The 55,944-nt window shown below is 71.0% G+C and carries 55 protein-coding genes, 2 tRNA genes and 1 other RNA gene (2 of these 58 only partly in view); 35 read left to right on the top strand and 23 right to left on the bottom strand.

The features are described from left to right. Window positions 1-460, top strand: partial view of an aconitate hydratase gene (locus tag BM204_RS05210; RefSeq protein WP_218031160.1) — the 3' end only. 1,571 nt of this gene lie to the left of the window's left edge; 460 of the gene's 2,031 nt are visible here — the last part of the coding sequence; the start codon falls outside the window, past its left edge; it ends in the stop codon at window positions 458-460. Window positions 461-556: 96 nt separating this feature from the next. Here the strand turns inward: BM204_RS05210 and BM204_RS05205 are convergent, their stop codons facing one another. After that, window positions 557-1,204, bottom strand: coding sequence for a hypothetical protein (locus tag BM204_RS05205; protein ID WP_091110987.1), 648 nt, complete (start codon window positions 1,202-1,204; stop codon window positions 557-559). Then, window positions 1,201-2,688, bottom strand: a complete 1,488-nt coding sequence (locus BM204_RS05200; protein WP_218031161.1) for an MFS transporter — start codon at window positions 2,686-2,688, stop codon at window positions 1,201-1,203. Before BM204_RS05200 ends, BM204_RS05205 begins: the two co-directional genes overlap by 4 nt. A 160-nt stretch (window positions 2,689-2,848) precedes the next feature. Between BM204_RS05200 and BM204_RS05195 the strand changes: the two genes are divergently transcribed. From BM204_RS05195 to BM204_RS05185, 3 genes are all read left to right on the top strand, one after another. Next, a complete protein-coding gene (locus tag BM204_RS05195) occupies window positions 2,849-3,265 on the top strand; it encodes a DUF6153 family protein (RefSeq protein ID WP_091110986.1) in 417 nt (138 codons plus the stop codon). A 78-nt stretch (window positions 3,266-3,343) separates the two neighbouring features. After that, window positions 3,344-3,967: a DUF305 domain-containing protein gene (locus tag BM204_RS05190; protein WP_091110984.1), complete on the top strand. Its 624-nt coding sequence runs from the start codon at window positions 3,344-3,346 to the stop codon at window positions 3,965-3,967. Window positions 3,968-3,992: 25 nt separating this feature from the next. After that, entirely contained in the window at window positions 3,993-4,772 is a 780-nt protein-coding gene (locus BM204_RS05185; protein ID WP_091111237.1) for a crotonase/enoyl-CoA hydratase family protein, read from the top strand. Here the strand turns inward: BM204_RS05185 and BM204_RS05180 are convergent. Continuing rightward, window positions 4,769-5,146: a hypothetical protein gene (locus BM204_RS05180; protein ID WP_091110982.1), complete on the bottom strand. Its 378-nt coding sequence runs from the start codon at window positions 5,144-5,146 to the stop codon at window positions 4,769-4,771. The genes BM204_RS05185 and BM204_RS05180 overlap by 4 nt on opposite strands. Before the next feature lie 144 nt (window positions 5,147-5,290). Here BM204_RS05180 and BM204_RS05175 point away from each other — a divergent pair, with 144 nt between their 5' ends. Beyond that, window positions 5,291-6,154, top strand: a complete 864-nt coding sequence (locus BM204_RS05175; RefSeq protein ID WP_091110981.1) for an AAA family ATPase — start codon at window positions 5,291-5,293, stop codon at window positions 6,152-6,154. After that, window positions 6,151-7,560, top strand: coding sequence for a vWA domain-containing protein (locus BM204_RS05170; RefSeq protein ID WP_246166086.1), 1,410 nt, complete (start codon window positions 6,151-6,153; stop codon window positions 7,558-7,560). Before BM204_RS05175 ends, BM204_RS05170 begins: the two co-directional genes overlap by 4 nt. A 3-nt stretch (window positions 7,561-7,563) precedes the next feature. Here BM204_RS05170 and BM204_RS05165 read toward each other — a convergent pair whose 3' ends face one another. From BM204_RS05165 to BM204_RS05155, 3 genes are read right to left on the bottom strand one after another with little or no spacing between them, the layout of a single operon-like run. Beyond that, window positions 7,564-8,922 carry a hypothetical protein gene (locus BM204_RS05165; RefSeq protein ID WP_091110979.1) on the bottom strand — a complete coding sequence of 453 codons (1,359 nt, stop codon included), beginning with the start codon at window positions 8,920-8,922 and terminating at the stop codon, window positions 7,564-7,566. Beyond that, the gene (locus BM204_RS05160) at window positions 8,919-9,845 is read right to left on the bottom strand and encodes a hypothetical protein (RefSeq protein ID WP_091110978.1); all 927 of its coding nucleotides are present in this window, start codon (window positions 9,843-9,845) and stop codon (window positions 8,919-8,921) included. Before BM204_RS05160 ends, BM204_RS05165 begins: the two co-directional genes overlap by 4 nt. A gap of 11 nt (window positions 9,846-9,856) precedes the next feature. Further along, on the bottom strand, window positions 9,857-10,267 hold the full coding sequence (locus BM204_RS05155; RefSeq protein ID WP_091110976.1) for a hypothetical protein: 411 nt from the start codon (window positions 10,265-10,267) through the stop codon (window positions 9,857-9,859). A gap of 118 nt (window positions 10,268-10,385) precedes the next feature. On the opposite strand from BM204_RS05155, the gene BM204_RS05150 reads away from it, so the two are divergent. Continuing rightward, window positions 10,386-11,729, top strand: a complete 1,344-nt coding sequence (locus tag BM204_RS05150; protein ID WP_218031162.1) for a YncE family protein — start codon at window positions 10,386-10,388, stop codon at window positions 11,727-11,729. Here BM204_RS05150 and BM204_RS05145 read toward each other — a convergent pair. The 3 genes from BM204_RS05145 to BM204_RS05135 are packed head-to-tail and all read right to left on the bottom strand — an operon-like array spanning window position 11,701 to window position 15,180. After that, a complete protein-coding gene (locus BM204_RS05145) occupies window positions 11,701-12,495 on the bottom strand; it encodes an inositol monophosphatase family protein (protein ID WP_218031163.1) in 795 nt (264 codons plus the stop codon). The two genes, BM204_RS05150 and BM204_RS05145, sit on opposite strands and share 29 nt — an antisense overlap. Continuing rightward, the gene (locus BM204_RS05140) at window positions 12,492-13,685 is read right to left on the bottom strand and encodes a pyridoxal phosphate-dependent aminotransferase (protein WP_246166091.1); all 1,194 of its coding nucleotides are present in this window, start codon (window positions 13,683-13,685) and stop codon (window positions 12,492-12,494) included. The genes BM204_RS05145 and BM204_RS05140 overlap by 4 nt, the downstream gene beginning before the upstream one ends. 10 nt (window positions 13,686-13,695) lie before the next feature. Continuing rightward, on the bottom strand, window positions 13,696-15,180 hold the full coding sequence (locus BM204_RS05135) for an FAD-binding protein (protein WP_091110971.1): 1,485 nt from the start codon (window positions 15,178-15,180) through the stop codon (window positions 13,696-13,698). A 101-nt stretch (window positions 15,181-15,281) separates the two neighbouring features. Between BM204_RS05135 and BM204_RS05130 the strand changes: the two genes are divergently transcribed. Then, window positions 15,282-16,790, top strand: a complete 1,509-nt coding sequence (locus tag BM204_RS05130) for a potassium/proton antiporter (RefSeq protein ID WP_091110969.1) — start codon at window positions 15,282-15,284, stop codon at window positions 16,788-16,790. Here BM204_RS05130 and BM204_RS05125 read toward each other — a convergent pair. Next, window positions 16,780-17,322: a LytR C-terminal domain-containing protein gene (locus BM204_RS05125; RefSeq protein WP_091110968.1), complete on the bottom strand. Its 543-nt coding sequence runs from the start codon at window positions 17,320-17,322 to the stop codon at window positions 16,780-16,782. The two genes, BM204_RS05130 and BM204_RS05125, sit on opposite strands and share 11 nt — an antisense overlap. Window position 17,323: 1 nt before the next feature. Then, window positions 17,324-17,620, bottom strand: coding sequence for a type II toxin-antitoxin system VapB family antitoxin (locus BM204_RS05120; protein WP_091110966.1), 297 nt, complete (start codon window positions 17,618-17,620; stop codon window positions 17,324-17,326). A gap of 68 nt (window positions 17,621-17,688) precedes the next feature. Here BM204_RS05120 and BM204_RS05115 point away from each other — a divergent pair, with 68 nt between their 5' ends. Together BM204_RS05115 and BM204_RS05110 are read left to right on the top strand one after the other, a co-directional pair. Further along, on the top strand, window positions 17,689-19,245 hold the full coding sequence (locus BM204_RS05115; protein WP_091110965.1) for a helicase HerA-like domain-containing protein: 1,557 nt from the start codon (window positions 17,689-17,691) through the stop codon (window positions 19,243-19,245). 91 nt (window positions 19,246-19,336) lie between these two features. Next, window positions 19,337-20,029 (top strand): type 1 glutamine amidotransferase domain-containing protein, encoded by a 693-nt coding sequence (locus BM204_RS05110; RefSeq protein ID WP_091110963.1) that lies wholly within the window; start codon window positions 19,337-19,339, stop codon window positions 20,027-20,029. Window positions 20,030-20,226: 197 nt separating this feature from the next. Here the strand turns inward: BM204_RS05110 and BM204_RS22530 are convergent, their stop codons facing one another. Next, on the bottom strand, window positions 20,227-20,400 hold the full coding sequence (locus BM204_RS22530) for a hypothetical protein (RefSeq protein ID WP_170259100.1): 174 nt from the start codon (window positions 20,398-20,400) through the stop codon (window positions 20,227-20,229). 151 nt (window positions 20,401-20,551) lie between these two features. Between BM204_RS22530 and BM204_RS05105 the strand changes: the two genes are divergently transcribed. Then, entirely contained in the window at window positions 20,552-21,001 is a 450-nt protein-coding gene (locus BM204_RS05105) for a nuclear transport factor 2 family protein (RefSeq protein ID WP_091110962.1), read from the top strand. Between the two features lie 21 nt (window positions 21,002-21,022). Here the strand turns inward: BM204_RS05105 and eccCa are convergent, their stop codons facing one another. Beyond that, a complete protein-coding gene (gene eccCa, locus BM204_RS05100; protein ID WP_091110960.1) occupies window positions 21,023-24,988 on the bottom strand; it encodes a type VII secretion protein EccCa in 3,966 nt (1,321 codons plus the stop codon). Window positions 24,989-25,209: 221 nt separating this feature from the next. On the opposite strand from eccCa, the gene BM204_RS05095 reads away from it, so the two are divergent. The 6 genes from BM204_RS05095 to BM204_RS05070 all read left to right on the top strand — a co-directional run bounded on the left by BM204_RS05095 (window position 25,210) and on the right by BM204_RS05070 (window position 31,649). Beyond that, a complete protein-coding gene (locus tag BM204_RS05095; protein WP_143099657.1) occupies window positions 25,210-26,565 on the top strand; it encodes a ubiquitin family protein in 1,356 nt (451 codons plus the stop codon). 138 nt (window positions 26,566-26,703) lie between these two features. Further along, window positions 26,704-27,027, top strand: a complete 324-nt coding sequence (locus BM204_RS05090) for a WXG100 family type VII secretion target (protein WP_170259101.1) — start codon at window positions 26,704-26,706, stop codon at window positions 27,025-27,027. Window positions 27,028-27,038: 11 nt separating this feature from the next. Then, entirely contained in the window at window positions 27,039-27,335 is a 297-nt protein-coding gene (locus BM204_RS05085; protein WP_091110956.1) for a WXG100 family type VII secretion target, read from the top strand. Between the two features lie 151 nt (window positions 27,336-27,486). Further along, the gene (locus BM204_RS05080; RefSeq protein ID WP_091110954.1) at window positions 27,487-28,851 is read left to right on the top strand and encodes an EsaB/YukD family protein; all 1,365 of its coding nucleotides are present in this window, start codon (window positions 27,487-27,489) and stop codon (window positions 28,849-28,851) included. A gap of 6 nt (window positions 28,852-28,857) precedes the next feature. Further along, window positions 28,858-30,354: a type VII secretion protein EccB gene (locus tag BM204_RS05075; protein ID WP_091110953.1), complete on the top strand. Its 1,497-nt coding sequence runs from the start codon at window positions 28,858-28,860 to the stop codon at window positions 30,352-30,354. Continuing rightward, the gene (locus BM204_RS05070; RefSeq protein ID WP_143099656.1) at window positions 30,345-31,649 is read left to right on the top strand and encodes a S8 family serine peptidase; all 1,305 of its coding nucleotides are present in this window, start codon (window positions 30,345-30,347) and stop codon (window positions 31,647-31,649) included. The genes BM204_RS05075 and BM204_RS05070 overlap by 10 nt, the downstream gene beginning before the upstream one ends. Before the next feature lie 7 nt (window positions 31,650-31,656). Here BM204_RS05070 and BM204_RS05065 read toward each other — a convergent pair whose 3' ends face one another. Further along, the gene (locus tag BM204_RS05065) at window positions 31,657-32,601 is read right to left on the bottom strand and encodes an ECF transporter S component (protein WP_091110950.1); all 945 of its coding nucleotides are present in this window, start codon (window positions 32,599-32,601) and stop codon (window positions 31,657-31,659) included. 148 nt (window positions 32,602-32,749) lie between these two features. Between BM204_RS05065 and BM204_RS05060 the strand changes: the two genes are divergently transcribed. The 6 genes from BM204_RS05060 to BM204_RS05035 all read left to right on the top strand — a co-directional run bounded on the left by BM204_RS05060 (window position 32,750) and on the right by BM204_RS05035 (window position 38,411). Further along, the gene (locus tag BM204_RS05060) at window positions 32,750-33,094 is read left to right on the top strand and encodes a hypothetical protein (protein WP_091110948.1); all 345 of its coding nucleotides are present in this window, start codon (window positions 32,750-32,752) and stop codon (window positions 33,092-33,094) included. A 35-nt stretch (window positions 33,095-33,129) separates the two neighbouring features. Then, window positions 33,130-35,196, top strand: coding sequence for an acyltransferase family protein (locus BM204_RS05055; protein ID WP_091110947.1), 2,067 nt, complete (start codon window positions 33,130-33,132; stop codon window positions 35,194-35,196). A gap of 353 nt (window positions 35,197-35,549) precedes the next feature. After that, window positions 35,550-36,827: an ATP-binding protein gene (locus tag BM204_RS05050; protein WP_091110946.1), complete on the top strand. Its 1,278-nt coding sequence runs from the start codon at window positions 35,550-35,552 to the stop codon at window positions 36,825-36,827. 578 nt (window positions 36,828-37,405) lie between these two features. Next, window positions 37,406-37,645: a DUF433 domain-containing protein gene (locus BM204_RS05045; RefSeq protein WP_091110944.1), complete on the top strand. Its 240-nt coding sequence runs from the start codon at window positions 37,406-37,408 to the stop codon at window positions 37,643-37,645. After that, on the top strand, window positions 37,642-38,004 hold the full coding sequence (locus BM204_RS05040; RefSeq protein WP_091110942.1) for a DUF5615 family PIN-like protein: 363 nt from the start codon (window positions 37,642-37,644) through the stop codon (window positions 38,002-38,004). Before BM204_RS05045 ends, BM204_RS05040 begins: the two co-directional genes overlap by 4 nt. Before the next feature lie 110 nt (window positions 38,005-38,114). After that, window positions 38,115-38,411, top strand: a complete 297-nt coding sequence (locus BM204_RS05035) for a hypothetical protein (RefSeq protein WP_091110940.1) — start codon at window positions 38,115-38,117, stop codon at window positions 38,409-38,411. A 76-nt stretch (window positions 38,412-38,487) separates the two neighbouring features. Here the strand turns inward: BM204_RS05035 and BM204_RS05030 are convergent. Continuing rightward, window positions 38,488-38,574: transfer RNA gene (locus tag BM204_RS05030), tRNA-Ser, on the bottom strand. 85 nt (window positions 38,575-38,659) lie between these two features. Here BM204_RS05030 and ffs point away from each other — a divergent pair. From ffs to BM204_RS04995, 7 genes are all read left to right on the top strand, one after another. Further along, window positions 38,660-38,750, top strand: an RNA gene (ffs, locus tag BM204_RS05025) — signal recognition particle sRNA small type. A gap of 109 nt (window positions 38,751-38,859) precedes the next feature. Then, on the top strand, window positions 38,860-40,896 hold the full coding sequence (locus BM204_RS05020) for a DNA polymerase III subunit gamma and tau (protein WP_091110939.1): 2,037 nt from the start codon (window positions 38,860-38,862) through the stop codon (window positions 40,894-40,896). Window positions 40,897-40,959: 63 nt separating this feature from the next. Further along, window positions 40,960-41,337: a YbaB/EbfC family nucleoid-associated protein gene (locus tag BM204_RS05015; RefSeq protein WP_091110937.1), complete on the top strand. Its 378-nt coding sequence runs from the start codon at window positions 40,960-40,962 to the stop codon at window positions 41,335-41,337. A 7-nt stretch (window positions 41,338-41,344) separates the two neighbouring features. Then, window positions 41,345-41,941, top strand: a complete 597-nt coding sequence (recR, locus tag BM204_RS05010; RefSeq protein WP_091110936.1) for a recombination mediator RecR — start codon at window positions 41,345-41,347, stop codon at window positions 41,939-41,941. Continuing rightward, window positions 41,938-42,522 (top strand): DUF5063 domain-containing protein, encoded by a 585-nt coding sequence (locus BM204_RS05005; protein WP_091110934.1) that lies wholly within the window; start codon window positions 41,938-41,940, stop codon window positions 42,520-42,522. The genes recR and BM204_RS05005 overlap by 4 nt, the downstream gene beginning before the upstream one ends. 55 nt (window positions 42,523-42,577) lie before the next feature. After that, entirely contained in the window at window positions 42,578-43,849 is a 1,272-nt protein-coding gene (locus tag BM204_RS05000; RefSeq protein WP_091110932.1) for an aspartate kinase, read from the top strand. Beyond that, window positions 43,846-44,889 (top strand): aspartate-semialdehyde dehydrogenase, encoded by a 1,044-nt coding sequence (locus tag BM204_RS04995; protein WP_091110931.1) that lies wholly within the window; start codon window positions 43,846-43,848, stop codon window positions 44,887-44,889. The genes BM204_RS05000 and BM204_RS04995 overlap by 4 nt, the downstream gene beginning before the upstream one ends. Before the next feature lie 159 nt (window positions 44,890-45,048). On the opposite strand, the gene BM204_RS04990 is transcribed toward BM204_RS04995, so the two are convergent. After that, complete coding sequence (locus BM204_RS04990; RefSeq protein WP_091110929.1) at window positions 45,049-45,834, bottom strand: hypothetical protein; 786 nt, start codon at window positions 45,832-45,834, stop codon at window positions 45,049-45,051. A gap of 54 nt (window positions 45,835-45,888) precedes the next feature. Next, window positions 45,889-46,965 carry a GTP-binding protein gene (locus BM204_RS04985; RefSeq protein WP_246166392.1) on the bottom strand — a complete coding sequence of 359 codons (1,077 nt, stop codon included), beginning with the start codon at window positions 46,963-46,965 and terminating at the stop codon, window positions 45,889-45,891. Window positions 46,966-47,051: 86 nt separating this feature from the next. Here BM204_RS04985 and BM204_RS04980 point away from each other — a divergent pair, with 86 nt between their 5' ends. After that, window positions 47,052-47,456, top strand: a complete 405-nt coding sequence (locus BM204_RS04980; RefSeq protein WP_091110926.1) for a Fur family transcriptional regulator — start codon at window positions 47,052-47,054, stop codon at window positions 47,454-47,456. Between the two features lie 40 nt (window positions 47,457-47,496). Next, window positions 47,497-47,775 carry an HU family DNA-binding protein gene (locus BM204_RS04975; RefSeq protein ID WP_091110925.1) on the top strand — a complete coding sequence of 93 codons (279 nt, stop codon included), beginning with the start codon at window positions 47,497-47,499 and terminating at the stop codon, window positions 47,773-47,775. An 88-nt stretch (window positions 47,776-47,863) separates the two neighbouring features. On the opposite strand, the gene BM204_RS04970 is transcribed toward BM204_RS04975, so the two are convergent. Then, window positions 47,864-47,937: transfer RNA gene (locus BM204_RS04970), tRNA-Pro, on the bottom strand. Between the two features lie 84 nt (window positions 47,938-48,021). Further along, window positions 48,022-48,945, bottom strand: a complete 924-nt coding sequence (locus BM204_RS04965; RefSeq protein WP_246166390.1) for a metallophosphoesterase — start codon at window positions 48,943-48,945, stop codon at window positions 48,022-48,024. Between the two features lie 26 nt (window positions 48,946-48,971). Between BM204_RS04965 and BM204_RS04960 the strand changes: the two genes are divergently transcribed. Then, window positions 48,972-49,430 (top strand): GatB/YqeY domain-containing protein, encoded by a 459-nt coding sequence (locus tag BM204_RS04960; RefSeq protein ID WP_091111233.1) that lies wholly within the window; start codon window positions 48,972-48,974, stop codon window positions 49,428-49,430. A gap of 1 nt (window position 49,431) precedes the next feature. Here the strand turns inward: BM204_RS04960 and BM204_RS04955 are convergent, their stop codons facing one another. Continuing rightward, window positions 49,432-51,810, bottom strand: coding sequence for a penicillin-binding protein (locus BM204_RS04955; protein WP_091110921.1), 2,379 nt, complete (start codon window positions 51,808-51,810; stop codon window positions 49,432-49,434). Window positions 51,811-52,028: 218 nt separating this feature from the next. Between BM204_RS04955 and BM204_RS04950 the strand changes: the two genes are divergently transcribed. After that, entirely contained in the window at window positions 52,029-52,322 is a 294-nt protein-coding gene (locus BM204_RS04950) for a WhiB family transcriptional regulator (protein ID WP_091110919.1), read from the top strand. Window positions 52,323-52,364: 42 nt separating this feature from the next. Here the strand turns inward: BM204_RS04950 and bagB are convergent, their stop codons facing one another. Genes bagB through BM204_RS04935 form a run of 3 tightly spaced genes read right to left on the bottom strand, consistent with a single transcriptional unit; the run spans window position 52,365 to window position 55,373 of the window. After that, window positions 52,365-53,567, bottom strand: coding sequence for an ArsA family ATPase (gene bagB, locus BM204_RS04945; RefSeq protein WP_091110918.1), 1,203 nt, complete (start codon window positions 53,565-53,567; stop codon window positions 52,365-52,367). Next, a complete protein-coding gene (bagA, locus tag BM204_RS04940) occupies window positions 53,564-54,577 on the bottom strand; it encodes an ATPase BagA (protein WP_091110916.1) in 1,014 nt (337 codons plus the stop codon). The genes bagB and bagA overlap by 4 nt, the downstream gene beginning before the upstream one ends. 10 nt (window positions 54,578-54,587) lie before the next feature. After that, the gene (locus BM204_RS04935) at window positions 54,588-55,373 is read right to left on the bottom strand and encodes an IclR family transcriptional regulator (RefSeq protein ID WP_218031290.1); all 786 of its coding nucleotides are present in this window, start codon (window positions 55,371-55,373) and stop codon (window positions 54,588-54,590) included. Window positions 55,374-55,475: 102 nt separating this feature from the next. On the opposite strand from BM204_RS04935, the gene BM204_RS04930 reads away from it, so the two are divergent. Further along, window positions 55,476-55,944, top strand: partial view of a CoA transferase subunit A gene (locus BM204_RS04930; RefSeq protein ID WP_091110913.1) — the 5' portion only. 317 nt of this gene lie beyond the right edge of the window; only the first 469 of its 786 coding nucleotides appear in the window; its start codon is at window positions 55,476-55,478; the stop codon falls past the right edge of the window.

The raw sequence follows: 55,944 nt of genomic DNA, 5'->3' as shown, positions 1-55,944 counted from the left end.
CGAATTCACCTTCGCCCAGATCGATGAAACCTATCCCGCACGCGCCGCCGAAACGCGCGAGGCGAACGGCCACATTATTGTCGCCGGCGCCAACTACGGGCAGGGTTCCTCACGGGAGCACGCTGCGATCACCCCCCGCTTCCTCGGGTTGCGTGCGGTGCTGGCCGTTTCCTACGCGCGTATTCACTGGCAGAACCTCGCCAATTTCGGTGTGCTCGCCATCGAGTTCGCCGATGCGGCCGATCATGATCGGATCCAGCAGGGCGATGTACTGATGCTTACCGGCATTCGTGAAGCCCTCGTCGCCGGAACCGCGATCACCGTTCACAACAAGACCCGCGACGAGGACTACGTGGCGCGACACGGCCTCTCGACGCGACAGGTCGACATGGTCCTCGCCGGCGGACTCATCCCCTGGCTCCGCGACCGACAAACACGCGAAACCGGTGCACAGGACTGAACCACGCCGCAGGACGCGGGTGCATCGGGCCATGTTCGCGTCAGAGTCACTTGAACTGGACCCGACCGGACGTCGTCCGGGCGGGTCTCCTGCGTCTCAGAGGATGTTGGCCGCGCGGGCGGCGACGATGACGAACGTCGTGATGGCCACGCTCGCGCCGAGCATGTAGACGACCTTGGCCCGGTGGGTCAGCGGCAGGGTGTCGGTCGGGCTGAACGCGGTCGACATGGTGAAACCGACGAAGAGGTAGTCGAGGTAGGTGGGGATCCAGGGTCGGTCGGTGGCCTCGGGCAGGCCCGCCTGCGGGAACAGCAGGTCCGGAGCGCCGGGCACCCGGTGGTGGGACGGGTCGCGCGCGAAGGGGCCGCCACGGTCGAGCTCCCACAGGACGACGCTCGTCGCGATGACGTTGGTCGTCACGAGGACCAGGCCGGTGACGAGCAGGCGCTGCGAGCTGATCGTCGAGCCGGCGAGGAGCAGGACCACGAGGTGTATCAGCGTGGCGGCGTTGGCCAGGAGCACGGCGCCGGCCGAGACCACGGCGAGGACCCGCAGCACCGGGTGGTCTCGCGCGAGCCGGACGGGGTTGGTCGCGACGAGGGGGAGCAGCAGCGTCAGCTGGAGGGCCGGCAGGACCCAGGTCGGGCCGATGCTGACCTGGTCGGGCACGAGGAACTGGCACGCGAGCGCGATCAGCACTGCCACCGTTGCCGGCCACCGCTGGTGGTGCGCCCCGGTGGTCATGCGGGCTGCTCGGCGACCGCCGCGAGGTCCAACGCATCGGCGAGCTCCTTGTGGCGTCGGACGGCGGCGACGCTCGGCAGCAGCAGGCTCGCGAGCGCCGCGACACCGAGCGACACCCCGGGCACCCACAGGGCGGTGAGCAGCGCGTCCCGGAGGACCGCGGGCGAGAAGACCGTGCCCGCGGTCTCGAAGAAGACGACCCCGACGACGGCGAGCAGGAGGGCAGCACCGACCTGCTGGAAGGTGCCGAAGACACCCGAGGCGGCGCCGGCGTAGCGGACGTCGATGTTGGCCAGCGCCACGTCGAGGAGGGGGATGGCGGCGAAGGCGAGGCCGGCACCGCCCAGCAGCATGGGGCCGATCAGGTCGGCCTTGCCGAGCGCGTCACCGTGGTGGGCCACGGTCTGCCCGGTCCAGGCCACGGCGGACGCGAAGGCCACCAGGCCGACGAACACCAGACCTTTGCCGAGCTTGGCGACCAACGGCACCGAGGCGCCGCTGGCGAGGAACGCGCCGATGCTGAAGGGCAGCGTGGACACGGCGGCACCGATCGGGGTGAAGCCCAGCCCCACCTGGAGGTAGATGACGATCACGAAGAAGTAGGCGCCGATGGAGCCGAAGAACGCGAACGCCGTGACCATCCCGGCCGAGAAGCCCCGGTCGCGGAAGAGCGTCGGTGGGACCAGCGGCGCGCCGCCGGCCGCCTCCAGCCTCCGCTGGGCGAGGACGAAGACGACCAGCAGCACGATGCTCACCGTGAGCATCGCCCAGATCCACACCGGCCACCCCTCGGGTCGCCCCTCGATGAGGGCGAAGACGGCCAGGAACAGCGCCACCGAGATGAGGGCGGCGCCGCGCAGGTCGAGTCGGACCCGCTCGCGGGCGTGGGACTCGGGGATCAGGATCGCCCCGGCGACCAGCAGCACGATCCCGACAGGGATGTTGATGACGAAGATGGAGCGCCACTCCAGCCCCAGCACGTCGTACGTCGTCAGGATGCCGCCCAGCAGCGGGCCGGCGACCGCCGCGGTGCCGGTGACGGCACCGAACGCGCCGAGCACGCCGGCCCGCTCGCGCGGCGCGTAGAGCACCTGGATGATCGAGAGCACCTGCGGCACCATCGTCGCGGCGAAGAGGCCCTGCACCAGCCGGGAGATGACGAGCACGTCGGCGGTGGGGGCGAGCCCGGCCGCCGCGGAGGCGAGCGTGAAGCCCGCGACGCCGATGAGGAAGACCTTCTTGCGGCCGTGGATGTCACCGAGCCGGCCGGTCGTGATGAGCACGACGGCGAAGGCCAGGACGTAGCCCGACACGATCCACTCGAGCTGCGCGGACGACGCCTCGAGGTCGGCCTGGATCGAGGGGAGGGCGACGTTGACGATCGTGGTGTCGAGCAGGTCCATGAACGTCGCCATGAACAGCACCAGCACCGCGGTGGTGCGGGCGCGGGAGGTCAGGGGTGGTGCCGGAGCGGGTGCGGTCACGCGACCTTTCTAGCGGTCCGCGCCGACACACCCCTACTCCGTGCGCATGACGACCTCTCGGAAGACCGGCCCGCCCTCCGCCCCGTCGAGGGCTCGGCCGATGTGCACTTCGTCAAGCACCTTGTCCGAGGGTCGCCGAGCGGCTGGCTACCCTGGAGGAATGCGTCGCGTCGTGCTCGCCCTGCTCTCGGTGGTGATCCTCGGGATCCTGGGCATGCACGTCCTCAGCCAGCACTGCGCCCCCACGGCGCAGGCCGAGCACGGGACGCACAGCACGCCGTCGGAGCATGCTGGCCACGCGGCCGACCCCGTGGCCGCGGCAGCGGCGTCAGCGGCATCAGCAGTGGTGGCCGTCTCGACCGGCGACGCGGGCGGCTCCGCCCAGCTCGGCATGCTGCTCTGCGCGTTCATCGTGCTGGCCTCGGCGATCGCGCTGCTGCTCGTCGGGCTGCGCGGCCACACCGTCCTGCCGTCGTACGACGTGAGGCGGGCGCGCAGCCTCGTCCCCCGGTTGCGGGCGTCCCCCAGCGGGACCGGCCCACCTCCTGTGTGGCAGTTCTCCGTCATCCGCTGCTGATGTGCACCCCGGCGCCCTGAGGCGCGCCGAACCCGAGCAGTCATCCGGCCAGCAGCACCCGACAGACGGAGCACACCCATGCACACGAAGCACCGCATTACCCACCGCACATCTGGGACCCTCGCCGCCCTGACCCTCGCCCTCGCCCTCACGGCATGTGGCGGGGACGACTCCACCGGCGCGGCGTCGACCAGCAGCAGCGATCACAACGACACCGACGTGGCGTTCGCGTCCGACATGATCCAGCACCACGCGCAGGCCCTGACGATGGTCGACCTGACCGTCGAGCGGGACCTCGACCCCGCCCTTCAGCAGGTCGCGGAGGGAATCCGTGATGCCCAGGGTCCCGAGATCGAGACCATGAGCAACTGGCTCGAGCAGTGGGGCGAGGAGGTCCCGCCGACCGTCCGCGACCACTCCAACGCCGAGGGTCATGACATGGGGGACATGGCCGACGACACCGGCATGGACATGCCCGGGATGATGAGCGACGAGGACCTCGAGGAGCTTGCCGACGCCCCCGACGCGGACTTCGAGGACCTCTGGCTCGAGATGATGATCGAGCACCACGAGGGGGCGGTGTCGATGGCGGAGACCGAGCAGGAGGACGGCGAGCACGAGCCCGCCGTCTCGCTCGCGGAGGAGATCGTCGCGACGCAGACCGAGGAGATCGCGACCATGCAGGGGCTCCTCGACTCCTGACGCGATGACCGACACGATGGCGGTCATGACGTCATCCCCGACCGTCCGGACCGAGATCGCCGGCCCGGTGACCACGGTGGTCATCGACCGTCCCGACGCACGCAACGCGGTCGACGGCCCGACGGCTGCCGCCCTGCGAGCGGCGTTCGAGGCCTTCGACGCCGATGACTCGCAGGCGGTGGCGGTCCTCACCGGCGCAGGAGGCACCTTCTGCGCCGGTGCGGACCTCAAGGCCGTCGGCACCCCGAGCGGCAACCAGGTGACGCCCGAGGGCCCAGGCCCCATGGGCCCGAGCCGGATGCGGCTCGGCAAGCCCGTGATCGCCGCGGTCGAGGGGTACGCCGTCGCCGGAGGTCTCGAGCTCGCGATCTGGTGCGACCTGCGCGTCGTCGCGAGCGACGCCACCTTCGGCGTCTACTGCCGCCGCTGGGGCGTGCCGCTGATCGACGGGGGCACGGTCCGTCTGCCTCGGCTCGTCGGGGCAGGTCGGGCGATGGATCTGATCCTCACCGGCCGCTCGGTGGACGCCGACGAGGCCCTGCGGATCGGCCTGGCCGACCGGGTGGTCGAGCCGGGTGCCGCGCGCGCGGAGGCCGAGGCGCTGGCGCTCTCGTTGAGCGCGCTTCCCCAGGCCTGCCTGAGGAACGATCGTCTCGCAGCCCTCGAGCAGTGGAGCCTGGAGGAGGCTGCTGCCCTCCAGGTGGAGTATGCCCACGGACTCCGTTCCCTCGAGGCCGGGGCGCTCGACGGCGCGGCTCGCTTCGCATCGGGTGCGGGGCGGCACGGGAGCCCCAACGTCAGCTAGCGCGGGACTCCGCTGGTCCGGGGCATCGCGAGCTCCCCGAGGCACACCGCGATCAGCACGCCGGGGGCATCGCCGGTGAGGACGGCCCAGCCGTCGTCGAAGGACACCTGGCGCACCCGCTCGTCGCGCCGGATCAGCGCGGAGCGGGGGATGACGCCGGCCGCGAAGCCGGAGACCGAGCACTCGTGCTCGGCCATGGCCTTCTCGATGACCGCGGAGCGCTCCTCGATCTGGTCGGGCGGATCGTCGCCGGGCGATGCCGTCACCTGGCTTCCGCCGATCAGCCCGAACCCCAGGGCGACCACGACCAGCAGGACCAACGACTTGGTCAGCGACACGACGAGGGCCAGCGCCACGGGCGGCTTGCGTCGCATGGTGTCTCCTCCTCGTTGATCGGCGTCGTACGTCAGGGGAAACGACGCCGAGCGTGACGGGTCACGGAGTCATCGATCACCCATGCCCACGGGGCATTCGCGGCCTAGACCAGCAGGATGGGCGGAGTAGGGGAGGATGAGCCCATGACCTGGTTCGCCTCCCCCGCCGACGCCGCCGAGCGACTGGGTGCCGTCGGCTACCTCGCCGACCCGGCGACCGCCACCACGACGTTCCTCGCCGGGGCCCTCGAGAAGCCGATGCTCGTCGAGGGGCCCGCGGGCGTCGGGAAGACCGAGCTGGCCAAGGCCGTCGCCCGTGCGACGGGAGCCGAGCTGGTGCGGCTGCAGTGCTACGAGGGCCTCGACGAGGCGCGCGCGCTCTACGAGTGGAACTACAAGAAGCAGCTGCTCCGCATCCAGGCGTCGGGCAACGACCAGGAGTGGTCGGCCACGCACGACGACATCTTCACCGAGGAGTTCCTGCTCACCCGGCCGCTCCTCACGGCGATCCGCCGGGAGGAGCCGACGGTCCTGCTCATCGACGAGGTCGACAAGACCGACGTCGAGGTCGAGGGCCTGCTGCTGGAGGTGTTGTCGGACTTCCAGGTCACGATCCCGGAGCTCGGCACCATCGAGGCCCTACGCCGACCACTGGTGGTGCTGACCTCCAATGCCAGCCGTGAGCTCTCCGAGGCCGTCAAGCGCCGCTGCCTCTACCTGCACCTCGACTACCCCGACGCCGAGCGGGAGCGCGAGATCGTCGCCTCCCAGGTCCCGGACCTCGACGACCGGGTCGCCGAGCAGCTGGTCGCGACCGTCGGTCGACTGCGCGAGCTCGAGCTCAAGAAGGCGCCGTCGATCGCGGAGTCCGTCGACTGGGCCCGCACGCTGATCGCCCTGGAGATCCGCGACCTCGACGACAAGGCCGTCAACGACACCCTCGGCGTCGTGCTCAAGCACGCCTCCGACCACGAGCGTGCGATCCGCGAGCTCCGGCTCAAGAAGTGAACCAGCCGGAGCGCCCGCACCGCAGTGGCCTCGTCGACCGCCACATCTCCTTCCTGGAGGCGTTGCGCGGGGCCGGCATGTCGGTGTCGCTCGCCGAGGACCTCGACGCCATCGCCGCGCTGACGGCCCTCGAGTGGTCAGACCGCAGCGTCATCCACGACGCCTACGCCGCCACGCTCCTCAAGCGTCAGGCCCAGCGGCCGACCTTCGACGCCCTCTTCGACCTCTACTTCCCGCGCCTGGTGGGGGAGGGCGCCCGCGCCCCCGACGGGAGCAGCGACGAGGCCGGTGAGGGCGAGGGGGTCCGCGACAACGCCCAGGCCCTGCAGGCCTTCCAGGCCGAGCTGCTGGACGCGCTCTCGCAGGACGACCAGCAGCGCCTGGTCCAGCTCGCCGCCGAGATGGTCGGTCGTTTCGGCGCCATGCCCGGCCGCGGTCCGGGTCTCTCCTCGTGGTCGGCCTACACGGCGCTGCAGCGAGTGTCCCCCCAGGAGCTGGTCGACCAGATCGTCTCGGCGCTGCTGGCCCAGGGACGCAACGACGACGAGGCGCAGCGGGTCGCCGGTCGTCGGGTGGGCGCCTTCACCCGCCAGGTGGAGGACGACGCCCGGCGTCGCATCGCCGAGGAGAAGGGTCCCGACCACGTCGCCAACGTCGCGATCCGGCCGAGCATCGACCGGCTGGATTTCACCTCGGCGCGCCGTTCCGACCTGGAGGAGATGCGCCGCGAGATCTACCCGCTCGCGCGTCGGCTCGCCTCCCGCCTCACCCAGGAGCACCACGCCCGCCGACGCGGACCGCTCGACTTCCGTCGTACGGTCCGGGCCTCGATGTCGACCGGCGGCGTCCCTCTCGTGACGCACCACAAGCCCAAGCGCCCGCACCGCACCGAGCTGGTGGTGCTCTGCGACGTCAGCGGGTCGGTCGCCAACTTCGCGCAGTTCACGCTGCTGCTCGTCTTCGCCCTGCGCGACCAGTTCCACAAGGTCCGCGCCTTTACCTTCATCGACCACGTCCACGAGGTCACCCACCACTTCAAGCCCGGGGCCGATGTCGCCGACGTCATGATCGAGCTCGCCGCGAGCACGGCGCACGCCGCCCTGTGGGGCCGCACCAACTACGGCCGGGCGCTGACGAAGTTCGAGGAGGACCACGGCGACGCCCTGGGTCCGAAGTCCTCGCTGCTGATCCTGGGTGACGCGCGCTCCAACTACAGCGACCTGCACGCCGACGTGCTCCAGCGCCTCGCGGGGACCGCCCGGCACGCGTGGTGGCTCAACCCCGAGGCCGCACGGCACTGGGGGACGGGCGACTCGGCCGCGCCGACCTACGGCGCGATCGTCGACATGGTGGAGTGCCGCAACCTCACCCAGCTCGGTGAGTTTGTGCACGACCTCGCCGGTTGATGCTCACATGCGCAGGAAGCCCAGGCCCTGCAGCCGGCCGATCTCGTGGCGCAGCTCGGGATGACTGGACCCGTCGACTGCCCGTCCGCCCGTGACGTAGACGCTCTCGCCAGGAGTGCCCGCTGCGTCGAAGACGACGGTGAGCCGGTTGGGTGTGCTGGCACTCATGAGGGAGCCGAGCACGGCCACCGGATCAGACCGGTTCTCCAACGACAGGACGCGAGTGCGCTGCGGGATCCGGGGGACGTGGGCCGACGGCGCGCCTGCCGTCACGACGGCATCGATGACGAAGGCGGTGCGGGGCCCGTCGGCGGCGATCTCGGCGGCGGTGACGCCGCCCTGACCCGATCCGACCAGCATCACGTGGGCCTCGTCGTCCCCTTCGAGGGCCGACTCGATCGCCCGTACGACGCCGGCGGCGTAGGCGGAGCGGTCAGCGCCACTCATCAGGCGCAGGCGGGACCCGTCGCTCGCTTCGGGTCCTGGGAGGTAGGCGATGTAGTGGTCGTCGCCGAGTCGCTGCACCGCGACGCTGGCCGAGGTGGCACCCAGCGCGCTCATCAGGTCGGCCACGGTGCGGGGCGGCTCCCCGATGGCCACGTCCACTCGGGTCTCGGAGGACGAAGAGGCGTCGATCAGGCCGCCGGCGGTGTCACGCAACGCGGAGCCGAAGTCGGCGGCGAAGGGCGTGACGCCGGCAGCACGGAGACCGCCGAGACCGGCGAGGCGGCCCTGGTCGCCCGAAAGCACGCCGGCGGTGAGCAGCGAGCGCATCTGGAGGCCGTCGAGGAGGCCGCCGCCACCGCTGGTGACGTGCTCGAGGAGCTCGGGGTTGTTCTTGGCGAGTTCATCGAGATAGGCCGCGACGTCCTCGCGGTCCAGTGCGTCGGTCTCGATCAGTCCGGCGGAGACGACGGCGCCGCCCAGGGCGATCTCGGGCGCGAGGTAGCCGATCGCACGTCCAGCGATCGTGCCCAGGGTGCGGAAGGCGGCCAGCTGGAGCTCGTCGATCCAGCGGTAGGTGACCACGGTGGCCCGGAGCACCAGCGCATCGGCGGCGAGCTGGGCGGAGCTGGTCTCGAGGCCGCGAAGTCCGGCGGTCCGGCGCAGATCCTCGACGGTCTCTGCGTAGGAGCGGGGGGACAGGGGCTCGGTGGCCACGAACGCGGGGTCACCCAGGATGTCGCCTCCGAGCCCGGCACGCTGTCGCATCTCCCCGGCGGCTGCGTCGAACATGCCGGCGAGGTGCAGCATCCGGTCATACTTGCTCGCCAGGTCCGACGACTGCTGGGCGGTCAGCGGCGGCTCGCGGCGGCCGGAGGCAGCTCCGAGCAGCACATCGCGGGTGGGGTCGTCGATCACGAGGACACCTCCGCCAGGACGGGCGCCAGGTCGGGCGCCAGGGCGCCCGGCTCCGCACGACGGAGAGTGATCCGGGCCAGGCTGCCTTCCTGGTGGGGGCGGAGGGCTCGCCAACCGTCGGCCAGCAGCACCCAGGAGACGACGCCGACGACCGTGGTGGCGGTGGAGGAGACATCGGCCACCAGCGCTCGCAACCGACCTTGTGTCTCGCTCTCGAGCGCGGTCAGCGCGGCCACGACCTCAGCGTCGGGGAGAGGGCGACGATCGCCGTCGCGGACCATCCCGCTGTGCTGGGCCACCAGCACGGGGAGCAGGTCGGTGCGTCGGCCGTGAGCTGCCTCGACCGCTGCGTCCAGGAGCTCGTAGGGCAGGTCGATGCCGTCAGGCACTGCCGAGTCGCGCAGCACCAGGTCCTCGGGGATGACCGCGACGCGTCCGAGCTCGGCGGGCCAGTGGTCGTTGGCGAACCAGGTGAGCTCGAAGACGATGCCGTCGGCGGTGGAGAGGGTGGCGACGGCGCCGCCTGACTGCCGGTGCCAGGCCTTGGCCTGCACGGCGTCGGCCACGACGTCGAGGTCCAGTGCCAGCGTGGGCGTCGCGAGGAGCCCGACCGCGCCGATGATGCCGTCGTCGACCTGTCCGTCACGGAGCAGGCCGCGACGCTCGAGCGTGTCCATGGGGTCGCGCAGGGTTGCCAGGGCCGTGCGGTAGGCCGCGGCCTCGTCGGCCGAGGCCATGGGACCCAGTCGCCCCTCCAACGCGGGGGCCTCGTCGTGCTCCTGCAGGTCGAAGGGCAGAGGTGCTCCGCCCGCACGCCCGGCCACGAAGCGGAGCTCGCTCAGGGTGAGCGAGACCCGCCGGGGCAGGGCGTCGAGGAGCCCGACGGGGGCCGGTGGTGGAGTGGTGAGGTCGATGGTCGGCACGGTGCGTCCTCTCAGAGTCCGGGCAGCTCGATGGTCAGCCAGTCCCGATGCCCGGACGGTGGCGGGGTGAAGGCGATCAGCACCCGGTCGTCCTCGAGGGCCTGTTCCTGCGTGGCCCGGGAGCGGGCGTCGGCGACGAGGCTCGCTGCCCGGCTCTGGCGTCGGGCGATCGACTCCCGGACGCCCGAGACCTGGAGGAGGTGGCGGCGGAGGGTCTCGGCGGCGACCTCGTGCTCGGCCGCCGCGTCGCGCAGGCGGGTGGCGCGCTCGTGGATGCGCAGTCGCATCGACTCGGCCGCCCGGCCGGTCCAGCCGAGGCTCTCGGTGCGCGCGACGAGCTGGTCGGCGAGGGTGCGCACGTCGACGCCCTGCTCGCGGAGCTGGTCGACGCGTCGGCGCAGCTGGTCGGTGTCGCCGTCCATCGGTCAGGTCCTCCCTGGGTGGCTGATCGTGTCCTGGAGCGCTTTCCCTCGTTGGTCCCTCTCGAAACGCCCTCCACAGGCATGATCGGGGGGTCACGCGTCGCGAAGGAGCGCCCCCATGCACCGCCATGTCACACGTTCGTCACTGGTTGCACGCCTGATCAGGGTCCTGATCACGGGCCTGGTCGCAGGACTGGCCGTGGTCCTCGCCCTCGGCGCGCCCACGTCGGCTACGTCGGCCCAGGCGGCCGACGACGACGTGCGCGGGGTGGTCTTCGTGGGCAACAACTGGGAGGGGACCGCCACCCTCCTCGACCCGCGGACGTTCGAGCGGGTCGGCAAGCTCGATGTGATCCCCGACTACGACGCCCGGATGCGTGAGATCGCCACCAACCCTTACCGGCTGGCCTACTTCCTGGCCATCCGCGAGCTCATCGGCGAGGGCAACGACCAGTTCGTCGACGATATGTACTCCTCCAACGACGGCCGCCTCGTCGTGATCTCGCGCCCCTCCTTCGGCGACGTGGTCGCGATCAGCCTGCGCACGAAGAAGATCGTGTGGCGCTTCGCCGTCGACGGGGTCCGCTCCGACCACATGGCGGTCTCGCCCGACGGCAAGCGCGTCGTGGTGAGCGCCTCGACCGGCAACGTCGTCCACGTCCTGCGGGTCTCTGACGGCAAGCAGGTCGGGAAGTTCGCCTCGGGCGGCTCGCCGCACGAGAGCGTCTTCATCGATGGCGGCCGCAAGATCCTGCACGCGAGCATCGGCATGGTCTACAGCCCGCTCGACGACCCGGCGCTGGACGCGACCAAGGACGACCGGGTGCTGCAGGTGGTGGATGCGCGGACCTTCGAGATCCTGCGCCGTTACAACGTGCGGAAGGCACTCGATGCGCGCGGCCTCGACGACGTGAGCTCGGCGGTGCGTCCGCTGACGCTCTCTCCGGACGAGAAGCAGATCTACTTCCAGCTGTCGTTCTTCCACGGCTACGTCCGGCTCGACCGGGCGAGCGGCAAGATCACCAAGGTCGTCCGCCTCCCCAACCTGGTGAGGACGACACCCCGGGAGCTCTACCTGCTCGACTCCGCCCACCACGGGATCGCGATGAACCCCCGGGGCACCAAGCTCTGCGTCGCCGGCACCATGTCCGACTACGCCACCGTGGTCGACGCGCGCACCGACCGTCGCAGCCCGTTGCTGAAGGGCGGGCTCAAGCCTTACTGGGTGACGCCCAGCGCCGACGGTCGCTACTGCTACATCTCGTGGGCGGGCTCCGACACGGTCTCGCGCATCAGCTATGCCACCGAGCGCATCGTCACCACGACCAGGGTGGGCGACCACCCGCAGCGGGTGCGCAACGGCTTCATCCGCAAGGGGTTCCTGGCCGGGCTGGGCTTCGCCGGCGCCTCCAAGCCCGCGCGCACGAGCGGCCTCACCGCGTGGGAGCGCCCAGCCCGCTGAGGATCGTCAGCAGCCGGGCGTGCGTGGCCGCGTCAGCCGCCACCAGCAAACCGTCGCCGCTGGTCCCGACCTCGGCGCCACGCAGGTCCGTGACCACGCACCCCGCGGCGCGGCACACCGCGATGCCGGCGGCGAAGTGGACACTCCCGCGTGCGTCGCCCGCGTGCACGTAGGCCGCCCGGCGGCCGGCGGCCACCCAGGCGACCGCCAGGCTGCTGGAGATGACCCTGCTGCCGAAGTAGGCGTGGAACGCCGGCTCCGCCACCAGGGAGGCAGCCCAGACGGGATCCCCGTCCATGTCCAGGTCGACCAGGCGGGTGTCGCCGCTCGGGGTCAGGGGCGAGCGCTCGCCGGCCCTGGTCCGCACGGCGCCCTCGCCGTCGGTCCAGAACGTCTCCCCGCTGAACGGGTCGGCCATCGCTGCGGCGACCACCTGCTGGTCGACACGCAGCGCGACGTTGACGGCGACCAACGGGGTGCCGGCCGCGAAGTTGAGCGTGCCGCAGAGCGGGTCGACCAACCACGCACGACGGGCGGCCGACGTCCCGACCAGGCCCACCTCCTCGCCCTCGAAGGCGTCGTCGGGCCGATCCCGCGCGATCGCCTGCTGGATGGCGCGCTCGGCCTCGAGGTCGACCCCGGTCGCGAAGTCCCGCTCGGACTTGAAGGTCTTGACCACAGGGGCGCCGTAGCGCGCCCGGATGATCTCGGCGCCTGCCTGCGCTGCGCTGATCGCGAGGCCCACGTCGGTGCTGTGGGCGCTCACGTCCACGCGCGCTCCAGACGCTCCAGCGCCCGCTCGATGTCGTCGGCGGGCCCGGCGAAGCTGAAGCGGACGAAGCGGTGGCCCTCGGCGGTGTCGAAGTCCACCCCGGGAGCCAGGGCGACGCTCGAGGTCTCGAGCAGGTGGTGCGTGAACGCCATGGAGTCCTGGGTCAGGTGGTCGACGTCGGCGTAGACGTAGAACGCGCCGTCGGCCGGCGCGAGGCGCTCGATCCCCAGCCGGGGCAGCCCGTCGAGCAGCAGCCGCCGGTTGAGCGCGTAGCGGCGCACGTGGCCGTCGAGCTCGGCGTACGTCGCGTCGTCGAAGGCGGCCAGGCAGGCGCGCTGCGCGAGCACCGGGGGGCAGATCGTGAAGTTGCCGGTGAGCACGTCGACGGCTCGACGCAACCGGTCCGGGACCAGCATCCAACCGATCCGCCAGCCGGTCATGGAGAAGTACTTGGAGAAGCTCGAGAACACGACGGCCTCACGGCTGGTCTCCCACGCGGACCGGGCCAGGGACGTGCCCTCGTCGTCGAGCCCGGCGTACTCGATGCCGTGGTAGATCTCGTCGGAGATCAGCTGCACGCCCTCCTGCTCGCACCACCGTGCGATGGCGGCGAGCTCCTCGGGCAGCAGCATGGTGCCGGTCGGGTTGGCCGGGCTCGCGACGACGACCCCCTTGAGTCCCGGGCCCTCGACGTGCAGGGCGTCGAGCTGCTCGACGGTCGGCTGGAAGCGGGTCTCCGGGCCGGTGGCGATCTCGACCACCTCGCAGCCCAGCGCCGAGAGGACGTTGCGGTAGCAGGGGTAGCCAGGCCGGGCCATGGCCACGCGGTCGCCGACCTCGAACGCCGCGAGGAACGCGAGCAGGAAGCCACCACTGGACCCGGTCGTGACCACGACCTGGTCGGCGTCGACCTCGATGCCGTGCACGCGCCGGTGGTGGCCCGCGATCGCCTCCCGCAGCTCCAGGATCCCGACCGCCGGGGTGTAGCCCAGCGGGTCGCCCGAGCCGAGCAGCCGGACCGCCTCGGCTCGCACCGGCTCCGGTGCGCCCGTGCTGGGCTGCCCGGCGAGCAGGTTGATCACGTCGCCGTGGCTGCGCTGGCGCCGGGCAGAGGCCTCCAGCAGGTCCATGACGTGGAACGGGGGCACGTTGGCGCGCTGCGCCACCTGGAGGCGGTTCGTCACGCGGCCGAGGCTACGCGGGCACCCGCACCTGAGCTGCATGGCGGCCGGCGCGACGACCGAAGAACGAGCCCTCGCCGAGCTGGGTGCCGGAGCAGTAGCCCTTGCCGTCCTGGGCCAGGTTGGAGGCACAGGCCCCGGCGGCGTAGAGGCCGTCGACCACCGTGCCGTCGGGACGCTGGACCTCGCCGTCGACGGTGACCCGCATGCCGCCGAGCGTGAAGCCGGCGTAGAGCGCGTGGCCGAGGCGGAGGTCGAAGACGGCCCAGGGTGCGACGGCCTGCGGCGCCAACCAGTCGGGCGCCTTGTGGAAGTCGGGGTCCTCGCCGCGTGCGGCGTGCTCGTTGTAGTGCTCGACCGTGGACCGCAGCGTCTCGAGCGGAAGGTCGAGAGCGGCCGCCATCTCCTCGAGCGTCTCGTAGCCGTCGATGAGCGGGACCAGGGGCATCTTGGGGTATTCCACGTGCTCGCTGTCGACGATCAGGTAGGCCGCGGAGTGGGTCTGCTCCATGACGAGCTGCGAGGTCCGCGAGTGATAGCTGTCCTCGGCAACGAAGCGCTCGCCCTGCTGGTTGACCAGCAGCCCCGTGACCAGCACCGACGGGGGATAGAGCGGCGCGGTGATGAAAGGCTCGTCCATGTGCTTCAGCTCCGCCCCCACCGAGACGCCGAGGCGGATGCCCAGCCCGTCGTCGTACGTCGATCCGAGGGTGAAGAGCTTGGAGCCCAGCGCCGGTGTGTGCTCGGCGACCATGTCGGCGTTCATCACGAAGCCGCCCGCGGCGAGGACCACCGACGGGGCGCCGACCAGGCCGCTCTCGTCGAACGAGCGCCAGGCGACGCCGGCGACCGCACCGTCCGCGGTGACGATGAGGTTGGTCACGCCGGTCTCGTAGCGGACGGTGACGCCGGCCTCCTCGATACGATCTCGGAGCAGGTCCATGACGATGCGGGTGCCCTCGGTGTCTCCGGGCACGGGGACCTTGTGGCCGCGGGGAGCCGGCTTCGCCAGGTCGCGGTAGGGCCAGACCTTCTCGTTGCCGGTGAACATCAGCCCCTGGGTGCCGGGCTGGATCACGGCCTTCTCGGGGTAGAAGCTGCGCTCGAACTCGAAGCCCAGCGCCTCGAGCCACTCGAAGTGCTCGACCGACTGGTCGCAGTAGGCCCGGATCTTGTCCGGCTCGGGCTCCTTGGCAGCCGCGACCAGGTAGTCGTACATCGCCTCGGCGGTGTCCTCCTGGCCCGTCGCGACCTGCACCGCCGTGCCACCGCCGAGGTAGAAGTGCCCGCCCGACATGCTCGAGGTCCCGCCGTGGACCGCCGCCTTCTCCAGCAGCAGCACCGAGGCGCCGGCCCGGGCCGCCTCGAGCGCCGCGCAGCCGCCGGCGATGCCGAACCCCACCACCACCACGTCGTACGACGGCGCGTCAGCAGGCAGGTCGGCCGCCGACACGACGTCGGGGATGGTCGTGCCCTTGCGGGCGGAGTCGGTGCTCATGGAACAAATCTAGAACAAGTTCCAATTTCGTGCGAGGGAAGACACGTCCCGCGGACCGATAGACTGCGGGCCCGCCGCCCCGCCTGGCCCGAGGAGGCGACATGACTTTCGACGTCCATCAGCTCGACACGTTCTTGCTGGTGGGCTCTGCCGTCACGTTGCTGGCGGTCCTGGCCGTGCGGGTCTCCTCCCGGGCCGGTCTGCCGAGCCTGCTGGTCTACCTCCTGATCGGCGTCGCCCTCGGGGAGTCGGGGGTCGGGATCGCCTTCGAGGACGCCGAGCTGGCGCACGCCCTGGGGTTCGCCGCACTGGTGCTGATCCTCGCCGAGGGTGGTCTGACGACCAGCTGGCGTGAGATCCGTCCCGCGATGCGGCTCGGGGTCTCGCTGGCGACGATCGGGGTGAGCGTCTCGGTCACGATCGTCGCGGTCGGCAGCCACTACCTCCTGGGGCTGCCCTGGGAGCTGGCGGTCCTCCTCGGCGCCGTCACGTCTGCGACCGACGCCGCGGCGGTCTTCTCGGTGCTCCGCGTGGTTCCGCTCCCGAAGCGCCTGACGGGCTCGCTGGAGGCGGAGTCCGGGCTCAACGACGCGCCCACGGTGGTCCTGGTCGTGCTGGTGTCCTCCGGCGCCGCGGCCGAGGAGGGGGTGCTGATGATGGTGGCCACCATCATCTTCGAGCTCGCCGCCGGGGTGCTGGTCGGGCTCGCGGTCGGTTTCGGCGGTGCCTGGGTGATGCGCCGGGCCGCGCTGCCGTCCTCCGGCCTCTACCCCATCGCCGTTCTCTGCCTGACGATCTTCGCCTACGCCGGAGGCGTCGCCGTGCACGCCTCCGGCTTCGCCGCCGTCTACGTCGCCGCCCTCGTGCTCGGCAACTCCGAGCTGCCGCACCGCGGAGCCACGCGGTCGTTCTCCGAGGGGATCGCGTGGCTGGCCCAGATCGGGCTGTTCGTGATGCTCGGGCTCCTCCTCTCCCCGGGACGCCTGTCGCTGGAGATCGTCGGTCTCGCGCTGGCTGCCGGCCTGATCCTCACCTTCGTGGCTCGGCCCCTCTCGGTCCTGGTCAGCGCGCTGGTCCAGCCGATGCCCTGGCGTGAGCTGGGATTCCTGTCCTGGGCCGGGCTGCGAGGTGCGGTGCCGATCGTCTTCACGACCATCCCGCTCTCCGAGGGGGTGGACGGCGCGGAGCGACTCTTCGACATCGTCTTCGTGATGGTCGTGATCTACACGCTGCTCACCGGCCCGACGCTGCCGCTCGTGGCCCGGGTGCTCAAGGTGACCCGCCGCAGCGAGCCTCGCGACCTGGAGCTCGAGGCCGCTCCGCTCGAGCGGGTGGCCGCCGACCTGCTCCAGATCACCATCAGCCCGGCGTCGTTGATGCACGGCGTCGAGGTGGGCGAGCTGCGCCTGCCCCAAGGGGCCTCGGTCTCGCTGATCATCCGTGACGGGGAGACCAAGGTGCCGCAGCCCCGCTCGGTCCTGCGCCATGGCGACGAGCTCCTCATCGTGACGCCCCGCAAGGTCCGCGAGCGCACGGAGGAGCGGCTGCGGCAGGTCAGCCGCGGTGGGCGCCTCGCGCAGTGGCTGGACGAACCCCCTGCTAGGGAGTAACGCCGTTGTCCGGCTCGACCACGGTGGGTGAGCAGATCCGGGAGTCCTCGCCCGACTTGGTCCACGCGCCACCTTCGCGCAGGCGCATGAAGTCGTCGCCCACGATCACGGTCACGCCCACCAGCGTCGTGTCGCGCCGCACGACCGTGGACTCGCGGCCGAGCTTGCCCTTGAGCAGGCGTACGGCGGGGTTCTCGGGGTCGTCGGTCCAGATCTCGGCGTAGGCGACATCGGTGCCGGAGGGCGCGTTGCCGGTCTGGCCGCGGCCGAAGCCCGCGTCGACGAGCAGCTGCATGGTGCGCCCGGCGAGTCCTTCCCGGCTGCCGGCGTTGGCGACGCTGACGGTCACCTGGTCGGGGTAGACCTTGGTGCCGGCCGGGACCGCCGTGTCGGTGCAGATCGAGACCTCGGCGCTCTCGGGGAACGGCTCGGTCATCGCCGACCAGCCCCAGGCGACCCCGGCGAGGAGCAGGGCCAGCAGGCTCAGCAGGGTTGCCGCCGAGCGGATCCGGGCCAGTGCCGTCGCTGCCATGTCAGGCCTCCAACCGGTGGACGCGGGCGTGCAGGACCAGGCGCTGCTGCAGGGCAGCCCGCAGGGCGCGGTGCAGACCGTCCTCGAGGTAGTACTCGCCCTCCCACTGCACGACGTGGGCGAACAGGTCGCCGTAGAAGGTCGAGTCCTCGTCGAGGAGCGCGGCGAGCTGCAGGGTGTCCTTGGTCGTGACCAGCTCATCGAGACGCACCTGGCGCGGGGGCACGCCGGCCCAGGCACGGGGCGAGAGCCCGTGCTCGGGGTAGGGCCGCCCCTCGCCGACGCGTTTGAAGATCACGTCGCGAGTGTAAAGGGCCCTCTTCTGCCGATCCTGGCAGCGTGCGGCCGGCGGCTAGATTGAGGGCCATGACGGAGACCCCCGCCCAGCCGGAGAACCCCATCGTGCAGGCAGTGGCCCCGGGCTACACCTTCGAGGGCGCGGCCCTCGAGCTGGGCGGGCTGATGCTCGACGCCCAGACGCTCTCGTCGACCCCGATCCGGATCCCGCTGGCGATGCTGAACCGGCACGGTCTCGTGGCCGGCGCGACCGGCACCGGCAAGACCAAGACCCTCCAGCTGCTGGCCGAGCAGCTCAGCGACCACGGGGTCCCGGTGTTCGCCGCCGACATCAAGGGCGACCTGTCCGGCCTCGCGACGCCGGGGGAGGGTGGCGACAAGGTCAGCGCCCGGGCGGCGTCCGTGGGTCAGCAGTGGACCGCCACGGGCTTCCCGGTGGAGTACTACGCGATCGGCGGCGAGGGCACGGGCATCCCGCTGCGCGTCACGATGAGCGCCTTCGGTCCGACGCTGCTGAGCAAGGTGCTCGGCCTCAACGACACCCAGGAGTCGAGCCTCGGCCTGGTCTTCCACTACGCCGACCAGACCGGCCTGCCGCTGCTGGACCTGGCCGACCTGCGCGCCGTGGTCGCGCACCTGACCAGCGACGAGGGAAAGCCCGAGCTCAAGGCGCTCGGCGGACTGTCCTCGGCCACCGCGGGCGTGATCCTGCGCGAGCTCATCGGCTTCCAGGACCAGGGTGCCGACGCGTTCTTCGGTGAGCCCGAGTTCGCCTCCGCCGACCTGCTCCAGACCACGGCCGACGGCAGGGGCCTGATCTCGCTCGTCGAGCTGCCGAACCTCCAGGACCGTCCCGCGGTGTTCTCCACCTTCCTGATGTGGCTGCTGGCCGACCTCTTTCACGACCTGCCCGAGGTAGGCGACGTCGACCGGCCCAAGCTGGTCTTCTTCTTCGACGAGGCGCACCTGCTCTTCGACGACGCCTCCGAGGAGTTCCTCGACCAGATCGCCCGGACCGTGCGGCTGATCCGCTCCAAGGGCGTCGGCGTCTTCTTCGTGACCCAGAGCCCCACCGACGTCCCGGACGAGGTGCTGGGCCAGCTCGGCTCCCGGATCCAGCACCAGCTGCGTGCCCACACACCCAACGACGCCAAGGCGCTCAAGGCCACGGTCAGCACCTACCCGACCAGCGCCTACGCCGACCTCGGCGAGGTCATCACGAGCCTCGGCATCGGCGAGGCCGTGGTCACCGTCATGAACGAGCGCGGTGCCCCGACCCCGGTCGCCTGGACCCGGCTGCGGGCACCTGAGTCCCGCATGGGTCCCAGCGACCCGGCCGCCATGCAGGCGACGGTCGCGGCCAGCCCCCGCAACGCCCGCTACGCCGAGCCGGTGGACCGCGAGTCGGCCCGCGAGCTGCTCGCGGCCAAGCTCGAGGAGGGTGCGCGCAAGCGCGAGACCGAGGAAGCGGCGAGGAAGAAGCCGACCTCCGCTCGTCCTACGGGCTCCGAGCAGGACGAGGGCGGACTGGTGCGCGACGTCGTGCAGTCCGGCGCCTTCAAGGACTTTATGCGCACCGCGGCCCGCGAGATCGCCCGCGGGATGTTCAAGACCGGCCGTCGCTGAGCCTCCCGTGAGGGGCTCGTCACCCTGACGATCGGAATGGCCGTGCTGGGGCACCGGTTGGGACAGACACCCCCGACCCGAAGGAGCACAGATGAGCAAGATCCTGTTCGTCGTCACCGGAGCCCGGCACTGGACGCTGAAGGACGGCTCGCAGCACCCGACCGGCTTCTGGGCCGAAGAGCTCGTCGCGCCCTACCGCGCGTTCGTCGCAGCCGGCCACACCGTCGAGATCGCCACCCCGGACGGGGTCGTCCCCGTGGTCGACCAGGGCAGCCTCGCGGCCGACGCCAACGGCGGTCAGGAGGCAGCCGACGCGGTCAAGGTCGAGCTCGACTCCATCGCCGAGCTCGACTCCCCGCTCGACCTGGCCGACGTGGCCCTCGACGACTACGCGGTCGTGTTCTACCCCGGCGGCCACGGTCCCATGGAGGACCTCTCCGTCAACGCGACGTCGGGCACCCTGCTCGCGGAGACCCTCGCCTCGGGCAAGCCCCTCGGCATCGTGTGCCACGCCCCCGCAGCGCTGCTCGCCACGGCCGATGCCGAGGGTCGCTCGCCGTTCGCGGGTTACCGCGCGACCGGCTTCACCAACGCCGAGGAGACCCAGGCCGGCCTGGCCGACAAGGCGCCCTGGCTGCTCCAGGACCGTCTCGTCGCGCTCGGCGTCGACTTCCAGGAAGCAGACCCGTGGTCCGAGCACGTCGTGGTCGACCGCTCGCTCTTCACCGGTCAGAACCCCGCCTCGTCCGGACCGCTCGCGAAGGCCATCCTCAACGCCCTCTGAGGCGCGACCCACGACGTAAGGCGCCGACCCCCAAGCGGGTCGGCGCCTCGTGTCACATCTCAGTCCGGCTCAGACCGGAAGTACGAGCGAAGCGAGTACTTCCAATGGACGACGAAGTCGTTCACGCTCGCCGGGTCACACAAAGACCGGGAGTACGAGCGAAGCGAGTACTCCCAATGGAAGAGACGAAGTCTCTTTCACGCGGTCCAGCGGACCGCGTCGTCGACCATGTCGGCGAGGGCGTGGACGCCACGCAGGTCGGCGCGCTCGTCCATCAGGGAGGTGAGGTCGCGTGCGTGACGCAGCTTGAGCGCGGCGCGCTTCTCGCGGGCTTCGTCGGTCTCGGTGGCGGTGGTGATCTTCGCGGTCATCGGGGGGTCTCCCTCAGGTCGTTCCGGGCTGCTCGGTGACCCCAGGGTGCGCCGCCGACATCGCCGGGAGGTTGACCGGCGGTTACATCCACGTCTCATCCGCACCAGGAACCACGTGATCCGGCCCACAGTGGTCGCTAGATTGCGGGTTGTGACCGACTACGACGACATCTGCCAGCTCAAGTACCGCTACCTGCGGACCCTGGACACCAAGGCCTGGGACGACTTCGAGGCCTGCTTCCTGCCCGAGGCCACCGGTGACTACAACGGGCTGGTCTTCGCCGACCGTGCGGCGCTGGTGACCTACATGCGGGAGAACCTCGGGGAGGGGCTCATCACGATGCACCAGGTCCACCACCCCGAGATCACGATCGAGGGCGACGAGGCGACCGCCCGGTGGTACCTCCAGGACAAGGTGATCGTCGAGGCCTTCCGCTTCATGCTCGAGGGTGCGGCGTTCTACACCGACCGCTACGTGCGTACGCCGGATGGCTGGCGGGTCGCGCACACCGGCTACCGCCGTACCTTCGAGCTGACCTACGACCTCGACGACATGCCGAGCCTCAAGGTCAGCGGGCCCGGGGTGCACACGCACACCTGAGCGCTCAGCTGTCCGACGGCGTCAGAGCGGGGGCTCGGTCCAGGCCGTCTGCACGACCTCGGTGCCGCGGTCGCGGGTGATCAGGCGACCCCGACCGGCGGGCAGGGGCATGGGGCGCAGGTTGCCCAGGAGCGGTCCCTCGTCGGGGCTGCCCGAGAGCATCAGGCCCGGCATCGCGAGGTCGCGCATCGACTGGATGACCGGCTCGTAGAGCGCTCGTGATGCGCCACCGGAGCGACGAGCGACCGCCAGGTGCAGGCCCACGTCGCGGGCCTGCGCCATGAGGGGCTGGAGCACGGCGACCGGTGAGGTCTGCTGCGTGGCGACCAGGTCGTAGTCGTCGACGACCACGAAGACCTCGGCGCCGGTCCACCAGCTGCGGTTGCGCAGCTGGTCAGGGGTCACGTCGGGGCCGGGGATGCGGCTCTCGAGGTAGGTCGCGAGGTCCTTGAGCGCCGGACCGGCCTGGGTGGCGGAGGTCAGGTAGTTGACCAGGTAGTCCTCGGGCACCTCGCCCAGCAGCGACCGTCGGTAGTCGACGACGATGATCTGAGCCTCCTGGGCGGTGCGCGTGCGCATCACTTCGTGGGCGTAGGTCCGCAGGATCCCGCTCTTGCCGGACTGGCCGTCGCCGAAGACCAGCAGGTGCGGTTCGGTGTCGGGGTCGAGGGCGACCGGGGCGAGCTCCTTCTCGTTGATGCCGAGCAGCAGGCGCTTGTCCGTGACCTCTCCGGGCGTGGTGGAGGCACCGGCCAGCTCGCGGACCCGCGACAGCAGGACCTGCTCGGGCAGGAGTCGCAGCTTGGGACCGGCGGGGCCGCGCCAGGCCGCAGCCACGCGCTTGATGAGCGCGTCGACGCCGTCGCCCAGGGTCTCCGCCCCGGGGTCGCCGTCGATGCGCGGGAGCGCGCCGAGGAAGTGCAGCTTGCCCTGGATCAGGCCGCGGCCCGGGCGGCCCGTGGGCACGAGCTGGGCGATCTTGCGGTCGATCTCCGAGTCCATCGCGTCACCGAGCCGCAGCTCGAGCCGGGTGCCGAACAGGTCGCGCATCGCGGCTCGGAAGTCGGCCCAGCGCGAGGCGGCGGTGACGATGTGGAGACCGAAGGTCAGGCCGCGCGACGCCAGCTGCTGGATCTCCATCTCGAGGTCGTCGAAGTCGGAGCGCAGGGTGCTCCAGCCGTCGATCACGAGGAAGACGTCGCCGTAGCCGTCGTCGACGCGGCCCTGGGCGCGCCTCGAGCGGTAGGTCTCGATGGAGTCGATGCCGTTGGCGCGGAAGTAGGCCTCGCGACGGTCGACGATCCCGGAGACCTCGGCCATGATCCGGCGTACGACGTCGGGCTCGGAGCGCGTGCCCACGCCGGCGACGTGGGGCAGGTGCGTGAGCGGCGCGAACGTGCCGCCACCGAAGTCGAGCACGAAGAACTGCGACTCCGTCGGCGTCGTGGTGAGCGACATGCTCGTCACGACGGTGCGCAGGAGGGTGCTCTTGCCGCTGCGCGGACCGCCGACGACGGCGACGTGGCCCGAGGCGCCGCTCAGGTTGATCGTCAAGGTGTCGCGGCGCTGCTCGCGCGGGCGGTCCACGGTCCCGAGGGGCACGACGAGCCCTCCGAGGGCGCGCCACTGCGGGGAGACGAGTCCCAGCTCGGGGTCCTCGACGAGGTCGACCATCAGGTCGTCGAGCGTGTCGGACACGTCGAGCGGCGGCAACCAGACGGCGTGGGCCTCGGGGCCGTGGCCGACCATGTGCTGCACCGCGATGTCGAGCAACGACTCCTGGCTGTCCTGCTCGGCGTGCACCTGGGGCTCCGGCTCGGGCTCGTGGAGCTCGAGCTTGTGCACCTCGGAGATCGTGAACGGGAGGATGCCCTGCAGGTGGCCACCCTCGTCGCGGCGCACCCGGACGCGGCCCGAGGGCGGGCCGGAGACGTAGGCCGCCTTGAACCGGGTCATCGAGGTCGGGTCGGGCTTGAGGTAGCCGAGGCCGGGGACGGCGGGCAGCTCGTAGGCGTCGGGCACGCCGAGCACGGTGCGGGACTCCTGGGCGCTGAAGGTGCGCAGGCCCACGCGGTAGGACAGGTGCGACTCGAGCCCGCGCAGGCGGCCCTCCTCCAGGCGCTGCGAGGCGAGCAGGAGGTGCAGGCCCAGCGACCGCCCGAGCCGGCCGATGGCGACGAAGAGGTCGATGAACTCCGGCTTGGCGGAGAGCATCTCGGAGAACTCGTCGACCACGATGAACAACGACGGCATCGGGGCGAGGTCCTCGCCGGAGGCCCGGGCCTTCTCGTAGTCGCGGATCGAGGCGAAGTTGCCCGCGTCGCGCAGCAGCTCCTGGCGGCGGACCATCTCGCCGGACAGGGCGTCCTGCATGCGATCGACGAGGGTGAGCTCGTTGGCGAGGTTGGTGATGACCGCGGAGACGTGGGGCATGTCGGTCATGCCGGCGAAGGTCGCACCACCCTTGAAGTCGACGAGCACCATGTTGAGCTGCTCGGAGGAGTGCGTCATCGCGAGCCCGAGGACCAGCGTGCGGAGGAACTCCGACTTGCCGGAGCCCGTCGCGCCGATCACCAGGCCGTGGGGACCCATGCCCTGCTGGGCGGACTCCTTGATGTCGAGGTGCACCAGCCCGCCGGACTCGCCGAGGCCGATGGGCACGCGCAGCCGGTCGCGGGCGGGCCGGGTGCGCCAGGCCGCGGCGGGGTCGAAGGTGCGCACGTCGCCGAGGCCCAGCAGGTCCATGAAGTCGGTCGGACCGGCGATCTCGCCGGTGCTCGGCTCCGCCGTGCCGGTGGAGACGGTGTGCAGCGGGGTGAGGCGCCGGGCGAAGGCCTCGGCCGTGGCGAGGTCGCACTGGTCGGCCTTGGCGCGGATCGGCTCCTCGCGCAGTCGCAGGGCCATGACGGGTGCCTGACGCTGTCCCTCGCCCGCCGGGCCGTCGTCGAAGTGGATGCGCAGGCGGCTGGCGTCCTCGAGCTCGCCCCACCGCGCGGGCAGGTCGATGACGGTCACGCCGTGCAGGCCGTCGGGCGGGATCACGTGGTTTCCGGGGGGCAGCTCCACGCCGTCGGTGACGAGCAGGATGTGGGGGATCGCGGGGCGTTCGTCGGCGCCGAAGCGCGGCCGGTCGCTCAGGTCGGGCGGCAGCAGCGTGGCCAGGTCGGCCAGCGACGTGGTCACCATCCGCATCGGCCCGACCGCGTCGCTCTGCTCGGCGCTCTGGGCGTGCGGCAGCCACTTGATCCAGTCCCAGTGGGCCAGGTGCTGGTCGGAGGTCAGGACGGCGACGAGCAGGTTCTCGGGGGAGTGGAAGGCGGTCGCCGAGCAGATGACGGCGCGGGCCAGGGCCCGCGCCTCCTCCTCGTCGCCGCAGATGTCGACCCCGTCGAAGGCGCGCAGGTCGATCGACGCGGGAAGGTCCGGCTGGAGCCGGTGCACGACCAGCAGCCGGTGCAGGGCTGAGGCTGCGGCCGGGTCGACCTCGTCGATGGGCGCGCTCTCGGGCGGGACCAGCTCGAGGGCGAGCGGCTGGGCGCACAGTCCGTAGCGGACATGGAGGAACCGGGCGTCGCTGCTGCTGTGCTCCCAGATCCGCGAGCGCTCAGCGGCCAGCGCCGGCAGCGACGAGGGGTCGGGGTGGTGCCAGGTCAGGGAGCGTCGCTGCTGGTCGGCGGACTCCCGCGCCACCTTGCGGACCTGGCTGAGGTAGCGGAGGTACTCGGTGCGCGAACCCGTGACCTGCTGGGCACGCTGCTTCCGCTGCCGGTCGACCTGCACGATGATGAAGCCCACCGTGGCGAAGAGGAACATGCCGGCGGCGATGAAGCGCAGCGAGCCGCCCCCTGTGCGCGAGCCCATCGTGGCGACCAGCACGATCGAGCCGAGGCTGCCGAGCATCGGGATCGCGTTCATCATCACGCCAGCGGCGCCCTCGCTGGGCTGGATCTGCGGCGGTGGCTGCAGCACGATCTGCCCGGACGGCATCTCGGGCTCGTCGACTCGAGCCCCACGAAGCGTCGTACTCAACCTGATCAGTCCTCGCCTTCGACCATCCGCGCCCGAGAGGCCGGCCCGCTCCTGCCGCGGAGGCTTGATGACCTGATGATAGGCACACCTTGCAGCGACTACGCTGCGCTCGACCGGGTGGATCGGCACCCGCGACTCTTCGGGGAGGCGACGTGACCGGCTCGGGCAGCGAGGCCACCATGCCCACCTCGGACGCCCTCGCGCTGAGCGTGCACGGCCCCGCCGGGGTGCTGGACCTCCTGATCCCTTCCGGGGCGTCGGTCGCCGACGTCGCCGTGGAGTACGCCGACAAGGCCGGCCTCGGCTCGGTCCCGGCCCTGTGCACCCCTCTCGGTCGACGGCTCACCCCCGACCAGGCCCTGAAGGCCGCCGGCGTGGGCAGCGGCTCGGTCCTGGTCGCGCTGCTCCCCGGGGGCACCCCGGCCCTGGTGCCCGGCCACCGCCGCACGGACGACCAGGCCCACCGCCACGCGCCGCCCGGCGCCCTCTCGGTCCTGTGGTTCAGCGTCGCAGTCGGGCTCGCGCTGGTCGCGGGCTGGTCGGCCTCGCAGGAGCCCCCCTCCGACCTCCGTACGACGACCGTGGTCCTGCTCGGCGCCGCGGCGTTCGTGGGGATCCTTCCGGTCGGCCGCTACGCCGCGCACCGGATCCTCGCCGCCCCCGTGTTCGCGGCTGCGGCCGCCTTCGTCGTCGCCTGGGACCCCGCACCCGAGCGGCTGCCCACGATCATCGGGGTGGCCGCGCTGACCGGGGCTGTGACCGCGGCCCTCGCCCGCGCCCTGGACCGGCACTCCGAGGAGGCGCTCCGGGTCTGGGTCGTCGTGGGGTCACTGGTCTTCGTGATCACCTGCGGCGCCGCGCTGCTGGACTTCCGGCCCCAGGTCGCCTGGGCGCTGCTGCTCCTGCTCGCCACGCTGGCGGCGCGGTTCGTGCCGTCCTTCGCCATCGACGTGCCCGACCAGTTCCTCATCGACCTCGAGCGGCTGGCCGTCACCGCCTGGTCGGCCCGGGACCGTCCGACCGGTCGTCGCGGACGCATCGTGGTGCCCTCGCGTGCCGTCGAGCTGGTCGCGGCGCGCGGCACCCGCATCGTCACGGCCTCGGCGGCCGCGATCCTCGCGGTCGTGGTGGTCTCGGCGCCGTTGCTGCTGGAGGCCGCCGCCCAGCGCCACGACTGGTGGGGCGCGCGCGCCATGGTCGGCTTCTCGGGGGTGTCCCTGCTGTTCGCGGCCCGCAGCTATCGCCACGTGGGGGCCCGGGCACTCCTGCGGGCCGCCGGTCTGGTGTGCCTGCTGGTGTTGCTGGTCGTGGTGCTCGTCGACGGCGGGGCCGGCACGGATCTCGCCATCGGTGTCGTCGCCCCGGTGCTCGCCGGGACGGTGATCCTGCTCGCGGTCCCGCTGGGGCGCGGCTGGCGATCGGCCTGGTGGTCGCGTCGGGCCGAGGTCGCGGAGAGCATCTGTGCGTCCTTCGCGGTGGGTGCCGTGGTGGTCGCGGTCGGCCTCTTCCGGCACCTGTGGGAATTGACAGGGTGAGGTTTAGGGGTTTTACCCCCGGGTAGGGACGTGCGTGTCCCGCTCCCCGCCAGGAGCAGGGCCCCGAGACAGCGTTTCACCCCACGAATGACCCACCCGATGCGCGGCTCCCTGCCGCCAGGAACGAAGGAGAAGGCGATGGCAGAGAACGCCCAAGATTTCGGCCAAGGCGAAGGAGTCCTGACCCGCGCTGCCGGCATGGTGTCTGACGCGCGGATCGACTTCAACAACATCAGCCGTCAGCTGACGGACCAGATCTCCGGTGTCCAGGGCCGCTGGGGCGGCCAGGGCGCCACGGCGTTCTTCGCCCTCCAGCAGGCCTGGACCGAGAAGCAGCAGGTCATCGTCGAGGCCCTCAACGAGTTCGAGAACTCTCTGGGCGTCACCGAGCGCGACAACATCAGCACGGACGACGCCCAGGGCGCCAACTTCACCAATCTTTCCAACCGTATGGGCAACTGAGGAGCATCGACATGAGTCTCGACGGAATCCGCGTCAACCACGGTGCGGTCGACCAGGCCGCAGCCGACATGTACCAGAAGGTCAAGGACATCGACGACCGCATGAACCGCCTCGAGCAGGAGCTCGAGCCGCTGCGCAGCCAGTGGATGGGTAACGCGCAGGAGCAGTACCGCGTCTCGAAGGCCAAGTGGGACTGGGCCATCCAAGAGATGCGCGACCTGCTCGACCGCAGCAGCCAGACGGTCTACCAGTCCAACGCCGAGTACAAGGCCGCGGACGCCCGCGGCGCCGCTCAGTTCGAGATCTGAGTCCTGCGTCCGCCGACGGACTCAGGCCTCGAAGGGGTCGACACATGCCGTGTCGGCCCCTTCGCACGTCCTCGTGCAGCTGTCCCTCGCGGGGCTGGTCGGCGGGTAGCATGCGCCTGGCTCGTCCGCTGCGCACATCTTGGGAGAAACCATGAGCCAGACCCCCGTCGGGACCTCGGGGCTGGTGCGCGTGACGGTCACGTCCGGCGCCCGCCGCGTCGACCTGGTGCTGCCGGGGGCCGTGCCGGTGGCCGAGCTGGTGCCCGAGCTCGCCCGCAGCGTCGGCATGCTCGACGCCACCACCGTCTACGGCGGCTACCACCTGCTCACCTCGGAGGGGCGCCGACTGGCCACCGACTCCGGTCTCACCCTCCAGGGCGTCGAGGACGGCGTGACGCTCACCGTTACCGCCGGCATCGACGACGTGGCACCGCGCGTCTACGACGACGTGGTCGAGGCCATGACGGATGTCGTGGAGCGCGACCTCAAGCCATGGCAGCCCGCTTCCGGGCGCCGTACGGCGTTGAGTGCGGGGGCCCTGCTGATGGCCCTCGGTGCCGTGTCGCTGATCGTGCAGGAAGGCTCCCAGCTGGCCGCCGCCGCGGCGGCGACGGTGGCGCTCGTCCTGGTGGCCGGGGCGATCGTGCTCTCCCGGGTGCAGGTCGAGGCCGAAGCAGCCGTGGCCGTGGCCTGGATGGGCGCCGGTTATGCCGCCGTCGCGGGCTTCATGCTCGCCCCCGAGGGCGGTCTCGCGGACCTGTCCGGGACACCCGTCGCGTGCGCCGGGGCCGGGGCCATGGTGGCCGGCCTGATCTGCCTCGTCGGTCTGGGAGACGGCCGGACGTTGGTGATCCCGCCGGTCCTGGTGGGCGCCGTCTTCCTCGGCACCGGCTTCCTGGTCGACTCCACCGAGGTCGACCCGACGATCCTGCTACCCATCGTCATGACCGTCGTGGTGATGATCGGCAGCGTGTTCCCCTGGCTCGCGCTGGGGGTCACCAAGACCACCGTCGACCAGCTCTACTCCACGGCCGACATCACCGCCGACCCCGACGAGGTCGACGCCGGACGCGTCGGGGCCGACGCCCGGGTCGCCCACGAGATCCTGATCGCCATCTCCGGCACGGTCGGTCTCCTCCTCGTCCTGATCGCGCCCGTGGCGGTCTCCCGGGGTCTCTTCGGCACGCTGCTGGTCGTCGTCGCCTGCCTGATTGTCATGCTGCGCACCCGCCAGTACCGCACGGGCTCCGAGGTCCTGGTCGGGCTCGTCTCCGGCATCGTCGGCCTCGTCGCGGTGGCCGCCTCCGTCCTGACGTTGCACGAGGCCTGGCGACCGGTCGCCGCCGTGGTCCTCGCGGCCTCCGGCGCCGTCCTGCTGGCGGTCACCCTGCTGCCGTCGACACCCTCGGTGCGTCGCGGGCGCTTCGGCGACGTCGTCGAGAGCATCGCGCTGCTCACCCTGCTTCCCCTGCTCGTGCTCGCCGTCGGCGCGTTCGAGTCCGTGCGCGGGAGCTGAGCGGCGATGGCCACCAAGAAGGACCTCGTCGAGGCCTACTCCTTCAGCCGGCGCAGGCTCGTCACCGCCTTCGTGTCCGGCGCCCCCGGGGGCCGTGAGGTCGAGCCGACCCGACCGGGGCGCACGATCATCGGTGGCGCAGCGCTCGCGGTGCTGCTGTTGGCCGGTGCGGCGATCGCGGGGGTCTTCAAGCCCGACGTGAACATCGACTGGGAGCAACCCGGCCTGGTGCAGTCCAAGGAGAAGGGCGCCTCCTACGTCGTGCTCGAGCCCGATGCGGACGGCAACCCGCAGGTCCGCCCGGTCATCAACATCACCTCCGCCCAGCTGATCCTGGGGGAGGAGGACTCCGTCCCCGAGGTCGTGCCGCAGGCCGAGATCGACACCATGACCCCGGGAGCCGACATCGGGATCCTGGGAGCGCCGGTGACCGTGCCCGAGACCGACGACCTCATCCAGACCGGCTGGACCGCCTGCACCGACGACGGCCAGGGCCTGCGGTTCGACGTGTCCGACACGAGTCGGGTGACGGCCGCTCCCGACGCCGGGTTGCTGGTCAAGAGCCAGGGCTCGTTCTACGTCATCGCCCAGTCGAGGCCGGAGGGCACCGAGACGTCGCGGGCCTACAGCTATGAGCTACCGCAGAACCTGCCGGGCCTCGACAACACCCTGCGGGCGCTCGACCTGCCGATCCTCGAGCAGGCCAAGGTCGTGTCGGCCGACTGGCTCGCGCTCTTCCCGCGCGGTGGGGCTCTCGACTTCGCCGGCTTCGACCTCGCCGGGTTCGGCGAGGTGTCCGACCAGGCCGGCCAGGGCGGACTCCCGGACAGCGCCCGCATCGGCGACTACTACGAGATCGACGCCCAGCTCTTCGTCGTCACCCGTGGCGGTCCGGCCCAGTTCAGCGAGTTCGCCCGGGCGGTCTACCTCGACGCCCGCCTACCCCGGGTCGCGCGCGACCTCGGGCTCACCACCCCACCCGACGTCACCGCGGGCGTCGAGCCCTACCTCGACGCCCACTGGCCGGGGGCCGCCCTGCGCCCGGTCGCGGGAGAGCAGTGCGCCCGGCTAGAGCCGGAGTTCGGCTCGGTCCCGGGTGTCGTCCTGGTCGAGCTGCCCGAGGACGAGGCCAGCGCTGCCGAGATCGACGGCGGCGAGCGCGACGTCACGGTCGACCCCGGCAAGGGCGCGTTCGTGCTGTCCGGGGGCTGGGAGAGCGCCCAGGTCGGCGAACCGTTCGTCATCGACGCCAAGGGCTACTCCTATGCGCTGATCGGCACCGACGCGGTGGCCAACCTCGGTTTCGGCGACGACGACGCGCCGGTGGTCCCCGACAGCTGGCTCGAGCTGTTCATCGAGGGGGAGGCCCTCTCGGTCGACGCGGCCCTGTGCCCGCCGACGAGACCCGAGGAGCTGGGGCAGGGCACCGCTGACGACCCGTCCGGCGCCCCGTCCGGCGCCCCGTCCGCTGACCAGGGCGGCGAGAGTCGCTCGTGCGAGTGAGCCGTGCGGGGCGCGGCGTGGTCGCGGCCGGCCTGACCCTCGGGTTGCTCGCCCTGGGCGGCAACGCGCCGGCGTACGCCGTCGACCAGGTCTGCGAGAACATCGCCAGCGACCAGCCCGACGTCCTGGCGACCGAGCGCACCGGGTCGCCGGTCCAGCTGATGCAGGTGGCGCGTGCGCAGGAGATCGCGGCCGAGCGCGGTCGTGTGCCCGGTGCCGGCGTGACCGTGGCCGTGCTCGACTCGGGTGTCGCGGATCACGAGCTCATGGACGTCGTGCGCCCCGCCGGGCGACCCGTGCGCGCGCTCGTCGACCACCAGGGCACCTCGATGGCCGGGCTGATCGCCGCCCAGGGCACGGCCGAGGCGCCGATCGGGATCGCCCCCGGCGCGACGATCCTGGACGTGCGGGTCTATGACCGGCGCGACCCCGACGACACCAGCGACGAGGTCGGCCCACGTGCCGACCTGCTGCTCGAGGGGCTGCGCTACGTCGCCGGCCTGCCGCGTGGCGACGTGGGCGTGCTCGTGGTCGGGCTCAGCTTCGCCCGCACTCCCGAGCTCGACGCCGACCTGCGCGAGGTGCTCGCCGACCTGAGCGCCAAGGACGTGCTCGTGGTCGCGGCGAGCGGCGACCGACCGACCGAGGAGTCCGACGCTCTCTATCCCGAGCTCGGCTACGACGGTGAGGAGCCGCCCCACGGCGAGGACGTGCGCCCGGTGATCTGGCCGGCCGCGCACCCGGGGGTCCTCGCGGTCAACGCGACGGCAACCGTGCTGGTCGAGGAGGAGGTGGTCGTCGACGACGCCGACGATGACGTCCTGCGCAGCTCGGCCACGGACCTGGCAGCGCCCACTGCCGACGCGGTGTCGGTCGCCATCGACGGGCGAAGCACGTGCCTGCTGCCGGACATCTCCACGATCTGGGCCGCCGCCGAGGTGGCGGGCGTCGCGGCCCTGGTGCGCTCCGCCTTCCCTGCCGAGTCCGCGCGCCAGGTCGTCGCCCGGCTCGAGAGCACGGCCACGGGATCGCTGCGTGCCGCCACGGTGCTGACCGGTCACGGTGTGGTCCAACCCGTCGAGGCGCTCACCCGGCCCCTGCGGCCCACGGCCGAGGGGGACGTGGGCGGGACCCAGGTCGTCGCCGAGGGTGACCAGCGCGCCGTGGCACCCCAGCCGAAGGCCGACGTGCTGGCGAGCACGAAGCGCAACGCGGTGTGGTGGGGACTCCTGGCCGGCGGGGCCCTGATCGTGGCGGTTCTGCTCCGGCCGGTGCTGGCGCGCCGGCGCGACTGACCTCAGCTCACCGCGGCGGGGGAGGTGCGGACAGCACCAGCTGCGAGCCGAGCCGGAGCCCGGCCGGCAGGGTCGAGATGACGACGAGGGCGACGAACCCGCTGAAGAGCTTGTCGGCGAGGGAGACCAGCAGGTTGGAGAAGCCCACCGACACGATCAGCTGGTCGGTGAGCGCCATGAAGGTCGCGGTGATCGCGTCCTGGCCGTTGCCGGCGGACCCGCCGTAGAGCCCCACCAGGATCGGCACCGCGAGGAGCGTGGAGATGCCCGCCACCATGACGTTGAGCGCGAGGAAGCGTGGCAGCGTGCGACCCAGGCCGAACCGTCGTACGCCGTAGCCCCAGGCAAGGGCTCCGGCGACGTTGACGAGCGCGAAGGGGAGGGACGCGGCGCCGCTGAGCAGGGCGCCGACCACGTTGGTCGAGGCGCCGACGGCAGCGCCGCGCCACGGGCCGAGCGCGATCGCGGCGATGGCTGTCCCCACCATGTCGAGGTGGATGGGCAGGTCGAGGAAGTCCACGAACAAGCGACCCAGGAGATTGATCCCCAGGCAGGCGGCCATCAACAGCACCGACTCCCGGACGCTCGTGGGTGGGACGGGCGGCGGTGCTGGCGCGGTCGCCTGGTGTGGCTCCGGCTGCTGAACGTCCCGGCAGCGCGTGACCCACGCGTCGACGTCGGCGTCGCTTGCGCCGAGCGCCGTGCTGATGTCCCGCACGAGCTCGAGGTTCACGCGGGCACGACCCGTGCGGAAGGCGTCGTAGACCGTCGTGCGCGCGACGCGAGCCGCGTGCGGGCTCACGTCACGGGCCAGCCGCTGCTCGCTCACGCGGCGCGCGATCTCGGCGAACGACGGGTCTCCGGCGCTCGTGCGCAACGCCTGCAGCTCGAGGGCCAAGGGGTCCCAACGGGGCATGGTGCGCGACTCGGGCGGGGTGCCCGGCACCTCCACGGGCACTCCTCCAGCTGCAGGTCGGGATGTCCGCCCACCCTAGTCACCGCCGGACGCGGACGTGGCTGAATCCGGGACTTGTTCGGAGTTGTTCGGACTGGCCCCGACCCCTGGAGATCGCGCGGTGCGGACCGTACTAATGGGCTCTATGACCGCAGCACACACCCTGGAGCGGGAGCGCCACGCCGATCGGGCCGCCGTCGCGGCCCTGACTCCCGGCGAGCACGGGCTCGTGAGCGACTTCGCCGACCTCCACGGCTTCCCCTGGGAGGACTACGCGGACGTCTTCGACGACCTGGCGATCCTGGGCGGGCGTGAGCCGTCCTTCCACGAGGTCATGCGGGCGCTGCTGGGTCGCCACGTGGTCATCCTCCGGGAGGGCATGGGTGGCGTCACGGCTGCGGTCGACCTGCGCGACCTGGTCGTCCTGGCGACCTGGGTCGACCGGTGCCTGGCCCACTTCCTGCCCCTGGACAGGACCCTGCCCTCCTAGCGGGGGCGCCGGCACGACCCGACTAGGATCGCGCCGTGCACCATCGCCCCGACGCTCCACCGCCGTCCCTGAGGTACCGGCCGGAGCTCGACGGTGTGAGGGCCCTCGCGGTCTACCTGGTGGTCGGCTACCACGCAGGTGTCGGTCTGGTCTCCGGCGGATTCATCGGCGTGGACCTGTTCTTCGTCCTCTCCGGCTTCCTGGTGAGCGGGGTCATCCTGCGCGAGGTCGACCAGCGCGGGACGTTCTCCCTGAGGCACTTCTACGCGCGACGGGTGCGACGCCTGCTGCCGGCGGCGCTGGTCGTCGTCGTGGCCGCCGCCGCGCTGGAGCTGCTCACGTCCTCGGTGGCGACCCGCGCCGGATTCGTCGACGACGCGCGCGCCGCACTCCTCTACGTCGCCAACTGGCAGTTCATCGGCGAGGCCCGGGACTACTTCGCGACCGTGGAGTCGCCCAGCCCCTTCCTCCACTTCTGGTCGCTGTCCATCGAGGAGCAGTTCTACATCGGCTTCCCGCTGGTCGTGCTCCTGGCGCTGCGGTGGTCCCGCCGGCCGGTGAGGACGCTCGCGATGGTGGTGGGCGTGGCCGGCGTCGCGTCCCTCTCCCTGCAGGTCGTCAGGGCGGGTGACGACCCGACGTACGCCTACTACGCCACGGACACCCGGGCCTACCAGCTCGTCGCCGGCATCGGGCTGACCATCTTGGTGCGCAAGCTGGCGGGCCGACTGACCGACAGCTCCGTCGTGCGGCTGGGCACCCCCACGGCGGCAGCGGGCCTGGTCGCGGTGGTCCTCGTCGCGACGAGCCTGGTCGATGTCACGGCCTCGACCCGGGGGATCCTCGCTACCGCGGCCTCCGTGGCCCTCGTCGCGGGCCTGTGGGTGACGCCGCAGGGCGCGCTCTCCCGGGCGCTCGCCCTGACCACCCCCAACTACCTGGGGCGGCTCTCCTACGCCACCTATCTGTGGCACTGGCCGATCCTGCTCTTCCTCGAGCGGGTGCTCGACGCCCGGCCGCTGGTGCTGGCCGTGCTCGGCGCTGTCCTCTCCACGGCGCTGGCCGCGCTGTCGAGCCACCTCCTCGAGACCCCGATCCGCAGGGCAGCCACCCTTCACCGACTCCCACGGATGGTCGTGCTGAGCGGGCTTGCCCTGAGCGTGCTCGCGGCCGTGGTGGTCGTCCCGCCCGTGCTCGACTTGGACCGACGACCGGTCGTCACCACCACCACCGCCGGCTCGGGGCCGACCGGCATCGCGGCGCTTGACCGTCGCGTCCCGGACCTCGACCTCGTGGCGGCCAAGGCGGACGTCGGGGAGCTGACACCCACCCCGTGCACCGCCGACGAGCCGACCGCCTGCGTCCAGGCCGTCGGCACAGGGGCGCACGTGCTGCTCCTCGGTGACAGCCAGGCCGCGATGTTCACCCCCATGTTCTACGCGCTCGCGGCCGACCACGACCTGACCGTCTCCACGAACGTGCAGAACGGGTGTCCCTGGCAGGCCGACCAGGTCAACGAGAGGGCGGGCAACGACCCGGACGCCCAGGCGGCCTGCGTCGACGCGCGCGGGACCTTCTTCGACGAGGTCCTTCCCCTGATGGACGTGGATGTCGTGGTCGCGATCGGGCTCTCCCGCTCGGATGCCTACTGGGAGGGCCTGCTGACCAGCCCGGGCGGCCCGCCGGGGGAGAGCCTCGACGAGCTGCAGCTGCGCACGACGCGTGCCACCGCGGCGGCCATCCGCACCGCAGGTCCCGACCTCGTCATCGTCGAGAGTATCTTCGGCACCGAGGGCTACGGGATCACGGGCTTCGACCCCATCGAGTGCCTCGCCGCGGCCGATCGGGTCGCGGACTGCGCGGTCCAGCCACCGCTGGAGGCGCCGGCCGTCGACGATATCTACGGCGTCCTGGACACCGAGGCCGCCGGCATCGCGACCATCGACCTGACGGACGTGATCTGCCCGGACCGTCCGCTCTGCCACCCGATCAAGGGTGGGACGGTCATCTGGAAGGACCGCGACCACATCACGGCGTCCTGGTTCGTCAAGCAGCGAGAGGCGGTCTGGCGCCGTCTGCTGGCGACCGGGCTCCTGGCCTAGGCACGGCCTGGGCCTGGCCTGGGACGGGAGATGCAGGACGCCGGCTCCCGTCTGTCGACGAGAGCCGGCGTCATCCCTGCTGTGCGGCGGAGCATAGGGGATTCGAGCTGACGGTTGCCCTCGAACGCCCCCCTGCCCCGGGAACCCGATTGGCGCTCAAATGGAGCGTGAAGTTCGTGCTGCTACAGCAAACGACATCGTTGCAATACGCGGATCGACGGGGCCGGAAGCACATGGAAACGCCGTCCTTGATCGGCCGTCGGCTGCAATCATCCGGACACAGTTCCTGCGATCATCCGCTTAGGCATCCTGCAATCGTCGGCATAGCGGCCTGAGAACGGTACTGTGGCGCCATGGATACGGTGGCGGTACTCGGACGCGAATACCGGCCTCGCGTGATCGACAGTGCGTTGCAACGCGCCCTCGCGGCCTCCGGCGCAGTGGTGATCGAGGGGGCGCGCGCGAGCGGCAAGACCATGACGGCCTTGCACGCCGCGGCCTCCTACGTCTTCATCGACGATGCCGGCGTCCAGCGCCTGCTCGAAGTGGCGCCGCGTTCACTTCTCGAGGGCGAGGCACCCAGGCTGCTCGACGAGTGGCAGGTCGCCCCGGACCTGTGGAACCTCGTGCGCCGTGCCGTTGACTCCGCTGTAGAGCCCGGGCGGTTCATCCTCACCGGCTCCTCGGTCCCTCCGGACGATGTCACCCGGCACACCGGGGCCGGACGGTTCCTGCGGCTGCGTCAGCGGACTATGTCGTGGTGGGAGAAGCTCGACGCACCAACGGGCGCAGTGAGCATCTCGGGTCTGTTCGACGGGGACCTGCCCAAGACCGATCTTGACGCAGCCCCCGATCTCGACACCGTCATCGACAACCTGCTGCGGCCCGGCTTCCCCGCGATGACTGCGCTTTCACCAACTCAGGCCTCGGATCGACTGCGCGGCTACATCGACGACGTCGCACGCACCGACATCCACCGCATTGCCGACATCCGGCATGAGCCCGAGGTGGTCAAGCAACTCATCGCCGCACTCGCGCGATCGGTGGCCTCCGAGGTCACCTACACGACACTCGCGGCCGACATCCGCACGGTCGCGCCAGCGATCGACGAGGAGACGGTCAGCAACTACGTCGGCCTGCTCCAGCGTTTGTTCATCGTCGAGGCACAGCGCCCGTGGACCCCGGCGTTGCGATCGCGCGCGCGGGTGCGCACCTCACCGAAGCTCCACCTGGTCGACCCAGCCCTTGCCGCTGCGGCCCTGGGCGCTGGTCCCCAACAGCTACGGGGCGACCTCAACACCCTCGGCACACTGTTCGAGAGTGCCGTCGTTCATGATCTGACTGTGTTCGCCTCGCGTATCGACGGCGAGGTCAGTCACTATCGCGACTCCAACAACAAGGAGATCGACGCGATCATCACGCTCCCCGACGGACGGTGGGGCGCCGTCGAGGTCAAGCTCGGCGGCCAACAATTCACCGTCGGTGCCACCTCGCTGCAAGCGGTGATCGCACAAGTCGACATCGCAGCGATAGGAGAGCCGGCGTTTCGACTCGTCGCCACCGGAACCGGGCCGATCCTTGTCACCGACGACGGGACTGTCACGGCCCCACTAACCGCCCTGGCTCCCTGAACCTTGATCCACCGCGTGTGATTCGAGTTGACCCGGCGAACGATGAGCCGACAACCCCACGGAGGGCTACGGGGTCGTGGGCTTCGACCCCATCGAGTGCCTCGCCGCGGCCGATCGGGTCGCGGACTGCGCGGTCCAGCCACCGCTGGAGGAGCCGGCCGTCGACAACGTCTACGGCGTCCTGGACACCAAGGACTCCGGCATCGCGACCATCGACCTGACCGACGTGATCTACCCGGACCGTCCGCTCTGCCACCCCATCAAGGGCCGGACGGTCATCTGGAAGGACAGCGACCACATCACGTCGACCTGGTTCGTCAAGCAGCGAGGAGGCGTCATCCCAGCTGTGCGGGGAGGATGGGGGATTCGAACTGACGGGACCTCTGAGCGCCTCACGACCCCGGGACCCCTCGACAGGCTCAAACTGAGCGTGCGTGCCAGGTTCCTGGATGCGAATGAAAGCCTTGGGATACGCCGATCGCCAGGGCCGGTCGCACACGAGTCAGCCCATGAGCCGGACTCGGGACGGCTCGCTAGAGGTTCTGCCGGACGTCGAACGCGACGCGTAGACTCCGACCATGAGCGAAGTCGTCAGCCGTCTCGACCGGATAACAGTCGACCCACTGATCTGCCACGGCTCGCCGACGATCCGCGGCATGCGCCTGCGGGTGCAGGACGTCCTTGAACTGCTGGCCTCCGGGATGACCTACGACGAGATCCTTACCGACTACGAAGAGCTTGAGCGAGACGACATCCTCGCCGTTCTTGAGTTCGCAGCTCTGGACTCCGCTGGCCGCCTGCAACGCGTCGTGGCGTGACTGCGTTCCTGGTCGATCAGCAGTTGCCGAAGGCGCTTGCCGCGTACCTGACCGAGCACGGTCACGACGCGCGGCACATCAAGGACTACCCCGGCGGTGCCACGATGCCCGACCCAGAACTCGCCTGCTTGGCAGACTCCGAGGATCGCTTCGTCGTGACCAAGGACGACGACTTCCGAATGTCTCATCTGCTTCGGAAGTCGCCGGCGAGACTCCTTCACGTCACCTGCGGCAACATCTCGACCCGCGATCTCTTCGCCATGTTCGACCAGCACTGGCGCGAGTTCGAGGCCGCGATCACGAGCTACACCTACCTGGGGATCAATCGCCCAGGTGTGATCATCCACGACGCCAGCTGATCTCCGGGCCATTCAATCCTCGGCCCCACCTGGACGACCGACCGCGTCGACCCTCACCCAGGCACACCGCTCTCGACCTCATCTTCGAATGCACGGAGGGCCACGAGGTCGTGGGCTTCGACCCCATCGACTGCCTGGCCGTGGCCGATCGGGTCGCGGACTGCGCGGTCCAGCCACCGCTGGAGGAGCCGGCCGTCGACAACGTCTACGGCGTCCTGGACACCAAGGACTCCGGCATCGCGACCATCGACCTGACCGACGTGATCTGCCCGGACCGTCCGCTCTGCCACCCCATCAAGGGCCGGACGGTCATCTGGAAGGACAGCGACCACATCACGTCGACCTGGTTCGTCCAGCAGCGAGAGGCGGTCTGGCGCCGTCTGCTGGCGACCGGGCTCCTGGCCTAGGCCTGGCCTGGGACGGGAGACGCAGGACGCCGGCTCCCGTCTGTCGACGAGAGCCGGCGTCATCCCAGCTGTGCGGCGGAGGATAGGGGATTCGAACCCCTGAGGGCTTTCACACCCAACCCGCTTTCCAAGCGAGCGCCATAGGCCACTAGGCGAATCCTCCGCCGGAGACCTTACCGGGCAGGTCCCGGGTGGATGAAATCGATCCCACCTCGGGCTCTCGTCATGGATCACCTAGACTTCTCCGCAACCCCCCGTGTGGCGGCATCTCGCCCAACTCCCCCAGGGCCGGAAGGCAGCAAGGGTAAGTGAGCTCTGTCGGGTGCATGGGGGGCCTTTTCTTTGCCGGAGCCGCCCGAATCCGTCCGGACCCGCCCGGGCAGCGGTCCTCCACGGAGGACGGACCGGCCCGCTACCGGCTGTCGGCGCCGGTGGATAGTGTTCTGACGTGGAGACACCCCTAGCGCTTTACCGCCGCTACCGACCCGAGACCTTCCAGCAGGTCATCGGGCAGGAGCACGTGACGGAGCCGCTGCGGGTGGCGCTGGCCAACAACCGGGTCAACCACGCCTACCTCTTCTCCGGCCCGCGCGGCTGCGGCAAGACCACCTCGGCCCGCATCCTGGCCCGGGCGCTCAACTGCGACCTGGCGCCCGTGGCCGACCCGTGCGGGGCGTGTCCGAGCTGCGTCGACCTGGCCCGCGGGGGCCCGGGGTCGATCGACGTCATCGAGATCGACGCGGCCTCCCACGGTGGCGTCGACGACGCTCGCGACCTGCGGGAGAAAGCGTTCTTCGCGCCGGTGCGCAGCCGCTACAAGGTCTACATCATCGACGAGGCCCACATGGTCACGACGCAGGGCTTCAACGCCCTGCTCAAGCTGGTGGAGGAGCCCCCGCCGCACCTGCGCTTCATCTTCGCGACGACCGAGCCCGAGAAGGTCATCGCGACGATCCGCTCGCGCACCCACCACTACCCCTTCAGGCTGATCCCGCCGCGGCTGCTCTCCTCCTACCTGACCGAGCTCTGCGAGCAGGAGGGTGTCTCGATCGAGCCCGCCGCGCTCCCGCTGGTCGTGCGCGCCGGGGCCGGCTCGGCACGCGACACGCTCTCGGTGCTCGACCAGCTGCTCGGCGGCGCCGGTGCGGAGGGCGTCACCTACGCGCTGGCCAGCGGCCTGCTGGGCTACACGCCCGACACCCTGCTCGACGAGGTCGTCGACTCCTTCGCCGCAGGGGACGGCTCGGCGGTCTTCGGGGTCGTGGACAAGGTGATCGAGACCGGCCAGGACCCACGCCGCTTCACCGAGGACCTGCTGCGCCGGCTGCGCGACCTCGTCATCGTCTCCGCCGTGCCCGACGCACCCGCCACGGGCCTGATCGACGTCTCCGAGGACCAGGGCGAGCGACTGGTCGCCCAGGCTGCCCGCTTCGGCGCTGCCGAGCTCACCCGCGCGGCCGACCTGGTCGCGACCGGGCTGACCGAGATGCGCGGCGCCACCGCCCCCCGACTGCTGCTAGAGCTGATCTGCGCTCGGGTGCTGCTGCCCGGGGCCGACCACTCCACCGACGGCGTCCTGGCGCGCCTGGACCGTCTCGAGCGCCGGGCCGCGATCAGCGGTGGCGCGCCCGTCCCGGACGCTCTCCCGGCACCCACCCCTGGCCAGGACCGACCTGCTCAGGTGCGTCCCGCACCGCACGAGCCGGAGCCGCTGGTCGCGGCGCCCGTCGCGCCGGTGGTCGAGAGCGAGGTCGTCACGCCACCTCCGCCACCCCCCGCACCGGTCGCGCCGGAGCCGGAGCCGGAGCCGGAGCCCGAGCCGGTCCCTGCTCCTGCGGTCGTCGGCTCGAGCACCCTCTCGCTCGTCGACGTACGACGCCTGTGGCCCGACATCGTCGAGGCCACCAAGCAGCGGCGACGGGTGACCTGGATCCACCTCACCCAGCACGCCCAGGTGGTCGCCGTCGACGCCACGACGCTCACGCTGGGATTCTCCAACGCCGGGGCCCGCGACTCCTTCGACAACGGCGGCAGCTCCGAGATCGTGCGCCAGTCCGCCATCGACGTCGTGGGCGCCGACTGGCAGGTCGAGACGATCGTCGACCCGGGAGCCTCGGCCGACGTCCCGCCACCTCCCGCAGCCGGGCCGCCGCAGCCCGAGCCGGTGCGACCCGACCTGCCGGTCGCGGTGGACGAGCGACCCGTGCCCGAGGCGCCGCCGGCCTGGGCGAGCGACGAGCCGGCGGCTGCGGAGCCCGGCGCTCCCGAGTCCCGTCCCGGTCCCGAGTCCGTGCGCTCGGCCCGCGAGGCGATCCAGACCACCCGCCCGGCGGGCGAGGACGCCGCCCGGGGGGCCGACCTCGCAGCAGCCGATGCCGACGCCCACCCCGACGACCTCGACGCCGACTCCGAGGAGCTGGGCGGTGCCGAGCTCCTCGCCCGCGAGCTCGGTGCGCAGATCATCGAGGAGATCCGGCACTCTTGAGGCCGTCCCAGCGTTGTCCCACCGTCTTGTCCCAACCGTTCGCAACCACGAGGTGACCGCACGATGACCCAGAACCCCTTCGACGCCATGGGCGGCGGCGGCTTCGACATGAACGCCCTGCTCCAGCAGGCCCAGCAGATGCAGGAGCAGCTGCAGGCAGCCCAGGAGCGCCTCACCGACACCGTCCTGGACGGCACCGTGGCCGGCGGAGCCGTGACGGTGAAGGTCAGCGGTGTGGGTGACCTGATCGCGGTCGAGATCAAGGCCGGTGGCTTCGACGGCTCCGACGCCGACGACCTGACCGACCTCGGCGACATGATCGTGGCCGCCTACCGCGACGCCAAGTCGCAGGCCGACGCGCTCGCCGGCGAGGCCCTGGGGCCGTTGGCCGGGGGTGGCGGCCTGCCGGGCATGCCGCCGACCGGTCAGCTGGGGTTCTGAGCCGACCTTGTACGAAGGTGTCGTCCAGGACCTGATCGACGAGCTCGGCCGCCTGCCGGGGGTCGGTCCCAAGAGTGCCCAGCGCATCGCGTTCCACCTGCTGCAGGCCGAGCCGACCGACGTACGCCGGTTGGCCGACGTGCTGATGGAGGTCAAGGCGAAGGTGCGGTTCTGCTCGGTCTGCTTCAACGTCTCCGAGGACGAGCAGTGCCGGATCTGTCGTGACCCGCGGCGTGACCGGGCGGTCCTCTGCGTCGTCGAGGAGTACAAGGACGTCGTGGCCATCGAGCGCACCCGCGAGTTCCGCGGGCGCTACCACGTGCTCGGCGGGGCGATCTCGCCGATCGACGGGATCGGGCCGGACCAGCTGCGCATCAAGGAGCTGATGCCGAGGCTCAACGACGGAGTGGTCCTCGAGGTCGTGCTGGCGACCGATCCCAACCTCGAGGGGGAGGCGACCGCGACCTATCTCACGCGCTTGCTGCGCCCCATGGGGTTGCAAGTCACCCGCTTGGCGAGTGGACTGCCGGTGGGTGGTGACCTCGAATACGCCGACGAGGTCACCTTGGGACGAGCCTTCGCAGGGAGACGAGCAGCCGAATGACCGCACCACAGATCGACTCCGAGACATCTGACTTCGCTCAAGAGATCGCCGACAGCGTCGAGAGCTTCCTGATCGCGCTGCGGGCGATCAGCCGGGAGGTGACCTCGGGCCAGGCGATCTCGCTGCTGCTGCTCGAGATCAGCCAGGTGCTGCTCGCCGGCGCCCGGCTCGGCGCCCAGCGCGACTTCACGCCGACCGCCGACTACCAGCCCGACGTGGGACCGGAGGCCGACCTCGACGAGATGCGCCTGCGGCTGGCCGTCCTGCTCGGCAACGTCGACACCTACAGCTTCGTCTTCGACCCCTACGTGCCCGACGTGGTCGAGAGCCAGCTCTCCGACGACCTGACGTCGATCGCCAGTGACCTCGAGAACGGCCTGCGCCACTTCCGGCTCGGCGACGTCACCGAGGCGCTGTGGTGGTGGCAGTTCTCCTACGTGGCCTCGTGGGGCAACCTCGCCGGCGCCGTGCTCAACGCGCTGCTCTCGGTGGTGTCCCACGACCGGCTCGACGTCGACAACGACGCCGAGATCGAGCAGATCGTCGCCGCCGAGGCGGTCTTGGACGGCGACCCGGTCTGAGCGACGGAGTCGTTAGACTCTGAGAGTCCTTCCCCGACCTCAGGAGTGAGCTGACGTGGGCATTGTCGTGCAGAAGTACGGCGGCTCTTCGGTCGCTGATGCCGCGGGCATCAAGCGAGTCGCGCAACGCATCGTCAACACCCGCAAGGCGGGCAACGACGTGGTTGTCGTGGTGTCCGCGATGGGTGACACGACCGACGAGCTGCGTGATCTCGCCGAGCAGGTGACACCGCTGCCACCGCCACGCGAGCTCGACATGCTGCTGACCGCCGGCGAGCGCATCTCGATGGCCCTGGTGGCCATGGCGATCGCACAGCTGGGGCACAAGGCACAGTCCTTCACCGGCTCGCAGGCGGGCGTCATCACCGACTCCGCCCACGGCCGCGCCAAGATCATCGACATCACGCCGGGTCGCATCGAGGCCGCCATCAAGGACGGCGCGATCGCGATCGTCGCCGGCTTCCAGGGCGTCTCCCAGGACACCAAGGACGTCACGACGCTCGGGCGCGGTGCCTCCGACACCACCGCGGTCGCTTTGGCGGCCGCCCTCGGCGCCGACGTGTGCGAGATCTACAGCGACGTCGACGGTGTCTTCACCGCGGACCCCCGCATCGTGAGCACCGCTCGCAAGCTCGACCGCGTCTCGACCGAGGTCATGCTCGAGATGGCGGCCTCGGGCGCCAAGATCCTCCACCTGCGGTGTGTCGAGTACGCCCGCCGCTACAACATGCCGGTCCACGTACGCTCGTCCTTCTCGCAGAAGGAAGGCACCTGGGTCATCCCCGAGACAGTCGCAGGAGAACACATGGAACAGGCGATCATCGCGGGCGTCGCCCACGACCGCAGCGAGGCCAAGATCACCGTCGTCGGCGTGCCCGACAAGGTCGGCGAGGCCGCGCGCATCTTCGAGGCGCTGGCCGTGACCGAGGTCAACATCGACATGGTCGTGCAGAACGTCTCGGCCGCAGCGACCGGCCTCACCGACATCTCCTTCACCCTGCCGCGCTCCGACGGGCAGGCCGCGATGGCCGGGCTCGCCCGGATCCAGGACGAGGTCGGCTACGAGAAGCTCCTCTACGACGACCAGATCGGCAAGGTCTCCCTGATCGGCGCCGGCATGCGCTCACACCCGGGCATCACGGCCAAGTTCTTCGCGGCGCTGGCCGCTGCGGGGGTCAACATCGAGATGATCTCCACCTCGGAGATCCGCATCTCGGTCGTGGTCAACGAGTCGCAGGTCGACGAGGCCGTGCGCTCCACCCACACCGCCTTCGAGCTCGACAACCTCGAGGTCGAGGCGGTCGTCTACGGCGGGACCGGCCGATGAGCGTGCGCATCGGCATCGTCGGCGCCACCGGCCAGGTCGGCGTCGCCATGCGCCAGATCCTCGAGGAGCGGGGCTTCGCGTGTGATGAGATCCGCTTCTTCGCCTCGGCCCGCTCCGCCGGCACCGTGCTCCCCTTCGCCGGTCGTGAGATCACCGTCGAGGACGCCTCCACCGCCGACCCCTCCGGCCTCGACATCGCACTCTTCTCCGCGGGCGCCACGACCTCGCGCGCGCTGGCCCCGGCCTTCGCGGCCGCCGGCGTCACCGTCGTCGACAACTCCTCGGCGTTCCGCATGGACCCCGCCATCCCGCTGGTCGTCTCCGAGGTCAACCCCGAGGCGATCGAGCAGGCCCTGGCCGAGGGTGGCAAGCGGATCATCGCCAACCCCAACTGCACGACCATGGCCGCGATGCCGGTGCTCAAGCCCCTCCACGAGGAGGCCGGCCTGGTGCGGCTGATCGCCTCGACCTACCAGGCCGTGTCCGGCTCGGGCGTCGCCGGGGTCGAGGAGCTCGCGTCCCAGATCGGTGCCGCCGGTGACAAGGCCCGTGAGCTGGCTTACGACGGCGAGGCCGTGAGCTTCCCCGAGCCGGTGAAGTACGAGCGGACGATCGCCTACAACGTGCTGCCGCTGGCCGGCTCGATCGTCGACGACGGCCTGTTCGAGACCGACGAGGAGCAGAAGCTCCGCAACGAGTCGCGCAAGATCCTGGGCATCCCCGATCTGAGGGTCTCCGGCATCTGCGTGCGGGTGCCGGTCTTCACCGGCCACTCGCTGGCGATCAACGCCGAGTTCGCCTCGGCGCTCACCGTCGAGCGGGCCCGCGAACTGCTCGCCGCCGCGCCCGGGGTCGAGCTGTCCGACATCCCCACGCCGCTGCAGGCGGCCGGCAAGGACCCGTCGTACGTCGGTCGGATCCGGCAGGACGCCGGCGTCGACGGCAACCGTGGCCTCGCGCTCTTCGTCTCCAACGACAACCTGCGCAAGGGCGCCGCGCTCAACACCGTCCAGATCGCTGAGCTGCTCGCGGCGCGCTGAAGGCGTTGCGGCTCGGGCGGCGCTTCATCAAGGTATGTAGACGAAACGCCACCCCCCATCGCGTGCGCCCCATGGTGGGTGGCGCGTCGCCGTGGGGAGTGTGGCGGTTGGCCGGCCGTGGTGTGGGCTGCGACATCGCGCCGACTCGGCGAGGGTGGCTCAGTCCTCCGGCGCCTCGATGAACGTCGTGGTGACCCAGTGGGACAGCAGGTAGGTGGCGACCCCGACGAGCGGGATGACGAGGATCATCCACCAGCGATCGAGCACGTCGATGAAGACCAGCAGGGCGATCACCGCGAGTGAGCCGACCGCGAGGAAGCTGGTGCTGCCGGCGTCGGGCACACGGAACGCGCGCAGCAGGGCGGAGCCGACCATCACCGCGCCGACCACGATGGCGAGCAGGATCGGGAATCCGGCCGCACCGCACGAGGCGGTGCCCTGCACGGCCTCGCAGGTGCGCAGGGCGCCCGCGGTGGCGCCGACCATCGCTGCGCCGACGAGGAGGCCGGTCAGCGCGGCCGCGAACCGACCGGTGACGATCGGCTCGCGGTCCTCGACGGGTGCCTTCGGTGCCCTCTCCGCCTTGGCGAGCTTGGGCGGCTTGGGTGCCTTCACGGGTTTCAGGGGCTCGGCGGGTTTCACGGGGTCGGCGGGTGCCTCGTCGGCGAACAGCGGCCTGCTCTCCTCGACCGGCGGCTCCTCGACCGGCGGGGCCGGCGAGGTGGAGGGGACGGTCTGCCGCTGCGGCCTGTCGAGGGGCTTCTCGAGGGGCTGTTCGACGGGCTCTGCCTGCGCGATCACCCGGGTGTCGTCGGTCGGCTCGATGACCTGGGTGTCGTCGTCGACCACGGGCACCTCGGGGGAGGGCGCGGGTCGGGACTTCTTGCGACCGAAGAGCTTCGGCAGCTCCAGGCTCGGCTCGGTGGTCTTGTCCTCGTCTCCCATGCGTCTCAGTGTGTCACGAGAGGTGACCGCGCTCACCTGATCGGCACGGGTCGCTCAGGCGACGATGCGGATCGGGCCGAGCCAGGGCTCGAAGCCGTCCTCGGGGACGTCCCAGGTGGCCGCGCCCACGGAGGCGTCGGCGCGCTCCAGGAGCAGGTCCTCGAAGGAGCGCTGCAGGTGGCCGGGCGCCACGCCGACGCCGGCGAGGTCGAGGCGGGTGTGAGGCCTACGACGACCCCAGGGCTCGCCGTGGCCGACGCTGAGCTGGCCTCCTGCGCCGTCCCACACCAGGGCCCGACCGGGCCGGGTGGGCAGCCAGAAGCAGCCGCGGGAGCGGTGCCGCCCACCGCCGAGCTCGTCGAGCCGGTCGAGCAGACGGCCCGGGTGGGAGGGGCGGCGCGAGGTGAGCGACCGGGCCCAGACCCACGGTGAGTCCACGGCGGGCAGGGGGTCACGTCGTACGGCGGCGGACCAGGCGAGGGTCTCGCCGTGCCGGTGCAGGTCGGAGCCCAGGTGGGAGCCGTCGACCTCCTCGAGGCCACGGAGCACCAGGGCGTCCGGGCGGGCCAGGGCGCGCACCAGGTCGAGGCCCGCAGCCTCCGCCTGGCCGGCGACGACGACCAGGTCCGCGTACTCGATCATCGCGGCGGTGACCTCGCCGACGCCGCGGCGGTCCTCGTGGGAGGTGTGGTGGCCGCGCTCGACGAGCAGCGCGTTGCCGACGAGGTCCTCGACCAGGTCGCTGCCTTCGAGCGCGGCCACGACGCTGGCGATCCTGAGGTGGCGAGCCAGGCGGGTGTCCCACGACATCACGTTGCAGACCTGGGCGGCCTCGGCGCCGACCGGCAGGGCGGCCAGAACCGTGGCCCAGCGCCCGTCGCGGGCGACCCGCTCGAGCGTGGGGATGACGTCCTCGCGCAGGGCACAGCTCACGCAGGCGTGCTCCAGGGCGATCTCCTCGCGCTCCACGACGCCGGCCAGGTCGCCCACGGTGCGACGCAGCACCTGTGCCTCGACGTCGATGACGTGGCGGACCGCCACCGCGTGCGGCAGGTCGAAGAGCATTGCGACCATCGTCGCCTCGAGCGTGACCGTGTCGACCCCGGTGAGCAGGACCAGAGGGGTTCGCATGGGTGCCTCCATCAATAGAATGAGAATCATTCTCAAGCATGCCATCGACCGACGCTCGTGTCACGCCCGGCGGTAGGTTGAGCAGCATGAGTCAGACCACCGGGGTGCGGCCGACGCGACAGCGGCTGGCCGTACGTCAGGTGCTCGACTCCGCCGACGACTTCCGCAGCGCCCAGGACATCCACGACGCGCTGCGTCGCGAGGGGGAGCGGGTCGGGCTGGCGACGGTCTACCGCGCCCTGCAGTCCCTGGTCGACGCGGGAGAGATCGACGTGCTCAAGACCGCCGCTGGCGAGTCCGTCTACCGGCGGTGCAGCACGCACCACCATCACCACCTCGTCTGCCGCACCTGCGGCCGCACCGTGGAGATCGAGGGACCGGCGGTGGAGCGCTGGGCGCGCGCCGTGGCCCTCGAGCACGGCTATGAGGACGCCAGTCACACCCTGGAGCTCTTCGGCACCTGTTCGTCGTGCCATGCAGGCGTGCGCTAGCGTTGACAACGAGAATCGATCTCACGAGAAAGGCACTACATTGAACCGCAACGAGCTGAAGGAGGCCGTCGCCGACCGCGCCGGCCTGGACGTCGGTCAGGCCGACCGGGCGCTCTCGGCCGTCCTGGACGCCATCACCGGCGCGCTGGCGTCGGGCGACAAGGTGACGCTGGCCGGGTTCGGCACGTTCGAGACGCGCGAGCGCGCCGCCCGCACGGGCCGCAACCCGCAGACCGGCGAGAGCATGGAGATCGCCGCGTCGACCGCAGCGGCGTTCAAGCCGGCCGCCGCGCTCAAGAAGGCTGTCTCCGAGCGCTGACGTCGCTGGTCAGGCACCGCCTGACACGCAGAGGAGCCCCGGACCCACATGGTGGGTCCGGGGCTCTTGACGTCTTCGACGCCGTCTGTCGGGCTGACAGGATTTGAACCTGCGGCCTCCTCGTCCCGAACGAGGCGCGCTACCAAGCTGCGCCACAGCCCGATCATGGGCCCCTCCCGGTGGAGGGAGGAGCCCACGGTCATCGAGCATACCCGAGGGCCCGACGAGCCCCGAATCAGGGCCGGGTCAGGTCTGGGGCAACAATGTCAGCAGCGTGGCCTCGGGTCGGCAGGCCACGCGGATCCGCGCGTAGGGGCTGGTGCCGACCCCGGCGGAGACGTGCATCCAGGCCGAGCCCGGGTCGCCCGGCCGGGAGTCGGCCGGGTGGCGGTGGAGCCCCTTGGCCCGGGCCGGCTCGAGGTCGCAGTTGGTGGTGAGCGGCCGTCCGCCGGGCAGGCAGACCTGCCCCCCGTGGGTGTGGCCCGCGAGGATCGCGTCATAGCCGTCGGCGGCATAGCGGTCGAGCACCCGCAGGTACGGCGCGTGCGCGATGCCGAGCCGGAGGTCGGCGCCGGGGTCGGCCGGACCGGCCACCTCGTCGAGCCGGTCATAGCTCAGGTGGGGGTCGTCGACGCCCGCGAGGGCGAGGGTGGTCTCGCCGACGGTCAGGGAGCCGCGGCGGTTGGTGAGGTCGAGCCAGCCCGCAGCGGTGAACGCCTGCGAGAGCAGGGGCCAGGGCAGCTGGGCCACGTCGGTGTGACGCGTGCCGTCATCGGGCAGCAGGTAGCGCAGGGGGTTGCGGATGCTCGGCTCGAAATAGTCGTTCGAGCCGTGCACGAACACGCCCGGCACGTCGAGCAGTGCCCCGAGCGCGTCACGCACCACGGGCACGGCGTCGCGGTGGGCGAGGTTGTCGCCGGTGTCGACGACCAGGTCGGGCCGCAGGTCGGCCAGCCCGCGCAGCCACTCCTGCTTGCGAGACTGGCCGGGGGTCATGTGGATGTCGCTGAGGTGCAGCACCCGCAGGGGCCTCATGCCGCGCGGCAGGACGGGAACCCCCACGCGCCGCAGGGTGTAGGCCCGCGCCTCGCACGCGGCGTACGCCGTGAGCCCGGCGGCGGCGAGCGCACCTCCGCCGAGCAGACGAGGAAGAATCCGGAGGCTGGGCACGCGGCAAGGCTGCCACAATGGGGCCCATGAGTGCCCTCAAGGACCGCCTGCGCACAGACCTCACCGCCTCCATCAAGTCGCGCGACGCGGTGCGCTCCTCCACGTTGCGGATGATCCTCACCGCGATCACCACCGCGGAGGTCGCCGGCAAGGAGGCCCGTGAGCTGACCGACGACGACATCATCGGCGTGCTGTCCTCGGAGGCCAAGAAGCGACGCGAGGCGGCCACGGCGTTCGCCGACGGCGGCCGGGTGGAGATGGCGGCCAAGGAACGAGCCGAGTCGGAGGTGATCGCCGACTACCTGCCCGCAGCGCTCAGCGACGAGGAGGTCTCCGGCATCATCACCGCCGCCATCGAGAAGGTCGGTGCCGCGGGCGAGGGCATGAAGGCCATGGGCAAGGTCATGGGTGTCGTCACGCCCCAGGTCAAGGGTCGTGCCGACGGTGGTGCCGTCGCTGCGGAGGTGCGCCGACAGCTGGGCTGAGTCAGCCCCGGCCGCCGTTCCCGTTGCCGTTGTTGCCCCGACCGCCGTTGCCATTCCCGTTGCCGCCGTCGCCGCCGCCGTTGCCACCGGGAGGTCGCGGCTCGCGGCCGGTCGACTGGTAGATGACGACCGTGTCGCCGCTGGCGAGCTCGGTGCCCGCGCCCGGGCCGGTGTAGGCGACCGTGTCCACCGAGTAGCCGGAGGGCACGTAGCCACCCAGACTGACGGTGAACCCGAGCTCCTCGAGGGTGGCGCGGGCCGAGTCGATGTCCTGTCCGGCCACGTCGGGGACGCCGGTGAGGACACCGAGGACGTCGCTGCCGTTGGGCGCCACGAAGTCCTCGTCGTCGAGGTACTGCTCGATGACCTTCATCGCGTCGCCCCACATGGGTCCGGCCAGGGTCGAGCCGAAGGCCGCGGAGACGAAGGAGTTGCCGATGGTCTGCCCGTTGAGCGTGATCGGCTGACCTTCGATGTTGGCGCCGGCGATCATCGCGGCGGTCGCCAGGTTGGGGGTGTAACCCGCGAACCACACGGCGCGGTTCTCCTGGATGGTGCCGGTCTTGCCGGCGGAGGGCTGCACGGTGTTGATGCCGGCGCTGTAGCCGAAGCCGCCGGGCTCCTGGACGCCGCGGAGCACGTCGTTGACGGCGTCGGCGACCGAGCTCGGCATCACCTGGGTGCAGCGTGCTGGGTAGTCCTTGAGCGTGTTGCCGTTGGCGTCGAGGATCGCGGTGACAGGGCGCGAGTCGCAGTGAAGGCCGCGGCCGGCGAACGTCGCGTAGGCCTCGGCCATCTCCAGCGGGCTCACGTCCGCGACACCGAGGGTGAAGGTCGGCACCATCTCGGTGGCCGGCTCGGTGAGCTGGACGCCCATGGACTTGGCGAGCTCGAACGGCTCGCAGAGGCCGGTCATCTGCTCGAGCTGGGCGAAGAACGTGTTCACCGACAGACGCGTGCCCGTGTAGAGGTCGAAGGTGCCGGAGTCGGTGGAGTTGGACGGGTCCCAGATCTCGCTGGACTGGTAGAACTCGCCGTCGCACACCTCGAAGTCGCCCTGGTCGAGGAAGACCTGCGACGGGGACGCGATGCTCTGCGACAGCGGGATGCCCTGCTGGAGGGCGGAGGCGAGGACGAACGCCTTGAACGTCGAGCCCGCCTGGAAACCGTTGGAGTCGCCGTACTGCGACGGGACGACGTAGTTCAGGTAGGTCTCGCCCTGCCGCTTCTTCGCGCCCATCGGGCGGGACTGGGCGATCGCCTTGACCTCGCCCGTGCGGGGCTCGACCATCGCCAGGGCGCCGATCGCCTCGTCGTCCTTGTAGACGTTGTTGCGCACCGACTCGTCGGCGGCGTCCTGGTAGCGAAGGTCCACGGTCGTGCGGATGGTCAGGCCACCGGAGTAGATGAGGCGCTTGCGCTCCTCCTCGGTGCGACCCAACGAACGGTCCTTCATCAGGTAGTTGAGGACGTAGTCGCAGAAGAACGGGGCCCGCGAGAAGACGCAGCCGTTCTTGACCTCGTTGACGTCGAGACGCAGGCCCCGGTTCTTGGTCTTCTCGGCCATCTTGTCGGTGACGACGTTGAGCTGGGCCATGCGGTCCAGGACGATGTCGCGGCGCTCGCGGGCGCGGTCGGGGGCGTTGGTCGGGTCGAACGCCGTGGGGTTCTGCACCAGGCCGGCCAGGATCGCCGACTGGTTGAGGTTGAGCTTGCGGGCGTTGACGTCGAAGTAGTGACGCGCAGCTGCCTGCACGCCGTAGGCGCCGTCACCGAAGTAGGCGATGTTGAGGTAGCGCTCGAGGATCCAGTCCTTGCTGTAGCGCTGCTCCACCGCGATGGCGTAGCGCAGCTCGCGCAGCTTGCGGGCATAGGTCTGGTCGACCGCCTCGCGCTGCTCCTTCTTCGTGTCGGCCTGCTGCAGCAGCGTCAGCTTGACCATCTGCTGGGTGATCGACGACCCGCCCTGCACGACACCGCTGGCTGCGGAGTTGGTCAGCAGGGCGCGCACCGTGCCCCTGACGTCGAGCGCGCCGTGCTCGTAGAAGCGGTAGTCCTCGATGGCGACGATGGCCTTGACCATGGTGCGCGAGATCTGGTCGAGCGAGACGTTGACGCGGTTCTGGTCGAAGATGGTCGCGATCGTCTCGCCCTTGCCGTCCACGATGCGCGTCTTCTGCGGCAGCGCGTCGGTCTCGAGCTCGGTCGGGAGCTGGTCCATCGTGTCGGCCACGCTGCGCGTCGTCACGCCGACGACGGCGGCGAACGGGATCGCCAGGCCGGCCACCACGACCCCCAGGACAGCGGCGACGGCCACCATCACACCCAGGTGCGAGAGCACCTTGGGGAAGGACGGACGCTCGGAACGTGGCCTCGACATGCCTCAAGAGTACGGGAGGAGGCTCAGCGGTCCGGCTTTCCCGCCGGCACCCCTGGCGCCTCGTCATCACGAATGACTAGTCATTTAGGACTACACAAGTTGGGCCTAACGAGGCTTACCGAGGCTGCGCGGGTTCTTTACCTTTGGCTCAGTGGGAGAGGCAGAGGTGGCGTCATGGGGACGCAGCCTGATCTCGGAAAGATGTGGGGACATCAATCATGTGGGTAGAGGACTGGGCGCCACGCGCCGCTTGCAAGGCTGCACAGCCGGACCAGCTGTTCGTCCGTGGAGCCGAGCAGAACAAGGCCAAGCAGCTGTGCGCGGGTTGTCCCGTGCGCACCGAGTGCCTCGCTGAGGCGCTCGACAACCAGATCGAGTGGGGCGTCTGGGGAGGCATGACCGAGCGCGAGCGCCGGGCCCTGCTCCGTCGTCGCCCCGCCGCGTCCTGGCGCACCGTGCTGGAGACCGCCCGTGAGGGCGGCCGGCCGCAGCCGGCACCGGCTGGAGTCTGAACCTGTCGCGCTGCAACGCCTGAGCCGTCCGGGAGGGAGGGTTCAGGCGTTGTTCTGCGTCCGGCCACCGGCGAGGAGCAGCCCGACGCGCCGCAGCCCGGCGAGGTCGTGCACGTCCCCGGCCAGCGCCGGGACGACAGCCGTGGCCACCTGGGGGTGCGTGGTCGCGAACCGACCCCGCAGCCTCGCCTCCCGCTCGACCATGCGCATCTGGTCGGCGTGCAGCCTCAGCAGGCCCGCCGTGAGCGACGTCGGGTCCTCGCGACGCAGCCGCTCGGCCGCGGTCATCGACTCGTCGGCGGAGAGGTCGCCCGAGGGTGCCGGGCTGGCCCGGTTGACGATCAGTCCCGCCAGCGGCATCCGGTCCTCGCTGAGCCGCTCGACGAAGTAGGCCGCCTCGCGCAGCGCGTCCGGCTCGGGCGCGGCCACGACGAGGAACGCCGTACCCTCGTGCTGGAGCAGGGCGTAGGTCTTCTGGGCCCGCTGGCGGAAGCCGCCGAAGACGGTGTCGAGCGCAGCCACGAAGGTCTGTAGGTCGCCGAGGACCTGGCCGCCGAGGATCCTGGTGAGCGCGTTGGTGATGATCCCTAAGCCGGCCGTCATCAGCCTGGCCGGACCGCGGGCCGGGGCCAGCATCAGCCGGATGAACCGGCCGTCGAGGAAGCTGGAGAGGCGCTCGGGTGCGTCGAGGAAGTCCAGCGCCGAGCGCGAGGGCGGGGTGTCGACGACGATCAGGTCGTAGGTGCCGTCCTCGCCGGACTGGGCGTGGATCTGGCCGAGCTTCTCCATCGCCATGTATTCCTGGGTGCCCGCGAACGAGCTGGAGAGCGCGATGTAGAAGGGGTTCTCAAGGATCTGCTTGGCCTTCTCGGGGCTGGCCTGGCTCTCGACCACCTCGTCGAAGGTGCGCTTCATGTCGAGCATCATCGCGTCCAGCGTGCCGCCGGCCGCGTGGTCGACATCGGCCACGGGCCGCGGGGTGTTGTCGAGGGCCTCGATCCCCATGGCCTGCGCGAGGCGCCGTGCCGGGTCGATGGTCAGCACGACGACCTTGCGACCGCGCTCGGCGGCGCGGAGGCCCAGGGCGGCCGACGTCGTGGTCTTGCCGACGCCGCCGGAGCCGCAGCACACGATGATCCGCGTGGACGGGTCGTCGATGAGGGCGTCGACGTCGAGCGTGAGCGGCAGGGTGCCGGGAGTGCTCGCGGCACCGCTGGGCCCCACGCGGGTGCGTGCCTTCGTCATGCCATCCCCTGCTCTCGGAGGCTCGCGGCCAGCTCGTAGAGGGCGCCGAGGTCGACACCTTGCGGCAGGCGCGGCAGCTCGTAGGTCGGGACGCCGAGGTCGGCGACCAGCGTGCGCTGGGAGTCCTCGAGCGCCCGGCGCTCGGCATGGTCGCGGGCCTCGGCGAGCAGGCCGTCGACGATCGCCCGCTCGTGCCGCATGCCAGCCACCGTGAGGTCTGCGGTGACCCGGTCACGGTCGATCGAGCCGCTGCGGGCGTCGGCGAGGTCGTCGGCCGCCAGGTCCTGCGGCCGGATCAGGTTGACGACCACGCCACCGACGGGCAGGTGCACCGCCCGCAGCTCCGCGATCCCGTCCGAGGTCTCCTGCACCGGCATCTCCTCCAGCACGGTCACCAGGTGCACGGCGGTCCGCGGCGAGCGGAAGAGCGTCATCATCGTGTCGGACTGCGCCTTGATCGGCCCGACCTTGGCCAGCCCAGCCAGCTCGTTGCTGACGTTGAGGAACTGCACGATCCGGCCGGTCGGCGGGGCGTCGAGCACGACGGCGTCGTAGTGGATGGCGCCCTTGTTGCGGCTGTTGCGCTCGACCGCCTCGAAGAGCTTGCCGGTGAGCAGCACGTCGCGGACGCCGGGGGCGATGGTCGTGGCGAACTCGATGACGCCGAAGCGGTCGAGGGCCCGACCGGCGCGACCGAGCTTGTAGTAGAGCGAGAGGTACTCCAGGAGGGCTGACTCGGGGTCGATGTGGAGGGCGTGCACGACTCCGGGAGTGCCGTCCTCGGCAGGGAGGCCGGTGGTGAGGCGTCGCTCCTCGGGGGGCAACGGGTCGACGTCGAACATCCGGGCGATGCCCTGGCGGCCCTCGACCTCGCAGAGCAGCACGTTCTTGCCGCGCGTGGCCAGCGCCAGCGCCAGCGCCGCCGCGACCGTGGACTTCCCGGTGCCGCCCTTGCCCGTGACGACGTGGAGACGGACCTGGGGCCAGTCTCCGGTCCGCTTCTCGCTCACGATGCGAAGACTAGGGCGTGAGGCCTGAGGCGGGGCGGGGACGGCGCAAGGAGCGGGACAGCTCGTGGGCCTCGTGGAGCAGGAGGGTGCCCAGCTCGCGGCGGCGGGCCTCGTCGAAGCGGCGCTCGATGCCGGTCAGGGTGAGCGCCCAGGCCGGCCGGTCGTCCGCGTCGAAGACCGCCGCGCCCATGCCCCAGCTTCCCTCGACGATGAGCCCCGGGTTGAGCGCCCAGCCGCTGGCACGGGTCTGGTCCACGCGGCGTCGTACGGCGTCGGGCGCGTGCTGCTCGCCGTGAGCCGGCGCGAGGTCGACCCGTCCTAGGAAGTCGTCGATCTCGGGATCGGGGAGGAAGGCGAGGACGGCCATGCCGGCAGACGCGACGCCGAGCGGGAAGCGGATGCCCTCGACGAGCACGTGCGAGCGGATCGGGAAGCTGCCGTCCTCCCGGAGCAGGCAGATGGTCTCGTCGCCGCGACGCGCGGAGAAGAAGGCGCTCTCACCGGTGGCGACGGCCAGGCGGCGCACGTGGGGCTGGGCGAGGGCCGTGACGTCGTAGCGCGAGCGGGCCGCGGACCCGAGGAAGAACAGCTCGGGGCCCAGCTGCCACAGGCCGGTGCCGGGGTCGCGATCGACCAGGCCCTCGGCCAGCAACGAGGCCAGGAGCCGGTGGACGGTCGGCCGGGCCAGCCCGGACTGGCGGGCCAGGGTGGAGGTCGTGGCGCCGACCGGCTCATGGGTCGACACGGCGCGCAGGACGGCGCCGACGCGACCGACGACGTCCACAGGGGTGTCCACACAGCGAACGCTACCGTCCATCCGGGACCATTGTGCGACTGATTCCCGTGTGCCGGGTGGTCGTGTGTTGACCGGGACCGTCGCGCTGCGTTGGATCGGGTCATGGACAAGGTGATGAGCTCGGCGGCTGCGGCCGTGGCCGACATCCCCGACGGCGCGACGCTGTCGGTGGGTGGCTTCGGGTTGTGCGGGATCCCCTCGGTGCTGATCGACGCGCTGCTGGTGGCCGGCACGACCGACCTCGAGGCGGTGTCGAACAACTGTGGCGTCGACGACTGGGGCCTGGGGCGGTTGTTGATGGCCAAGCGGATCCGCCGCATGGTGTCGTCGTACGTCGGGGAGAACAAGGAGTTCGCCCGGCAGTACCTCTCCGGGGAGCTCGAGGTCGAGCTGACCCCGCAGGGCACGCTGGCCGAGCGGATGCGTGCCGGTGGGTCGGGCATCCCGGCCTTCTTCACCGCGACCGGCGGTGGCACGCAGGTCGCTGAGGGCGGCATCCCGTGGCGCTACGACGCCGAGGGCAACGTCGTCCTCTCCTCGCCGCCGAAGGAGACGAGGACGTTTCAAGATC

Origin of the sequence: Nocardioides psychrotolerans, assembly GCF_900113685.1 — a bacterium.
GTDB classification, from domain to species: Bacteria; Actinomycetota; Actinomycetes; order Propionibacteriales; family Nocardioidaceae; genus Nocardioides; species Nocardioides psychrotolerans.
Note: the sequence above shows the minus strand (reverse complement) of the source record. Positions and strands in the feature narration are given on the sequence as shown.

What these genes read in the sequence shown, in the direction of transcription:
- BM204_RS04980 (WP_091110926.1), top strand. Translation starts at nt 47,052, where the DNA reads ATGAGTCAGACCACCGGGGTGCGGCCGACGCGACAGCGGCTGGCCGTA.
- BM204_RS04950 (WP_091110919.1), top strand. Translation starts at nt 52,029, where the DNA reads ATGTGGGTAGAGGACTGGGCGCCACGCGCCGCTTGCAAGGCTGCACAG.
- BM204_RS05005 (WP_091110934.1), top strand. Translation starts at nt 41,938, where the DNA reads ATGACCGCACCACAGATCGACTCCGAGACATCTGACTTCGCTCAAGAG.
- BM204_RS22530 (WP_170259100.1), bottom strand. Translation starts at nt 20,400, where the DNA reads ATGACCGCGAAGATCACCACCGCCACCGAGACCGACGAAGCCCGCGAG.
- BM204_RS04990 (WP_091110929.1), bottom strand. Translation starts at nt 45,834, where the DNA reads ATGGGAGACGAGGACAAGACCACCGAGCCGAGCCTGGAGCTGCCGAAG.
- BM204_RS05195 (WP_091110986.1), top strand. Translation starts at nt 2,849, where the DNA reads ATGCGTCGCGTCGTGCTCGCCCTGCTCTCGGTGGTGATCCTCGGGATC.
- BM204_RS05090 (WP_170259101.1), top strand. Translation starts at nt 26,704, where the DNA reads ATGGCAGAGAACGCCCAAGATTTCGGCCAAGGCGAAGGAGTCCTGACC.
- BM204_RS05125 (WP_091110968.1), bottom strand. Translation starts at nt 17,322, where the DNA reads ATGGCAGCGACGGCACTGGCCCGGATCCGCTCGGCGGCAACCCTGCTG.
- BM204_RS05130 (WP_091110969.1), top strand. Translation starts at nt 15,282, where the DNA reads ATGACTTTCGACGTCCATCAGCTCGACACGTTCTTGCTGGTGGGCTCT.
- BM204_RS05185 (WP_091111237.1), top strand. Translation starts at nt 3,993, where the DNA reads ATGACGTCATCCCCGACCGTCCGGACCGAGATCGCCGGCCCGGTGACC.
- bagB (WP_091110918.1), bottom strand. Translation starts at nt 53,567, where the DNA reads ATGACGAAGGCACGCACCCGCGTGGGGCCCAGCGGTGCCGCGAGCACT.
- BM204_RS05015 (WP_091110937.1), top strand. Translation starts at nt 40,960, where the DNA reads ATGACCCAGAACCCCTTCGACGCCATGGGCGGCGGCGGCTTCGACATG.
- BM204_RS05075 (WP_091110953.1), top strand. Translation starts at nt 28,858, where the DNA reads ATGGCCACCAAGAAGGACCTCGTCGAGGCCTACTCCTTCAGCCGGCGC.
- BM204_RS05150 (WP_218031162.1), top strand. Translation starts at nt 10,386, where the DNA reads ATGCACCGCCATGTCACACGTTCGTCACTGGTTGCACGCCTGATCAGG.
- BM204_RS04985 (WP_246166392.1), bottom strand. Translation starts at nt 46,965, where the DNA reads ATGCGAACCCCTCTGGTCCTGCTCACCGGGGTCGACACGGTCACGCTC.
- BM204_RS05115 (WP_091110965.1), top strand. Translation starts at nt 17,689, where the DNA reads ATGACGGAGACCCCCGCCCAGCCGGAGAACCCCATCGTGCAGGCAGTG.
- BM204_RS05190 (WP_091110984.1), top strand. Translation starts at nt 3,344, where the DNA reads ATGCACACGAAGCACCGCATTACCCACCGCACATCTGGGACCCTCGCC.
- BM204_RS05155 (WP_091110976.1), bottom strand. Translation starts at nt 10,267, where the DNA reads ATGGACGGCGACACCGACCAGCTGCGCCGACGCGTCGACCAGCTCCGC.
- BM204_RS05050 (WP_091110946.1), top strand. Translation starts at nt 35,550, where the DNA reads ATGGATACGGTGGCGGTACTCGGACGCGAATACCGGCCTCGCGTGATC.
- BM204_RS05085 (WP_091110956.1), top strand. Translation starts at nt 27,039, where the DNA reads ATGAGTCTCGACGGAATCCGCGTCAACCACGGTGCGGTCGACCAGGCC.
- BM204_RS05110 (WP_091110963.1), top strand. Translation starts at nt 19,337, where the DNA reads ATGAGCAAGATCCTGTTCGTCGTCACCGGAGCCCGGCACTGGACGCTG.
- BM204_RS04955 (WP_091110921.1), bottom strand. Translation starts at nt 51,810, where the DNA reads ATGTCGAGGCCACGTTCCGAGCGTCCGTCCTTCCCCAAGGTGCTCTCG.
- BM204_RS04960 (WP_091111233.1), top strand. Translation starts at nt 48,972, where the DNA reads ATGAGTGCCCTCAAGGACCGCCTGCGCACAGACCTCACCGCCTCCATC.
- BM204_RS05205 (WP_091110987.1), bottom strand. Translation starts at nt 1,204, where the DNA reads ATGACCACCGGGGCGCACCACCAGCGGTGGCCGGCAACGGTGGCAGTG.
- BM204_RS05095 (WP_143099657.1), top strand. Translation starts at nt 25,210, where the DNA reads ATGCCCACCTCGGACGCCCTCGCGCTGAGCGTGCACGGCCCCGCCGGG.
- eccCa (WP_091110960.1), bottom strand. Translation starts at nt 24,988, where the DNA reads ATGCCGTCCGGGCAGATCGTGCTGCAGCCACCGCCGCAGATCCAGCCC.
- BM204_RS05060 (WP_091110948.1), top strand. Translation starts at nt 32,750, where the DNA reads ATGACCGCAGCACACACCCTGGAGCGGGAGCGCCACGCCGATCGGGCC.
- BM204_RS05045 (WP_091110944.1), top strand. Translation starts at nt 37,406, where the DNA reads ATGAGCGAAGTCGTCAGCCGTCTCGACCGGATAACAGTCGACCCACTG.
- BM204_RS05080 (WP_091110954.1), top strand. Translation starts at nt 27,487, where the DNA reads ATGAGCCAGACCCCCGTCGGGACCTCGGGGCTGGTGCGCGTGACGGTC.
- BM204_RS04995 (WP_091110931.1), top strand. Translation starts at nt 43,846, where the DNA reads ATGAGCGTGCGCATCGGCATCGTCGGCGCCACCGGCCAGGTCGGCGTC.
- BM204_RS05175 (WP_091110981.1), top strand. Translation starts at nt 5,291, where the DNA reads ATGACCTGGTTCGCCTCCCCCGCCGACGCCGCCGAGCGACTGGGTGCC.
- BM204_RS05135 (WP_091110971.1), bottom strand. Translation starts at nt 15,180, where the DNA reads ATGAGCACCGACTCCGCCCGCAAGGGCACGACCATCCCCGACGTCGTG.
- BM204_RS05180 (WP_091110982.1), bottom strand. Translation starts at nt 5,146, where the DNA reads ATGCGACGCAAGCCGCCCGTGGCGCTGGCCCTCGTCGTGTCGCTGACC.